Below are 57671 nucleotides of genomic sequence, written 5' to 3'. Positions count from 1 at the left end.
AATCCATTAGTTAACATTTCATGTATATTAGCTCCAAAAGTATTATATCCTTCATACAAATTTGGTTTGGCTTTTTTACTTATTTCATCTACTTCCAAAAACAATACATTTTGTTTAGGAATATCTGACAATATGAAAGGAGAATGAGTAATAAATAAAACATTAATCCCTTGAATACCTTGCAAATACGTACCTTTTATCGCATTAATCAAAGAAAAGACAAACTTTCTTTGCATGTCTGGATGAAAATAAAGTTCAACCTCGTCTAGAATTATATTAATAAACTGATAAGAATTTTCAACGTTACTTCTAAAGGAATTCTTTGAACTAATATTAATTAAATGATATAGAATCCCTTGAATACTATAAATAATTTGTTTTTCTCCTGAACTTAAGTCACTTAATTTCCCTTGATTTTCACTGAAAACAATATCAATATTAAAAATTGGAGGAGGCAAAAATGCAATGTTTGTAACTAATAATGAAGGATAAATAATAATGTGATTTCCTGAATATTTATCTCTAAATTTTTCCCTTTCATACTCCATTAGAATAGAAATTTTATTAGAAATACTTTCCTCACTATGATCATTTACATTTATTTCAAAATTATTATCATTCTTAAAATCTTTATAAATATCATATTTTAAAAAATTAATTGCTTGATAAACTTTAAATAAAACATGAGAATCTGAAAAATTATCATTTAAATTTTTCAAATAACTTAAAAAGTTTTTTTCATTTAAATTGTCATTAATAAAAGGAGATATTTTTTCTAATTTGTAAAAAATATAATTTAGTACATATTGTTCTACTATAGTCGAATTGCTAAGTAATCGTATAAGATCATTTTTAGTATAATCTCTTTTTTCTTCATTACTTATATATAATATATTGAAAACATGATGTAAATATTTTTTAGCATATTCTAAATATTTTAAATTTACATTACCTTGCTTATCTTTAAATTTTTCAAAATTTAAAGATAATTCCAACTTAACTACTTTTTTATTTTCTAAATAATTGGAATTAGAAACCACTTTATCTTTATTGAATAAATCATTAAATTTTTTTGGATTTATTGAACTATTTTTTTTTAATCCTAATCGATCAAAATTCAAATTTAGAAGATTCGAGAGCAATCTGTTTTTAGCAAAAAAAGTTTCTAAATTAACGTCAATATTACCATCTTCTCGATAAGGATTTAATACAATAGGTGTCCTATATCCGTCATTTTTTATGAAAATTTTATTTATCCAAGAACCTACTTCTGTCGCATTCAAACCATATATAGAATAATTATTTACTATATTATAAAAAAGAAAAGGAATTAACTTGCTTAAATAATTATAGTCATTTTTTTTATAATTAAATTTTCCATTCGAATCTTCATTCAAACTAATTACATCTCCATTAATTTCTAAAACATAGAAATCTTCAAGTAATTTTTTATTAATTGTTCTATTTTTAAATGAATAAAATATTTGAACTTTTAATCTATCAATTTTTTCTTTTTTAATGTCTTTTACCTTTATAAATTTTTTCATAATAGATAAATTATAAATTCCACCACATAAAAGTTGGACTAAAGCACTTTTTCCACTTCCATTTTTACCAACGATAGCAGAAATATCAATAAAATCATCATATAGATTTTTAGGAAAGGTTGTAGTTGATTCATATTTAATATGAGTTACATTTAATTTTTTATTTTCACTTAACTCTATATCATTGTTGTAAAACTTATAATCAGAATAGAATTTATAAATTCTATTTACTTCTAAATTTTTTAAAAAATCTTCATTACAACCTTCAAGTGGTCTTATAGCTAATAGTTTAAAACTCATAAATTCTTATCAATTAATTATTCAATAATCTTACATCCAAATTAACAAATAATAAACCACAAAAACTCCAAATAATTTAGAGAATTTGTGGTTACATTTTATAACAAAAAAGCCCAAGAATAAAATCCTTGGGCTTCGTTGCTTTTTATTTCTTTCCGGATTTTAATTTCCAGAAGGTTTCTATAAACACATCCACATCCTGAGTGGTGTTGTAAAACTTAAAAAATATTTCAGCTAATTTAGCCTACCAACTCTTAAGTCGTATTATCTTCAAATTTGCAAATTTTCCTCCTGAATTATCTCCAACAAAGAGTCCAACTTTACCATCAGAAAAAGAACTCAATAGCTTTACTTTTAGAACTGGATTAGGATTTTTTTCAACAAAAACAGTTACTTCGGTTGCACTAATTTCAATTCGCGCATGAAACCATCCATTAGGATCTGGAGCATTAGGAATCGCTTTTTCAAATTCAGCATTTCTTTCTTTCCTCAATTTCTCCCAAGTGAACTTGGGATGGGCAATATACTGCACCGCATGAATTCGTCTTACGGAATCCTGAGCATAAAAATTAAACGGTCTAAAATAAACCGCTTCATAAATGGAATCATTTTGACCGTGAAACGCAATCCCCAGAAAACTCTTTTGAAAAACATCCTGCCCCTTCACATCAATTTCTATACTTCCTTGAGAAAAATTTTGGTTTTGAAGCCAGACAATCCCTTCCCCTTTTTGTTCATTTAGTTCCAGTCCTTTGTATTTTTCATTATTTAAAGGACTGGCAATTCTATTTGTAGTATGGAGTCCATTCTTTTTAAATTGAGCATGCAAATTAATCTTCTTTGAAGTCTGTGCAAAACCTAGCTGAATTCCAACTAAGAACATCAAAAACAGTACTATATTTTTTCTCATATCTTTCTTTTTTAAATCTTATTCCCCATCCTTCACACAACGAAACCCTAAATGATTACAAGCACTCGTTGTCTCACCTTTACCTCTGCTTCCTGCCACATAACGAATACAATATTCATCACTGCATAAATAAGAGCCACCTCTTTGTACGTGTTTTTAATCCACTTTGTTATATTTGAATTTCTTAACTTTGTAAAATGAAAGAGAAGACAATAAGAGAAGTTTCTAAGTTTAATAATGAGCTGAAACTACAAGGTTTTAAAGCGTTTCAGATAGAAGAAGATGGTACCGAAACACGTACCTACAGCCGGAAAGAGTTCTACAAAATTTGCCTTACAACAGGAAAAAGTAAAATTCACTATTCCGATAAAACATACGAACAGGAAGGTACCATCCTGTTTTTTGGTAATCCACATATTCCTTATTCGTGGGAAACAATTTCAACCAGCTACGTGGGTTACACCATTCTTTTTTCGGAAGATTTTTTTAAAAATTCCGAACGTTCGGAAAGTTTACAACAATCTTCTTTTTTTAAAATTGGAGGCACAGCTGTTTTAAAAATTTCTGAAGAGCAAAGAATTTTTCTTAATACTATTTTTCAAAAAATGATTACTGAACAGGAAAGTGATTATGTCTTTAAAGATGAGTTGATTCGCAATTACATCAGTCTTATTATTCACGAATCTTTAAAAATGGAGCCTTCTGAAAATTACGAACACAACAAGAATGCATCGTCAAGATTAACGTCGGTTTTTCTGGAACTCCTGGAAAGGCAATTCCCCATTGAAACCATACAAAATCCACTTCAGTTAAGAACAGCCCAACAGTATGCCCAACATCTAAATGTACACATCAATTATTTGAATAGAGCCGTAAAAGAAGTTACCGGAAAATCTACAACGACACATATTACGGAGAGAATTATCACCGAAGCAAAAGCACTTTTACTGCATACCGACTGGAGTATTTCAGAAATTGCGTATGCACTCGGATTTGACTACCCTACATACTTTAATAATTTTTTCAAAAAACAAACCGGAACTAATCCGTCTTCTTTTCGCTTATCCGAGGTTTGATTTTCTTAATCTTTGGTTTGATAATCTTTAACAGCATACTTCAAAGCTGTGATACCTTTGTATCAGATAATCAACTCCATAAAAGATGTCAGATCCAACACCTATTTCAAATTCAGAATTTTCTGCAAACGATATTTTCAAAAGACTTTTAGAAGGGCAAACTATACTTCCTGATGACCTGCAAAGGGGCAGATTAAGGGAGGAAGCTTTTGCTGTAAAGACGTTACTCAATCAAATGAATAATGCTGCAGACCCTGTAGAGATTTCTGCACTATTTAGCCGAGTTTTAGATCAGGAAGTTCAGGACATTACCATTTTCACACCGATTTACATTAATTACGGAAAACACATCAACATGGGCAAAAATGTCTTCATCAATTTTGACTGCACCTTTTTGGCATTGGGCGGAATCACTATTGAAGATGATGTCCTGATTGGACCCAAAGTCAGTCTCATTACCGAAAATCATCCATTAAATCCTCACCAAAGAAAAGGACTTACCGCTAAACCTATCCATATCAAAAAAAATGCATGGATAGGTGCAAATGCCACAGTTCTTCCTGGTGTTACCATCGGAAAAAATGCTGTAGTGGCAGCCGGAGCCGTTGTTTCTAAAAATGTACCTGACAATACTATCGTTGGCGGAATTCCCGCAAAAATGATAAAGACTATAGACTTTTAGATTAAAAAAATTAACAAAAAACAATTCGAAAATAAGATGAAAAAAGCATTAGCAATCGCAATATTATTTGGGATAACCGGACAATTATTTGCACAAAAAACAAAAACAAATTCAGAAATAATGAATACCTCTACAGAACATTACACTTTCAAACTGAGTGATAAAGTAAGCCGTCAAAAAGTAAGTTTTAAAAACCGCTATGGAATTACTTTATCAGGAGATTTATACTTTCCTAAAAATACAGATACTTCAAAACTAGCTGCATTAGCAATCAGCGGACCTTTTGGGGCAGTGAAAGAGCAATCATCCGGATTATATGCTAACCAAATGGCTGAACGCGGCTTTGTAGCACTGGCTTTCGACCCTTCTTATACAGGCGAAAGTAGTGGCAAACCCAGAAATGTAGCCTCTCCGGAAATCAATACGGAAGATTTTAGTGCGGCAGTTGACTTTTTAGGACTTCAAAAAAACGTGGACAGAAACAAAATTGGCATCATCGGAATCTGTGGTTTTGGCGGTTTTGCTTTAAATGCAACTGCTATTGACAAACGCGTGAAAGCTGTTGCTGCCACAAGTTTATATGATATGACAAGAGTAATGTCTAAAGGATACAACGATATTGTAACGCTGGAACAAAGAACTAAAACATTAGAAACTTTGGGGCAGCAACGCTGGAAAGATGCCGAAAACGGGAAACCGGCAAATGGTCCTCGTAATTTACCGGAAACCTTACAAGGTGACGAACCACAATTTGTAAAAGAATATTTTGATTATTACAGAACAGCAAGAGGTTTTCATGTCAATTCTGTCAACTCAAACGGAGCCTGGCTAATTACCAATCCCATTTCGTTTATGAATATGCCGATTTTAAGTTATGTAAAAGAAATTTCGCCCCGACCAATGCTGTTGATAGCCGGAGAAAATGCCCATTCAAGGTATTTTAGTGAAGACATTTTTAAAACGGCTAATGAACCAAAAGAATTGATAATTATTCCTGATGCAGTTCATGTAGACTTGTATGACAAATTAGATATTATTCCATTCTCTAAACTAGAATTGTTTTTTAAAAAACATTTAAACTAACACAAAAAATAACTGATTTAGTGTTTTACAAGTAAATCAGAGCTAAAAAAATGATTCTATAAATAAAAAATGACGCCATTAAAACTATTGGCGTCATTTTTTATTTGGAAAGAAAGAACCTTCTATTTAACAATAATTTCTTTTTTCGAATTAATTTTTACTACAGTGTAAGGATAGCTAATAACTTGCATTACCATAGCATTAGGATCCGGATTAATTTCCCTTACTTTTATTACAATATTTTCATCTGTTTCAATAACGCTGTCTACCGTTATGCTATATCCTGATGTAGGTTTTTGTCCCATGTTTAAAATCACAAAATTAGACTGTTGTACATCAGCTGTATTTATTTTCCCTTTTAACTTTTCATCATTCAACAGCATTTTAATTTCATTGGGTTCAGAAAGGATTTCATAAAAATGAATGTTGCCACCGCCATCATTTTGTTGCAACAAAATTTCATACATTGGTTTTGGATAGTCAGCAGTTTTTTTATTTGAACCACAGGAAAACAACACTAAAGCAAGTACTGACAAAAGAAGGATTTTTTTCATTTCTATAGAATTATTTATTGTGAGGTTTACTCAGGTGTTTTGCTTTTTTATTATACTTTTTAATGGCTTTTTCATAAATATCAATATACAAAGGCAAAATATGTTTGATATCAAATTTCTGGGCAACTGTCAAAGCATTTTCTTTAAATTGAGCTAAAACAACATCATCTTTGAGGATTTTTAATGCATTTTGAGCCATTTCATCAATATTTCCTACTTTGCTTAAATACCCGGAAACTCCTTCAAAATTCACCTCTGGTAAACCACCTGAATTACTGGAAATCACAGGAACTCCCCAAGCCATAGCTTCTAAGGCTGCTAATCCAAAACTCTCGGTTTCTGATGGTAACAAAAACAAATCGGAATTGCTTAACAGCTTATCAATTTCATTACTATTCCCAAAAAAGATTACTTTATCTAATATTCCTAGTTCCTGACACAAAATCTCCGCTTTTTCTTTCTCTGGACCATCACCCACCATTAGCAATTTAGCTGGAATATTTTGTTGTATTTTATCGAATATTCTAATAATATCCGGTATTCTTTTTACTTTTCTAAAATTAGAAATATGGGTAATAATTCGTTCTTCGGGTTTAGCAATAAGCGTTCGCTGGCAAGGAACATTATATTCTTTATTGTTTTTTTCTAATTCGATAAAATTAGGAATTACATGAATATCTCTTTTAATATTGAACAACTTATAGGTATCCTCTTTTAAACTTTGCGATACGGAAGTCACCACATCTGATTTATTAATACTAAAACTTACTGCCGGTTTATAGTGCGGATGATTGCCTACCAGAGTAATATCAGTTCCGTGAAGGGTAGTAATCATTGGGATTTCGATTCCTTCATTCTTAAGCATTTGCTTAGCCATATAGCCCGCATAAGCGTGTGGAATAGCATAATGCACATGCAGAACATCAATTTTATAAAGTTTAACCATATCGACTAACTTACTCGATAAAGCTAATTCATACGGCTGATAATGAAACAAAGGATATTCCGGAACGTTTACTTCGTGATAATGAACGTTAGGATTTAATAATGCCAAACGCACTGGCTGGCTATAAGTAATAAAATGAACTTCATGTCCCAAACGGGCTAATTCTAAACCTAATTCGGTAGCGACAACACCACTTCCTCCAAAGGTAGGATAACAAACTATTGCTATTTTCATGTATAAAATTTAGTACTACGAAAATACTCAAAAAGGAATAAAAAAGAGTTAAATTAAGTTAAAAGTAAGAGCTTCTATAGGTAATTGGTTAATGAAATTGTCAGTCTGAGCCTGTCGAAGACAATCGTATAGAAATCAGCACGCACTTCGAGAAATCCTTTCGACAGAAAAGCAAAAACAGGAAAATCAATTTATTATACCCCAAACAAGAGTTAAACGATCAAAGAAAATGAGGCATAAAAAAAGGAGAAAAAAAATTTCCTCCTTTTGTTTTATTAAAAAAATCTGCTGTGCCAGCTGTCAGCTGCAGGGACTTCCCAGGATTCGTTGTATTCCTGAATATTGTTTATCAGATTATTAAAAACAATGGTGTTTTCAGTTACCGCTTTATCTTTTACCATTTTTTTGAAATCAATCAATGGTTTATGAGCAATGTGTTCTCCTAATTTAAAAGTTACATTCATTTTATCCAATAAATCAACGCCGTACTTTTGCTCTAAGCTTTGGATAAAAACTACCGAAGCATCAATAGAACAACCTGTAGCAGCCTGAACTTCCTGATTGACGGCAATAATTATAAAACGATTGTATTTTAACTGATAAGAAGCTTCTAAACTGGTACCGTGTGCGGCCCAGCCTTCCAGAAACTGTTGTAAATCTTTTTCGATTTCAGAAAATTCGGCATCCGAAAATTTTCTGTTTGATTGATAAATCCAGATTCTGGATTCTTCCGGTAAATTTTCAAATGGTACGTACATTTTGATTTTAGATTTTAAATTGTTGATTTTAGATTTTTAGTAAATCAGAAACTCCGTTTACAAATCCTGTGCATTAGCGATCAGTTCGGCAATATCCATCACCTTTACTTCACCTTCTTTTTCTTTATTCTTTATTCCGTCGGTCATCATGGTGTTACAAAACGGACATCCGGTAGCAATAATATCGGGAGTTGTTTCAAGGGCATCTTCGGTTCTCTCTACATTAACCTCTTTATTTCCTTTCTCGGCATCTTTAAACATCTGGGCTCCTCCTGCTCCACAACACAATCCATTAGCTTTAGAACGCTTCATTTCTACTAATGCTACATCTAATTTCTCTATTAAATCACGCGGTGCTTCATATATTTTATTGGCTCTGCCTAAATAACAAGGATCATGAAAAGTGATTTTTTTACCTTTAAATTGACCTCCTTCAATAGCTAATCTGCCATCATCCAATAAAGATTTTAAAAATTCAGTATGATGAATTACTTCATATTTACCACCTAACTCAGGATACTCGTTTTTTAAAGTATTAAAACAATGCGGACAGGCAGTAACAATTTTTTTAGCTTCATAAGCATTCAAAACCTCAATATTCATCATGGCCTGCATTTGAAACAAAAACTCATTTCCTGCTCTTTTTGCCGGATCTCCGGTACAACTTTCTTCGGTACCCAAGACTGCAAACGAAACATTAGCACTATTTAATATACGTACAAATGCTTTGGTAATTTTTTTGGCTCTATCGTCAAAACTTCCTGCACAACCTACCCAAAACAAAACTTCAGGTTGTTTTCCTTGAGCCAACATTTCTGCCATTGTAGGTACTATCAAATTTTCTGACATTTCTTTCTGTTTAATCGTTGATTTGTTAATTGTTTAATCGGTTAAAATACATTATCGAATAAACGGTTCAACTATATTTCGTTTTTCCAATTCAACCTGTCTTGCTGATTGTATGGCCACGGTGCTCCATTATTCTCTACATTAGTCATCATAGCATTTAAAGTTCCTGGTGCAGCACTTTGTTCCATAACTAAATAGCGACGCATATCCATAATGATAGACAGCGGACTAATGCTTACAGGACATTCCTCGACGCAAGCGTTACAGGAAGTACAGGCCCAAAGTTCTTCGGGAGTAATATAATCGTTTAGTAATGTTTTATTATCCGGAACAAAAACACCTTTATTAGCATCTATATTCTTACCCACTTCTTCCATCCTGTCGCGAGTGTCCATCATAATTTTGCGAGGCGATAACTTTTTACCGGTTATATTTGCCGGACAGGCAGAAGTACATCTTCCACATTCGGTACAAGTATAGGCATTCAGCAATTGTACCCAGTTTAAATCCTGAATATCACTGGCTCCAAATTTGGCAGGAACTTCATTAGCGTCAGCAGCAGGAGCAGCAAACGGATCTGCATTAGGATCCATCATCATTTTCACTTCTTTAGTAACTGCTTCCAGATTATCAAATTTTCCTAAAGGTTTTAAATCAGCAAAATAAGTATTAGGGAACGCTAACAGAATATGAAGGTGTTTCGAATAATATAAGTAATTCATAAATATTAAAATCCCAACAATATGCAACCACCAGAATAACTCATAAAATAAAGCTACTAAATCACTGTTTACACCGTTAAACAAAGGAGCTAAAAATTGACTTACTGGAAAAGAACCCGCTTTAACAAAATGAGAATAACCTCCGGAAACATTTTGTAAATGCAAATCAGAAGCATTCATAAAAAGAAACAAGAACATTAATATTGTTTCAAAATACAAAATGTAATTAGCATCATTTTTAGGAAATCCGTTCAAATCAGGATTTATAAAACGTTTTAATTTGATTACATTTCTTCTGATCCAAAATACCGTTACTGCAACAATAACCAGTAAAGCTAATATTTCGAAAGATGCTATTAATACATCATAGAAACCACCTAAAAAAGGAGCAAAAATTCTATGTGTACCAAATAAACCATCAATAATGATTTCGAGTAATTCAATATTAATAATTACAAAACCTGCATAAACGATGATATGAAGCACACCGGCAATGGGTCTTTTAACCATTTTGGACTGCCCTAAGGCAATCATAGCCATGTTTCTCCATCTTAGTTTTGAATTATCTTTTCGGTCAACATCAATTCCTAAATTTACATTTCGGTAAATTTTTTTGATATTAGAAATAAAATAGCCAAAGGCGATAATTAAAATTATTGCAAATAATATATTGTCTAAATAACTCATATATTGTTATTATTTAGTAGAGGTACTATCAACAGGTGCTTTGTAAGGCTTATTTTTCTTTCCAAAAAGAGAAACATTAATGTATCTTGTAGGTGAAAGTCGCACATCCTGTAACAATAATTCTAACTCTTTAGTTGTTTTTGTCAGGTTATCATAAAAAGCATCGTCTTTTAACAATTTGCCCATACTTCCGTTTCCTGATTCTAAATCAGTCATAATTCCGTTCACTTTTGCTAAGGTAGCATTCAGGCTTTTGACTGTTTTTCCTAAATCGGCTTTATTCAAAGAATCGGATATTTTAGAAAAATTGCCCGACATCTTATTAAAATTAGAAACAGCTCCGTTGATTTGCGCTTTGTTATCAGTAATTAAAGAATTCATTCCCGCCGAAGCCTGATGGAATTGCTCCATAGTTTTACTTAATTCAGCTATGGTTTTCTTTAAATCTTTTTGAGTTTGCTGATCTAAAACCGTATTAATTCCGGTAACCAAAGTATCGATATTCGTTAATACTTTCTCTAATTTATCCTGAAGCGGAACTAATTTTTTACTTAAGGATTCCGTCATTCCCAGCTTAACATTTCCTGCCAGCTGATCTCCTTGCTCAACAACCGTTTTGTCTGCCAAGTTAGGCTCAATTAAAATTTGTTTTCCCCCAATAAATCCCGGCTCATAGATAACAGCACGACTGGACTTTGAAATAGGAAAATCAGTTTTAATTTGCAGTTCAACTAATAGTTTTCCATCGTTAGGATTTATTGAAATTTGCTCTACTTTACCAATAACCAAACCGTTTAAAGTAACTGCCGCTGATGGAGCTAAGCCCTCTACACTATCATATTGTACATACAATTTAGTATATGTATTAAAAAGATCTCTCCCTTTTAAAAAACTATATCCCCAAATAAATAATAATATAGATGCAATTACTAAAATTGCTGTTTTAATTTCTCTTGTTAGTTTCAAAATATAAGTATTTAATGCAAATTTAATATAAATATTAAAACTTGACGTTATTTAATTGCTTCCTGAATATCTATTTTAACTCCGTCCCTGTAGGCAACTAAAAATGCTGAAGTATATCCCTTAGCTTTTGCCTCTGACAGAAGTTCTCTTGAAGCCTCATAATCACTCGTTTGACCATAAAAATATTTGTAATTTCTACCAATAGGCTCCATAGACAAATCTTTTAAGCCTTTGAAATTTTTAGGAACTAATGCTAATTTTTTGCTCGAAAGAGCTAATTGTACTTTAAAAACAACATCTTTCTTTGCCTCAACTACGGTTTCTTTTTTAGGAACTACCGGTTCAGGAACTGCTGTTTCAGCCATTTTTTGTGCGGGTTTTACAGTCACTTCTGTCTCTCCTGCTCCAAAATATTCATTTTTATAGCTGATAATCGCATCTGCAATAGCTCTTGCAATATCATTTTGTCCCTCTTCTGAGTCTAAAATATTTCCTTCAACATAATTAGAAACAAATCCTGTTTCAATCAGAATTCTAGGCATATAAGCCTTGTGCAGTACCATAAAAGGAGCTTGTTTCACACCTCCTCCTCTTACTTTTTTGCCTAAAGCTGCAAAACCATTTTGCACTTTACTGGCTAAAGAAATACTGTTATCTAAATATTCCTCCTGCATTAACGTAAAACCAATCATCGTTTCGGGAGAATTAGGATCAAAACCTTCGTATTTTCTGTGATAATCTTTCTCCAGAGTAATTACCGAGTTCTCCTTTTTAGCAGCTTCTAAGTTGGAAGCAATTTTACTCATACCCATAACATAGGTTTCGGTTCCGTCAGCTGATGTATTTCTATTGGCATTACAGTGAATGGAAACAAAAATATTCGCATTAGCTCTGTTAGCAATATTAGCTCTCTCCTCTAATCCTATAAAAACATCTGTTTTTCGGGTATAAATAACATCAATCTTAGGATATTTTTCCAGTATCTTTCCTACTTTAAGTACTATTGCTAAGTTGATATTTTTTTCCACATGACCATTATACGAAGCGCCAAAATCATGATCCCCATGCCCCGCATCCAGTGTAACTTTAAAAACATCTGACTGACTATAAACAGAATTACAAACTAAGATTAATAATACTACTGCGGTAACTTTTTTAATTTTAACTATTAATTCCAAAATCTTTTATTTTTTTTTATCTATTAAATCTATCAACTATTTTTTTACTCTGACTATAAATGCTTTTAAATATCCGGCATTTCGTGCTTCTAATTGCTTTTTTTTAGCTTCTGCAAAATCAGAAGTGGCTCCAAACATATATTTATAAAGTTTATTCGAAAACTCATAAGATACATTTTTTAATCCTTTAAAATTGTCTGGTTCCAATTTTATTTTTCTCGTACTTGCTAAAAGCTGTATTTTATATAAATTGGCAGCGGAATCGTTGTTCGTTTTATCTGCAACTTCATCGTGGGCTTCAGCAGCTGATTCAGTTGTTCCGTAATACTGACGTTTGTAATTCAAAATGGCATCTGCAATTTGTTTTGCCATCTTGGTTTGCCCTTCATCCGAATTTAAAAACGCTCCCTCTGTTTTATTAGATAAAAAACCCAATTCAATTAAAACACTGGGCATATAGGCTGCATCTAAAACCCACAAAGGTTGTTGTTTTACTCCTCTGGAACTTCTCTTTAATTTTTTGGTAAAATTATTCTGGATTCCGGAAGCTAGTCTAATACTGTTATTTAAATTCTCCTCCTGAACCATTGTCAATCCTATCAATGTTTCGGGTTTTTTAGGATCAAAGCCCTGGTATTTAGTTTTATAATCTTTCTCCAGTAAAATAACCGAATTTTCGCTTTTAGCCACTTCCAGATTCATATCATATCTGGACAATCCCATCACAAAAGTTTCTGTACCATGTGGTCCTTCATTTTTAACTGAATTACAATGTACGGATACAAATAAATTAGCTTTTGCATTATTTGCCACCTTAGGTCGGTCAGCCAGTTCAACAAATACATCAGAAGTTCGGGTATAGATCACTTTCATGCCCTTTTCATTTTCCAGAAAATCACCAATCTTTAAAACGGTTTTAAGTGCTATTTTTTTTTCTACAAAACCATGATAGGAATTCCCGGGATCTTTTCCCCCATGTCCTGCATCTAAAATGATTGTAAAAACTTTATTATTCTGAGAAAATACGGAACTGAATCCCAACAACATCAAAATTGTTATAAAAAAAAAGTTCCTGCTATTAAATTTCATTTTTAAAAGTTAATTTAATTAAAAACACTATGCTTATAAATTTTGTATTTGACTATTTTTGACGAAAAATAATCTGTAAGTTTGACAACTCAAAAAACAAGCCATAATTTTACAAAAATAGCATTTATACCTTTGCATACAAACTTATTTCATATCGTTTTATTATCAATTTTCCTCACATTTGGGGCATCCAGCATATATTCACAAGATATTAAAAAAACAAAAGGCATTGTTGTCAAGCAACAAAACAAAGTTACAGATACCATTAAAGACAGCAGCATAGTTAGTACTGACACTATAAAAAAAGAAAATGACAGTATTAAAAAAGACAGCATAAAACCCAAAAAAGCTTTCCTTGACGGAAAAGTAAAATACAAAGCTCTAGGATACACCAAATTAGATAACAAACAAAAACTCACAACTTTATATGATGAAGCCGAACTTTATTATCAGGATGTTGAATTAAAGTCGGGTATAATTATAATGGATTATGAAAAAAATGAGGTTTATGCAGGCAGGATTAAAGATTCAGCAGGCAAATACACACAATACCCTAATTTTAAACAGGGTACAAATGTTATAGAACCTGATTCGATTCGTTTTAATTTTAAAACTAAAAAAGCTTTAATTTGGAATTCAAAAACAGATCAGGGAGAATTTAACGTCAAGGCTGCCATTACCAAAAAAGAGAATGATTCCGTTTACTTTTTAAAAGGTGCCCGCTTTACCACCTCGACCAATAAAGAAAATCCGGAATATTATTTTAGAACTTCAAAAGTAAAATTCATACCCGGAAAAAAAGTAATCACAGGATTAACAAACCTTGTTATTGCCGATGTCCCCACTCCTATTGCATTGCCTTTTGCTTTTTTTCCAATGAACAAGGAAACCAGTGTTTCCGGTTTAATACTACCCAGTTATAATGACTCTAATACCCGAGGATTCTCTTTGCAAAACGGAGGATATTATTTTGCTTTAAGTGATCATTATGATTTAACGGTACTGGGGGATTATTATACAAATGGTAGTTATGGTATGCGTTTTGAATCCTCTTATGCCAAAAGGTATAAATTCAGAGGGAACGTAAATGTACGTTTTGAGAACCTGATTAACAGTGAGAGAGGATATCCGGATTATTCTAAGCAAAATATTTACAATATTCAATGGTCACACTCGAGAGATACTAAAGCCAATCCAAATTCGAGTTTTTCTGCTTCTGTAAACTTAGGAAGCAGTAAATATTTCCGGCAATCCATCAATCAGTCTAACATTGGATCCTCATTAAACAACACGCTGAGTTCTTCTGTTTCTTACTCAAAAACATTCAATATTATTCCTCAGGCACGATTATCATTATCAGCTACACATTCTCAAAATACCCAGACAGAATCCATCAACATGACGTTGCCTACACTGCAATTCAGTCTGGACAGGATGTATCCTTTTGTTGGAAAAGACGGAGTAAAAAAAGGTTTCTTTAAAAACATCAATTTACAATATAACTTAAACGGTCGAAATTACATTACCACAACTGATTCGCTGTTTTTCAAGCCTGAAATGTTCAGAGATGCCCAAATAGGGTTTCAGCACAGTATTCCGCTGAGTACTAACTTTAAAATATTTAAATACTTCAGTGCTTCAACATCGGTAAACTATGAAGAAATTTGGTACACTAAAACCATTCGTAAAGCTTATGATGAAAATCAAAGTGCCGTAGTAAATACAACCGTAAATGGTTTTGATGCTTATCGAACTTATAATTTCTCCGCCAGTTTAGGAACCACAATTTATGGTACTTTTAACTTTGGTGAAAACAAAAAAATTCAGGCTATCAGACACGTTATGAGACCTTCTGTATCGTATGCTTATACTCCTAGTTTTGAAAAATATTACGATACTTATGCCTCTGATGCCAGCGGAAATATGGACAATAAATACACCCGATTTGAAGGTGGTATTTTTGGAGCTCCGGGATTAACAAATTCCAACACGATGGGAATAAGCATCAGTAATACCTTTGAAGCTAAGGTAACTGATAAAGATTCTACCAAAACAGAACCTAAAAAAGTGATGTTGCTCAACAACTTAAACCTTTCTACCAGTTATAATTTAGATGCTGATGGTGTTACCGCATTAGCATGGTCACCGGTAAGGGTAAGTACGGGAGCACAATTTTTCGAAAACAAATTAAATGCCAATTTTGCTGCCACTTTAGACCCGTATGCCATTGATAATTCAGGGCAACGAATCAACACCTTCAACATTGAAAACGGTGGAAGTTTATTTAGAATGACGAGTGCTAATATTACTTTAAACTACGCTTTATCCAGTAAGGATGGTGATGATGATAAAAAAGATAAAAATACGGATCAGACTACCCGAAACGGTGGTCGTGAAGATGATCTGTTTGGAACAGCAACTGACTTAACTGACAACCGGAAAAGTATGTTTGACGGCAGCGAAGAAGAAGGCGAAGATACCATTTCGGAGTTTTTCAGGTCTAAGATTCCATGGGATATGACCTTTGCTTATTCCTTTACATACGGAAATAACAACAGAGAAAATAAAATTACCGGTAACTCTGTAATGATATCTGCCAATACGGATTTGACTCCAAAATGGAAAGTAGGAGTTTCTACCGGATATGATTTTGTTCAAAAAGGAGTAACTTATACACAATTGCGATTTGAGCGTGATTTATCGAGTTGGAGAATGAGTTTAAACTGGATGCCTTTTGGGAATAATGCCAACTGGAATTTCTTTATCGGAATTAAATCAGGTATATTGAGCGATATTAAATGGGAAAAACGAAATTTCAATAATCGTTAATTTCTCTTCAAAAACAACTATTTGTTTCATATCAAAATACTATTATCATGAAAAAAATAATCTTTACAGAAAAAGCTCCGGCTCCTATTGGACCTTACAACCAAGCGATTCTTTCAGGAAACACACTTTACACATCCGGACAAATTGCTATCAATCCTGCTGATGGAAATTTAGTAACGACTACTATCGAAGCCGAAACTACTCAGGTTATGGAAAACCTAAAAGCAGTATTAGAAGCCGCAGGAATGACATTTGAAAATGTAGTAAAATCAACTATTTTCATTATCAACATGAATGATTTTGGAGCAATTAATACTGTTTACGGATCTTATTTTAACGAAAAAACCGCTCCAGCTCGTGAAACGGTTCAAGTGGCTTGTTTGCCAAAAAATGTAAATATTGAGATTTCTATGGTAGCAGTGTTATAGCACTCAATAACAATTGTGCCGAAGCTTCATTAGTAGCTATTGGCACATTGTGCACATCACATACACGAAGCAACATATTAATATCTACTTCATGTGCGTGGCTGGCCAATGGATCTTTAAAGAATAAAACCATTTTAGTTTTTCCTTCTGCTACACGGGCTGCAATTTGCGCATCACCTCCTTGAGGACCTGAAAGCATTTTCTTTACTTTAAAACCCGCTTTCTCAGCTTTTCCTCCAGTAGTTCCTGTGGCAATAAGTTTAATTTTCTCTTGCTTTAACAGTTCAATATTTTTATTCAGAAACTGAACCATATCCACTTTTTTCCCATCATGGGCAATAATAGCAATTTCCATAATTCTTATTTGTTAGCGATATGATAAGAAATTAATCCGTCAATTGGTCTTCTTAAAACATTTCCTAATTGTAAATCATATTTATCAAAAGCCAGCTGTAATTCGTCTTTTAAATAATAAGCAATAGAACCTACAAAATGTACCGGTACTTCTTTGCAGTTATCAAATTGCATGACATAATTTTTTATAAAAGATTTCATTGCTTTACGAATGATTTTTTTACAAAAGTCAGAGTCTTTATGCTGAATTAAAAATTTAGCAAATGTTGCCAAATAAGCATTTGGATTTTCTTCTTTGTATAATTTATTTTTAATAAAATCAGGATCGACATTAAATTCTTTTTCAAATTCAGTAGCTAAATCCTTAGGCATTTTATTAAAATAATATTTTCTGATAAGTTCTTTCCCAAAAACATTTCCACTACAATCATCCATAATAATATACCCTAATGATTGTACTTTTTGATGCAATTCCTTTCCGTCAAAATAACTACAGTTAGAACCTGTACCTAAAATACAAACAATAGCCTCCTGATCTTTTGGGGTAGTTGCATAAACGGCTGCATAAGTATCCTCTTCAACAACTATTTTTGCATTAGGAAAATATTCCTGAAAAGCAGCTGACAAACTGGTTTTCATTCTGTCAGTTCCACAACCGGCACCGTAAAAAAACAAATGAGTAGCAATTTTTTTACTTTGCTGAATATCGAATCGTTCATCTAAACGTGAAATTATCTGATCTGCTTCCAGTATCTCCGGATTCAGTCCTAAAGTTTGACTTGTGAACAATATTTTTCCATGGTCGTCTATTGCAATCCAATCCGCTTTAGTAGAACCGCTATCAACAATTAATTTCATTTTCTTTAGTATTTAGATGAGTATTATTTTTAGTTTAAAAATGTAATTTTCACATTAATTAAAGGTATATAAAATAAGAAAATCCCGTTCGACGCATCGAACGGGATTTTATATAAAAATGTGAGATTATTTTAATCCGGCAATATGAACTGATAAATCAATTAATTTACTAGAGTAACCATATTCATTATCATACCAAGATACTAATTTAAAGAAAGTAGAGTTTAATCCAATTCCTGCAGTAGCATCAATGATAGAAGTTCTTTTGTCAGAAATGAAATCCTGAGAAACAACAGCATCTTCAGTATATCCCATAATTCCTTTTAATGAAGTCTCAGAAGCATTTTTCAATACTGCCATAATTTCTTCATAAGAAGTTTCTTTAGCTACTTTTACAGTTAAATCTACTGTAGAAACGTCAGCAGTAGGAACACGGAAAGCCATACCTGTTAATTTTCCATTTAATTCCGGGATCACTTTTCCAACAGCTTTAGCAGCTCCTGTAGAAGATGGGATAATGTTGATTGCAGCAGCACGACCACCTCTCCAGTCTTTTCTAGAAGGACCATCAGCAGTCATTTGAGTTGAAGTTGTAGCGTGAACAGTAGTCATTAACGCTTCAACAATTCCAAAATTATCATGAATAACTTTAGCTAAAGGAGCTAAACAGTTCGTAGTACAAGAAGCATTAGAAACAACTAAATCAGAAGCTTTTGCAGTTTCATGGTTTACTCCCATTACAAACATTGGAGCATCAGCAGAAGGAGCAGAAATGATTACTTTCTTAGCACCACCTTTGATGTGCTCACTTGCAGTTTCAATAGTTGTAAAGATACCTGTACATTCAGCAACTACATCAACATCAACTTCGTTCCATTTCAAATCAGCTGGATTTCTTTCAGCAGTGATACGAATGTTTCTTCCGTTTACATATAATTTACCTTCTTTTACTTCTACATCTCCATCAAAACGACCGTGAACAGAATCATATTTTAATAAATAAGCTAAGTGATCTACATCTAATAAATCGTTGATAGCTACTACCTCTACATTGTCTCTGTTAAAAGACTCTCTAAAAACAATTCTTCCAATTCTTCCGAAACCGTTTATTCCTAATTTTACTTTTGACATTTCTTTCTTTATTTATTATTGTTTATTATTCGATTAAAAAAGTGATTGCAAATTTAATAATTAATTTGGCTACAAATTTTATTAAGTTGTTATAATATCAGAAACTCTTAATAATTCTCTGTCAATCTCTGATTTTCCTTTTATTGCTTGTACTAATGGAGTAAGATTTACGGTATCATTCTTTAATCCTACCATAAAGTTTGATACTCCGTCTAATAACGATTCTACCGCTTTTACTCCTAAACGGCTGGCAAGTACCCTGTCAAAACAAGAGGGTGTTCCACCACGTTGCATGTGACCCAATACCGAAACTCTTACATCATATTCAGGTAAATTAGCCTCAACATAATCTTTTAATTCGAATACGTTTTTACCTATTTTATCTCCTTCGGCAATAACCACAATACTGGATGATTTTCCGGATGCTTTACTTTTTTGAAGTGATTCTAATAAACGGTCTAACCCTAAATCTTCTTCAGGAATTAAAATTTCTTCGGCTCCACCTGCAATTCCTGCATTCAAAGCAATATGTCCTGCGTCTCTACCCATTACTTCAACAAAGAATAAACGGTTGTGAGAACTGGCGGTATCTCTAATTTTATCAATACAATCTACAACTGTATTTAAAGCAGTATCATAACCTAAAGTATGACTGGTTCCAAAAATATCATTATCAATAGTTCCCGGAATTCCCATTACCGGGAAACCAAATTCAGAGTTAAACATTAAGGCTCCGGTAAAGCTTCCGTCTCCCCCAATAACTACTAAAGCATCTATTCCTTCTTTTACTAAATTTTCGTGTGCTTTTTTTCTTCCTTCAGGAGTTCTAAATTCAGATGAACGTGCCGATTTTAAAATTGTTCCTCCTTTATTTATAATATTATTTACACTTCTTGGTCCCATTTCAATGAAGTCGCCTTCAATCATTCCCTGATATCCTCTGTAAATACCAACACATTCTAAATTGTGATAAGCACAAGTTCGAACTACTGATCGTATCGCAGCATTCATTCCGGGAGAATCTCCACCAGAAGTGAGAACCCCTACTTTTTTTATTGATTTTTGCATTATTTTAAAATATTAAAGTGTAAATTTAGGAAACATAAATTACTTTAACCCCTTCTGAGTTATTATTTTAACCAATCACTACAAATTCAAACGTTTTCGTTAATAAGTTTTAAAAAAAACAAAAAAAGCCTCATTTTTTTTAACAGAAACTGATTTTTACACCATATAACTAAGAATAACCTATTAATAATATTTATTTAACATTTGTTAGGAATACAACATATTACTAACACGACCTCCAGTTAACTTACTAACAATAAGTATTTTGTCAGTTATTCCTCTTCATCGGTTTTTATTCCCTCAGCATTATTTTTAGAGTCTTCTTTTTCAGGTTCTTTATCATTATTGAAATTGATGTACTCAGGTGTAACATTCGAATCCTGAAAATATTCATTAGGTGTATTGACTCTTTCTATTTTATATTTTTTGAATATCTTACTAACTAACTCTCTAAAAGTATCAAAATCTACCTCATACGTCAATCCCAATCCCTGGGTATACCCTATTCCCTGACCAATGTAGTTGATGTCATTTTCTCTGTTAAACAATCTTAAATTCATCGTACCGTCCTGATTGACTCTGTATTGTACTTCTAAATCACCTACCACTGCTGATTCATTAATACCACCAAAAGGCACACCTACTTTTCCATTAATGGAGATTCGTTCGTTAATTTTTGACGAAATAGTTGCCACAACCCTTCCATCTGTTTCTTTTCCAATTCTTCTGTCGGGAGAAACATAATTCAAACCTACCTTAAACTTATCGTTATCTGTTTTTAAAATATCACCTAATAAACTGGAGGCTGTTTCAAACAAACTTCCTGAAAAATCCGATTGATTCACGCCCTCAGGACTTAAAAATCCTCCGGAAGAAAGCAGGTACAAAGCCTGTGTTTGCCTCACATCTTTATCATATAATTTATATTGAATTTCCGATTTTAAAACGTTACTTACCGTAGGAAACTCAATTGTAAAATCAGGTTCCGGACTGGCTAAATCTCCCTGAATTCCGATAATTACATCTACAGGAACTTTTCGGTTAAAAGAGGAATTAGCTAATAAAACAGCCGGATTAGCTATGGTTTTATAAACTGCCTGTAAATTCAGCTGAGCCCGCATAGGATTTCCTTCCCAAGTAATAGAACCTCCTTTTTTAACATCAAATTTTTTATCGATTAAGCCGCCGTATTTAAAATTATAAGTCCCTTCATAAGCCTGAAAGTCTCCCCACATCTGGAATTTTCCCAGGGTATTAATTTTAAACAATAAGGAGCCATATCCTTTTCCTTTCATTCCGTGACCTGAATTCCTGTCCAGAATAACTTCAACCTCAGCATCCGGTGTAATATCCAGATCAAATTCTAATTCGAGTCCGTTGTACCTTCTGGTGTTTTCAACGATACCCATTTTAGTATTGTATTTTTCTTTAGGAGTTACAAAGTGTATAAAAGAATTTTCACCTACACTTTCAGCCGAATTAATAGGGATTTTTACTTCTGAACCTTTTTCTGATTTTGCTGCTACTTTAATAAACAAAGCGTTTGTAGGTCCTTTTATTGTAGCATCGCCATCAATAAACGCAGTACCGTAATAAGCCACCTCTTCGGAATCCTTAGTATCTAAAACTACCAGTCTTTTCGAATTAATAGCCAAATCTAATCGCCAGTCAGAGAAATTAGTATGCTCTATCCTACCATTGAGCATTCCTTTAGTATTAAATTTAGAGTCTGTTATCGTATTGCTTCTGAATAAAAATGTCTCATCAACTAAATCTACAATGGAACGATCATTCAGTTTGTAATCAACATTTAAATAAGGAATCGTCATTCCTGCCTTGTCTACAAATAATCTTCCGCTTATTTTGGGCTTATTTACATCACCGGTTACTATAGAATTTCCGGTTACAAATCCACGGATATTAGACAGAACATCACCTCCCAGCGAACTAAAAACACCTAAATTGAATTTATCCAGTTTTAACTTTAAATCCAGAATGGTCTTTTTATCGACCACTTCAAAACTTCCGTTGGCATTAAAAGATTCTAAATTATCATTTTGCAAATAAGAATCAATAGTGAATTTCTCTAAACTCTGATTTCCTTCAATATTGAATTTCAGCGTCCCTAAATCGGTTTTATTGATATTCAAATTATTTACAACCAATGAAGCCGTTGGCTTGTACATGAGGTTATTTTGCTTAAAATGAACCGCTCCGTTTACATTTCCGTTAAAAACAAACTTACTGCTTAAAGGGGTAATTTTATACAAATCGATGTCCTTAAAACGCAGTTCTAAATCTTTATTGAAATCATCTTCTATATTTCCGTTAAGAGTAACTGACTGGTCTTCATGAGACAATATAATGTTATTAAAAATGAAATTCTTAAGTGATTTATCAAAAGTCACTTTGTTATCCGAATCATCTTTTTGATTCAGATACCAGATATTTTCTTTGAATTTCATCTCTGATTTACTGATACCTACCACATTATTATTATCCTTGTCGATGGTATGATATAAGTTTAAATTGAAAAAATCTTCCCCTTTTTCACCACCTTTAAACTCCGATCTAAACAGCAAAGTATCCTGTGTAGTAATGTTAATCAAACTAAAATCACGCATTTTATAATAAGGTGTTTTTATACTGTCTAACTCTACATAAGCATTATACAACGGGTTTTTATTATCAATCGCTACTCTGATGTTATCAAAACTATTTTTGGCATATCTAATTTTAGGCGAATTAAAATTCATTTTAAATTCCTGATTATCGGACCTTATATTTCCCCTCAAAACAGTATTCGTCGCTAATTCGATTTCAGGATACAGAATTTCAACTATCTTATTATAAATAGTGAAGTTAAATCTTAAAAATTGTCCTTTATTTACTTTTTCAGGTTTGAAATTAGTGTATAAACTCCCCAGAGAATTCCTTGTTAATCTGCCTAATTGATTAAACTGAAAACGCCCTACTACCTTGCCATCAATAATATCCGGTGAATCAATAGTTAGCGTACGAATCCCTTCTTTGTCAAAAGTAGAATTGACATTAAAGTCATCAAAAGAATATGTGTCTTTTACATTCTGATAAGATGTTTCATTGAAAGATACATTTCCCTGTAAATTTTCAACTGTATTTCCGGTAAGCTGAACCACAACATCTCCTTTAAAAACAGAAACACTGTCTTTAACAAATTTCAACTTGTTTAAATCAGCATGAACGACATTAATATGAAAATCATATTTGTTTTCAGTAGCACTTAAATCCAGCAGACCGTCAAAATCCATTTGTAAATTAGGATCGGCTACCGTAATTTGTCCTTTATAGTAAGGTAATTTAAAGTTTCCGTTAACCGAAATATCGCTGTAGGTATATTTTCTAAAATCCACTTTATTGATGATTCCTTTTAACTGGGTATTGAGATATTTTTCGGTAAAACCTTTACCATCCACGTTAATATCCATACTAACCAATCCTAAATCATCACGGCTTAAAAATGTCCCGGCATCAAACTCTTCTAAAACAACATTTCCATTATAAGTCGCTTTATCAATAAAATCAATATCATTCATAGAAAAAACAGCCTGCATTCTTCCTATTTCTGATCTCATATTCAAAGCAGCATCAATTGCTGATGCTGTTAATTCCAGATTTCCTTCCATCCAGAAATTACCCAAAGTCTTTAATTCTACCGGTAATTTTTTTCCAAGGACATTAGGCAGCATCGTAACCAGATTATCGTAACTGGAAGTCAGCTTCGTAAAATCACCATTCATATAAAACGGCTGGTTTTTTTTACCAAAAATATTTTTGAAATTAATAAAACCTTCAATACGTGATTTTCTCGAATCAACCAGTTTTAAATCATTCAGATATAAATTATTAAGCGTTCCTTTTACATTGGTTTTATTGATATAAAAAGACTGATTAACACCTAATTCTTTATAAAAATACCGAATATCATTAGTCCCAATGGCAGCCGAATGAATTTTAACATCAAACTTTACTTTATCATTAAACTGAGCAAAATCTTCAATTTTATAATTTAAGGCTACATCCGCTTTAATTGTAGTAGCAGCGGTTTTTAAATTTAATTTCTCCAGCTTGATTTGCTTCTTGGAATAACTGAACACCGTACTGATGTTTTCCACAAATAAACCTCTGTAATCTAAAAAAGACAATTTATTAATTGTGGTGTTTACTTCAGGACCATACAATTTAAAATCAGTAAGTTCAATATTTAATTTTTTAAAATCTACATCTTTGGGATTCTCTCTGTTATAATCCGTCAATCTAAAATGTCCGTTACTTATAAAAGCTTTAGCTGATTTAAAAAGAGTACGTTTACCCGTTGATGGTTTTCCTGAATCGAAGGCATCAATAAAAACATCAATATTGGTTTTCTTTTCGTTTTTATAAGTTTTTAAATCAAATAAAACATCATCTAAACGAATCGTTTTAAACAGCAAGTCACCACTATTAATGAATCCATTAAGATCAAATATATTAGTTTTTAAGATTCCCGAATAAATCAAGGTGTCTTTATGATGGTCTAAAATCAGAACATTCTGAATTTTAACCCCTCCAAAAGCAGAAATTTTTACTTTATCAATATTAATATTAGTACCAAAATCGTTGTTTATGCGATTCATGAAATACCGCCCCAATTTCGTTTGAACCGACGGTAAAGATAATGCGATACCAAGCATCAATAAGAAGATGATGAGCCCAAGAATTATACCCGAAGTTATTTTAATCGTTTTTTTGATATGCTGTGTTGTTATATTTTATCAAATATTATTTTGCCCAGGGAAAGAGCGAAACCTTAAATAAAAATTCTTTAATTTTGGCTGCGCCGTAAAATTAAAAAAAATAAAATCGGTTTCTAAAGATAATTCAAAAATTGTGTGCTTTTATGCTAAATCCCGAGGTTTTTATTCTTGCCATTGAAAGTTCCTGCGATGACACCGCAGCAGCTATCTTATGTAACGACAAAGTACTTTCAAATGTTGTGGCTAATCAATTAATTCATACCCAGTATGGCGGTGTAGTTCCTGAATTAGCTTCGCGTGCCCATCAGCAAAATATTGTTCCGGTAATTGACGCCGCTCTTAAAAAAGCCAATATCAAAAAAGAACAGCTTTCGGCTATTGCATTTACACAAGGTCCCGGATTAATGGGTTCTTTACTCGTAGGTAGTTCTTTTGCTAAATCATTGGCAGTTGCACTGGGAATTCCGCTTATTGCGGTTAACCACATGCACGCTCATATTCTGGCACATTTTATAGACGAAGAAGGTTTTGATAAGCCCGAATTTCCGTTTCTGGCCTTAACCATTAGTGGCGGACATACACAAATTGTAAAAGTCAATCATTTTTTTGACATGCAAATAATCGGAGAAACCACTGATGACGCCGTAGGAGAAGCTTTTGACAAAAGTGCAAAAATCTTAGGCCTTCCCTATCCCGGTGGTCCTTTAGTCGATAAATATGCCCAATCAGGGAATCCAAAAGCTTTTCCGTTTACCAAACCAAAAGTACCCGGATTAGACTTTAGTTTTTCAGGATTAAAGACCGCTATTTTATATTTTATCCAAAAAGAAAAAGCTAAAAACCCCAATTTTGTGGACGAAAACATTCAGGATATTTGTGCTTCAATCCAACATACGATTATTGAGATTTTGATGGACAAATTAAAGTTAGCCGTTCAGGAAACCGGAATTAAACAAATAGCAATTGGCGGCGGTGTTTCAGCCAACTCAGGAATTAGAAACACACTCAAAGAAGCGGAACAAAAATACGGATGGAAAACCTTTGTCCCAAAATTTGAATACACCACCGATAATGCCGCAATGATAGGAATTGTAGGTTATCAAAAGTTTTTATCTCAAAATTTCGAAAACGCTTCTGTAGTATCTAAAGCGCGAATTCAATTCTAAACTATGCAATTATTTTATAATCCAAATATTGACGAACAAACAGCATCTTTTTCCTTTGACAAAGAAGAAAGCAAACACATTATCAAAGTCCTGCGAAAAAGAGACGGCGATATTTTATTTGTAACCAATGGAAGAGGTTATTTGTTCGAATGCGAAATTACCTTAGCTTCTGACAATAAATGCACGGTGCAGATTAATTCATTTGACAAAAAAGAAACGCCCAAATTCCATTTACATCTGGCTGTAGCACCCACAAAAATGAACGATCGTTACGAATGGTTTCTGGAAAAAGCCACAGAAATAGGTATTCAGGAAATCACACCGATAATTTGCGATCGTTCCGAAAGAAAGGTTATCAACAAAGAACGTTTTGATAAAATTATCTTATCGGCATTAAAACAATCGAATGAATTGTATCTTCCTAAACTAAATGAAGCCGTTACTTTTAAAGAATTTGTGAACCAAAAAAATAACGGTACTTTATTAATTGCCCATTGCGAAGAAACCGATAAAAAAACATTGAAATCAGTTTTAAAAACGAATGAAGACATTACTTTGTTAATTGGTCCGGAAGGCGATTTTTCGGTTAAAGAAATTGCGTTGGCTTTAGAAAACAACTTCATTCCGGTATCTCTAGGCAACACCCGATTAAGAACCGAAACAGCTGCTATTGTTGCGTGTCATAGTGTGGTGTTTTTTAATGAAGAATAGTTGATTAGTCCTTAGTAGTTAGTCCTTAACAATCAAACTTTTCGACTAAGACTAACCACTAAGGACTAACTACTAAGGACTAGGTACTCAAGGACTAGGTACTCAAGGACTAACCACTAAGAACTAAAAAAATGAAAAAACTCTGTCTTGTTTTCTTATTGATTTCTTTCGCTGCAATCTCTCAGGAAATTGCGGTGGTAAAATACAGCGGCGGTGGCGATTGGTATTCAAATCCTACTGCTCTTCCTAATTTGATTCGCTTTTGCAACAGCAATATCAATACAACTATTAACCCTAAACCCGCAACGGTTGAACCTGGCAGTCCTGATTTATTTTCATATCCTTTTATACACATGACAGGACACGGGAATGTAGTTTTTAGTGAATCGGATGTGGTGAATCTTCAAAAATATTTAAAAGGCGGCGGTTTTTTACATATTGATGATAATTACGGAATGAACGAATACATTAGAAAAGAAATTAAAAAATTATTCCCGAATAAAGAATTAACCGAAATTCCCGCTACACATACTATTTTTCAAAAGCCCTATTTGTTTGCCAATGGATTGCCTAAAATTCATGAACACGACGGTAAACGTCCACAGGCTTTTGGGATTTTTATCGACAACAGAATAGTACTTTTATATACATTTGAATGTGATTTAGGCGACGGCTGGGAAGATGCCGAAGTTCATAATGATCCCGTTTCTGTTAGAGAAAAAGCGTTAAAAATGGGTGCCAATATTATTAATTACATCTTTAAAAACTAAATTCAAGTGCAATTAAAACACGAAGAAAATCAGTTTACACCCACACAATTTCCCATCACTTTAGTTTGTGATGCTATTTATTTCCAGCAAAATATAGGTTCGCTTTTTAGAATTGGCGAAGCTTTCGGAATTGAGAAAATTATTTTCCTTGGAAAAGATATCCCGTTAAATCCCCGGAAGATAAACAAGACTTCCAGAAGTACACATTTGCATGTTCCTCATACTGTTTTCGAAGAAAAAAGCGATTTAATTACGTATTTACAGCAAAATGAGTACGAAATAATTGCTTTAGAAATAGCTTCAGCCAGCAAGCCTTTAAAAGAAGTTAAATTGCCTTCGGGTCAAAAAATCGCACTTATTATTGGCAGTGAAATTAACGGAATCAGCGACGAGCTTTTGAATATTTCCAATCAAATTGTACACATCAATATGTTTGGAAAAAACAGCAGTATGAATGTAGTTCAGGCTGCAAGCATTGCTTTATATGAATTTACGTCAAAATTGATTTGATATTTCTTTATCTTTATAAACTAAAACATACTTATGATAACATCAAAAACTATTGGTAACGGAATTCTGCGTGCCTTAATCATCACAGCGGGATCTGTATTATTACTTTATATTTTATACCTGATTCAGCCCGTTATTTATTTTCTTTTTATCGCTTTAATTGTAAGCATGATTGGAAGTCCAATTGTACATTTTTTAGAAAAAAAATTAAAATTCAACCACATTGCTGCCGTGATAGTCACGATGCTTTTTTTCATTTTGTTATTAGCCGGTTTTATAATGATGTTTGTACCGCTGATTATTTCGCAGAGTGAAAACTTATCACTTTTAGATACCGAAAAACTTCAAAATGACCTGACCCAGCTTGTGGAACGCCTGAACAGTTATTTTTCAGATCGTCATATTGATACCGAAAATCTAATAAAAGAATCTAATATTGCTTCGAAAATCAATCTGAATTTCATCCCTAATTTCCTCAACTCTATTTTAGGAACCCTTGGAAACATCGGGATGGCAATTGGTTCAATCATTTTTATCTCTTTCTTTTTCTTAAAAGATAAAAAGCTTTTTACAATAAATGCTAAAAAAATACTACCTGAAGAACATGAAGACAAAATCTTAAAATCATTCAGAAAAATCAATCATTTGCTAAGTCGTTATTTTATTGGTTTAATTGGTCAAATAACCATTCTGTTTGTATTATATCTAATTGTACTACTTATTTTTGGAGTACAAAATGCGCTTATTATCGCATTTATAACTGCATTACTAAACATCATACCTTACATTGGCCCGTTAATCGCTACTATCTTAGTTGCTGTATTGACCATGCTGGGTCACCTGGATCCGCAAGTTCAGGGTGATATGCTGTCCACAACCTTATACGTATTAATTGGCTATTCGATTGCACAAATAATTGACAATAATGTGACCACTCCGTTGATTTTTTCTAACAGTGTCAACTCTCATCCGTTGGAAATATTTATTGTAATTTTGGCGAGTGGTTTTCTTTTTGGCGTTTTAGGAATGATTGTAGCGGTACCTCTTTATACGATTATTAAAGTGGTTGCAAAAGAATTTTTCCCGGAAAACCCGGTAGTAAAAGTATTAACAAGAGGAATTTAAGTTGGCTTCAGAAATTTTAAGAACAGAAATACAACAATTCATAAACGCTAACCTTAGTAATGATGTTACGAAATTAGCGTTGAAAAAAAATCCGTTTCCGGAAATTGATTTTGCTGTTATTTTAAATCAGATTACAGCAAAATCAAAGTCGGAAAACAAGCTCCCCAGTTGGTTTCAAACCGAGAATATTATTTACCCTTCAAAGGTTTCGGTAGAACAAACTTCTTCTGAAAAAACTGCTTTATATAAAAGCGAGCTCATTGCAGGCGAAAAATTAATTGATTTAACGGGGGGTTTTGGTGTAGACGATTATTATTTTGCTAAAAAAATAAAGTTGGTAGTTCATTGCGAAATCAACACTGAACTTTCTGAAATTGTCCAACATAATTTCGAACAATTAAAAGTACAAAATATCGAATGTCATACTGGCGACAGCTTTGAAATTCTAAAAAAACTCCATCAAAAATGGGATTGGATTTATATCGATCCTTCGAGACGAAATGATGCCAAAGGCAAAGTTTTTATGCTGAAAGACTGTTTGCCGAATGTCCCTGAAAATCTTGATTTTTATTTCGAAAACACGAATACTATTTTAATAAAAACCGCACCATTACTGGATATTTCTGCCGGTTTATCAGAGTTAAAAAATGTAAAAGCCATTCATATTATAGCTTTAGAGAATGAGGTTAAAGAGCTTTTATGGGAACTACATAAAGATTACACGGGAGCAGTCACATTAAAAACAGCCAATATTACTAAAGAAACTGTTGATGCATTTGAATTTGTAATGCAGCAACATGCAGTATTTCCTTCGTATAGTTTACCAAAAAAATATTTATTTGAACCCAATAGTGCCATTATGAAATCAGGCGGTTTTGACGAGGTCGCTGTGCATTACAACATCAGTAAATTACACAAACATTCTCATTTGTACACTTCAGATGAAATTATCTCTTTTCCCGGAAGAACATTTAAAATCACCACTGCTTTTTTATACAATAAAACCGAAATGAAACAGCAGATGCAGGGAAAACAGTTTCATATTACTACCCGTAATTTTCCTGAAACAGTAGAAAAAATCAGAACTAAATGGAAAATCAAAGCAGGAGGGAATTTATATTCTTTTTTCACTACAGATGACAATAATAATAAAATAGTGTTAATTTGCACCAAAATAAATCAAAATGAAACAACTATTACTTAGCACTTTATTCTTTTTAACCCTTAACTCTTTTTCGCAGACCGCTTGTGAGTACACCACTAATATTACGGATTCTATAGGAACTTACAAAGTAACTAAAGAATGTCTTATGTCTGAAAAAGTATTTGCCGGAACTTCCAATTATATTTTTTGTTCGCTGGCCTCCACCGATGGATTACCCACTTTAAATGTACAGCTTATTCAAAAAAGCAAAGGATTTATCAAAGCAAATTGTTTTAACAAAAGCTCCCGATTGTATTTGCAATTAAACAACGGAAAAGTAATTACTCTTATTCATACTGATTTAGAATATTGCGGAAGCATGATTAGAGATGAAAACGGTTTTGACAACCGTGTAATTGTGGGCACTTTTATGTTTATGAAAGGTACAATGGAAGATTTAAAAAGTTCGCCGGTTTCCTTAATGCGAATTAAGTTCTTAACGGATATTGAAGATTACGTCATCAGGAAAAAGATAACTTCAGAGTTAAACGGAACCGTTTACGAACCGGAAACTTATTTTATGAAAAACTTACACTGTATTGAGAATTAAAACAGCTGTTTTAGCATTCAATTAAAAAGAACGGATTTGGAAACAAGTGCGTTTTTTTTGTTTCTTTTTTTTCAAAAACCTGACGAAAAATAAGGGTACAAAAAAAGCCCCGAATTTCTTCGAGGCTTTTGCATTTTGGGTGGATGACCGGGTTCGAACCGGCGACCCTCGGCACCACAAACCGATGCTCTAACCAGCTGAGCTACAACCACCATTTGCTTTGCGGTTGCAAATATACAACGTTTATTGGCTTCTGCAAACTATTTTTTGAAAAAAAACAAAGATTTTTAAATCAAATCACCTAAGCTATTGACTGCCAAACATCTTTCAACTGTAAATCCTTCGGCATAATCTAACCCTGAGAGTCTGCCTAAGTCTCTGGAGCGATAATTTAAGCTTTCAAAGAAGTTTTTTGATGTTATTGGTGATTCCGGTTCTGTAGAATCCGGATCGTAAAATTGAGAACGATAGGCTAAAATAGCTTCGATTTTCTTTTCCGTAAATCCCGAAATGTCAACAACAAAATCAGGTTCTATGTTTTTCCACTGAATATAATGGTATACTACTTTAGGACGCCAGGCATTTTGCTGCTTACCATCCAGCTCTGTTTCTATTTTCATTAATCCGGATAAAAAACAAGCATCAGAAACTAACTTGCTTCCTTTGCCATGATCAATATGACGATCGTCTATGGCGTTGCACAATACAATTTCGGGTTGGTATTTGCGAATCATTTTGATGATTTCAAGCTGATGCTTCTCATCATTGACAAAAAAACCATCTCTCATTTCTAAATTCTCTCTGACAGAAACTCCCAGAATTTTTGCAGCAGCATTTGCTTCCTCATCCCGAATTGCAGCCGAACCACGGGTTCCTAATTCGCCACGGGTCAAATCAACAATACCCACTTTCTTCCCTAAAGAAATCTCTTTTAAAATTGTACCTGCACAGCCTAATTCAACATCATCAGGATGTGCGCCAAAAGCTAATATATCTAGTTTCATCGTTTGTATTTTTCCTCCACCAGGCCGCTTCCGAAGGAGGTGGAGTTACTTTATCTAATTTTTATTTTTTACTTTTTGTATTCTAACTTCTTTATGTTCTAATTTTTTTCTTTCCCCTCCCTAAAGGGTGGAAAAAAAATTCTACGTCTAACGTCTAACCCTTCCCACTTCTAACTTCTAACTTCTAACTTTTTTCTTTCCCCTCCCTAAAGGGTGGAAAAAAATTTCTACGTCTAACTTCTAACTTCTGACTTTTTTCCTTCCCCTCCCTAAAGGGTGGAAAAAAATTTTCACGTCCATCTTCTAACTTCCCACTTCTAACTTCCCACTTCAAAGCACGCTTTTCATCGTCATTGACTTATTCACGCTTTCCTTCCATTCTTTTTCCGGGATGCTTTCCTTAGTAATGCCGCAACCCATATATAAATGTGCCCGCTTTCCTTTTATTTGCATACAACGCAGATTAACAAACAAATCTGATTTTTGTTTTTTCTCTGTAAAATCTTTTTTGTTCAGTTCTCCTAAAAAGCCGGTATAATATTTCCGGTCATAACCTTCATTTTCCAGGATAAATTCTTTTGCAGCTTCTTTGGGTAAACCACAAACAGCAGGTGTGGGATGCAAAACAGAAACAACCTGAGTCAGCTTAGAGGTCTTATTTATTATTCCTTCAATATCGGTTTTTATGTGCAACACATTTCCTGCCTGAACGGTGTACGGACTCGAAACAGCCACTTCAGATGTTAAGCCTTTTAGGTTTTCTAAAATGAATTCGGTAACATATTGTTGTTCTTCAATTTCTTTTCGTTCCCAGACCACATCAGTAGTACCGTTAAAATTTTGTGTTCCGGCTAATGCCATCGAACAAAACTTTTTTCGACTGGCTTTTAACAATCGTTCCGGTGTAGCTCCCATCCATAAACCTATTTTAGGATGGTACCAGCAATAGCAAAAAACATTAGGAAAACGCTGTATCAATCTGGTAAAAACGGTAACCAAATCAAAATCAGGCACGTCCAGAATCTCTTTTCGGGATAAAACGACCTTTGTAAATTCGCCATTTTCAATAGCTTTAACCGCCTTTTGAATCAGGTTTTCAAATTGCGATTTTCCTTGTTCGTTTTCTGAAACTTCCAAATCAGCAATTGGGGTATCCTCTAAAGGATCAATTTCTGATTCCCAGATTACCGATTGATTTTTAGGAATTAATATCATCTGACTGCCGTGGAACGGAGCAAATACAAAACCAGTTTCATCTAAAGTTTCTGCAAAATACAGGTGATCATTCTTTTGAAAAAAACCTCTAACCTCTGTTTTATAAGGTTTGCTATAAATCGCAAATGGCAATTCCTGAGCTTCTTGCTGCTTTACTTTTATAAAAAAATCAATCATATATTGTTTTTATTAAAGGTTCGTTTTATCTCAATAAAATCTAGCTTGTTTTTTTCCTTTTTGGCAAAACCATATTAGTCAGTTTGCATAGCGAAATAAGATTGTCCCGCTCGTCTGTGATACGGATTTCCCATAAATGAATACTTGCTCCCTGATGAATGATTCTTGCCGTTGCCGTAACGATGCCCTCCCGTTTGGCTTTTAAGTGATTGGCAGAAATTTCTATACCCCTTACTTCGCTCACTTCGGGATTGATGAATATAAAGGAAGCCGCACTGCCTACACTTTCTGCTAAAGCTACCGAAGCCCCTCCGTGTAATAAGCCCATCGGCTGATGGACACTTGGATTAACCGGCATCGTAGCGGTTAGAAAACCTTCGCCTGCATCCACATATTCAATATTTAAAGTTTCCATTAAAGTATTTTTTGAAATACGATTACAGTACTCCAATATTTTTTCTTTATCGAATGTCATGAATTTTGTTTTAATCGATTGTAAAAATAAAGAAAAGAATAGAGACTATCCTCTAAATGAGAGGCATATTCTGCAAAGGATTTAAAAATTCAGCAGACACCAATAAGTTTTTTTCTATTTTTACAAAAAAACCAAAACCCATGCGTTTCTTTTCGCTGCTTTTTATATTTGGAATGCTATTCTCCATCAGTTCATGCCGCTCTGATTTTTCCACTGTACCCAGTTCCGGAAAATTAGGTTTCTCACAAGACACTGTTTTTTTAGACACCGTTTTTTCAACCATTAGCTCCGGCACTTATCTTTTAAAAGTGTATAACCAAAGCAAAAACGACATCCATATCCCCAATATTCAATTCAGTAAAGGATTAAATTCTAAATACCGAATGACTGTTGATGGGATGCAGGGAGAAAGCAACAAAATTTTTAAAAATGTCGTTTTGTTAGCCAGAGACAGCATGTATGTTTTTATCGAAACCACGCCTAATATTGCTGATGCAAATCCGGATGATTTTTTGTACACAGACAATATTGAATTTGACAGCGGAACCAATTTGCAAAAAGTAGCGCTGCTGACCTTAGTCAAAGATGCTGTTTTTTTATATCCAAAGCGTTTGAGCAATGGAAATACCGAAACCGTAACTTTTGACGATACAGCACTCAGCGGTTTTTATCTGGATGAAAACGACGCTGTAAATGGCAATGAACTGCATTTTACCAATCAAAAACCGTATGTTATTTATGGTTATGCAACGGTTCCTGAAGGAAAAACAGTGACTTTTGATGCAGGAGCAAGAGTATATTTTCATTCTGATTCAGGATTGATAGTCCCGCAATCAGCCAGTTTACAATGCAATGGGAAAGCTTCTGAAACAATCAAACAAGAAAATGAAATTATCTTTGAAGGTGATCGTCTGGAAGCGGGATATGTTGACATTCCCGGACAATGGAGCACCATCTGGTTGCGTAACGGCAGCACCAATCACAGTATTAATCATGTAACCATTAAAAATGCCTCTATTGGTTTACGAATTGACCATCATGATGAAAGTACCGTTTCCATAAAAAACAGCCAAATCTATAATGCTTCCAACTATGGGATTTTAACTCAAAACGCACACATAACCGGAGAAAACATTGTAATTAATACTGCAGGGCAAGCTGCTTTAGCATGTACCTATGGAGGTAATTATAAATTTACCCATTGCACGTTTGCTAATTACTGGAACACCCCAAACCAGTTTGCAGTCACCCTAAACAATTACAAACCGGGACTTAATCCGGTAGCTTCAGATTTAGTTCAGGCCACATTTAACAACTGCATTATTTACGGAAGTTATTCTAATGAGCTTTATTTAGATAAAAACAGCCAAGCTTCTTTTAACTATCTATTCAATAATTGCTTATTAAAATCGGAAGCCGGCAGTTCAAATCCGTTATATAATTTTGAGGATAAAACACATTACAACGCTATCATTTTAAATCAAAATCCGCACTTTTTTGATATTGCAAAAAACAAACTCAATATTGAGAATACTTCTGCCGCTTTCGCAAAAGGGAATCCGGCTTACATAATCCCTCTGGACATCAACGGAAAACCCAGAACTTCCCCTCCGGATTTAGGTGCGTATCAAAGTATGCCTTTTCCTAAATAAATAAACCCGTTGGGTGTAATTAGTTTTTGATATAAAAAAAAGAATCCGCCAAAACTGATTTGACGGATTCGATATTATAATCTGAATTATTTTATTATTCGATATAACCAAAATTTTGCTTAAACTCTTTTGTCACATCTAATGTTTGCTGCGGTATAGGAAAGATTCTTCTGAAAGGTTCTGAAGCCGGTTTAGCAGTATAAGGCAAATCAAATTTCCCAAAACGAACCATTTGCGGTCTTCTGTACATTTCCCAGTACATTTCGAAACCAATTTCTTTGTACAATACTTCACTATTTATAGATAAAAGTGCTTTACCTGGTGCATTATTATATAAAGCTTCTCTGGTTCTGTTAATTCGTAACGCATTGACGTCGTCTAAAGCGGCTCCTGTTTGTCCTTTTCTAAAATAAGCTTCGGCTCTCATCGTGTAAATTCCGCCTAATCTAAATAAAGGAATATCCACTTTACCGGCTCCATTTCCAGCTTCCGGATCAAATTCCCATTTAAAGCAACGTACCCCGCGATTGATTTGGTTTTGAGCAAATACTGATTTTGTTGGATCATCAAAATTCAATTCCGGTGTAAAATCCATTCTGGTTCCCGTACTTTTTTCCATGTACAATTCTGATACTTTGATTCTTCCGTCAGCAGTCATTTCAAAACCACCTGTTGAAGTTAATTTTGGACCGTATTGTGGACCTGCAATCATGCCTCTGGTAAAGTGAAACCAAGGCAAATTTTTACTGTTATTAGGTACAAAATCGCTTGCTGGCACACTACCTGTTTCGGTATTAGTAAACCAGGTACCGTCACTATACTGATAAGCTCTTCCAAAACGCGGATCATCATGATTATTATCCCAGCTGTGGTAAAATTCAGGAGTAGTACAAGAACCGTTTGTACCTCTGTTATCAGGGGAAGCTCTTTGATTACGCTCCATTGAGTTATATGCAAAATCGTTATCTCCGTTTCTGATATTGTCTATTTTTTGAATTATGGCAAAGATAATTTCTGATCCGTTTGAGTTATTGATCGAAAAATTGTCAAAATAATTTTGCTCCAGACTAAACTTCCCGGAATCAATTAACAATGAGGTATAATAAATCACTCTGTCCATATCCGTTCCTTGACCTGAAACAGCTGGTTCAGTAAAGTTAAAACTGGAAGTAGCATTATAACGGTCTTTAAAAACCGCTCTGTTTAAATACATTGCTGAAAGTAAACCATAAGCAGCCTCTTTAGTAAATCGGCCTGTATGCGTATTGTTCTGACCTAAAGAAGCCAGATCCGGAATGATAGCTTCCACATCTAAAATTAACTGATCAATATGGGTATCTGCTTTCAATATTTCCAATGGAGCAGCATCAGTTAAAGGATCACGATAAGGAGCCTGACCATACAAATCTAAAGTAGTATAAGTGTAAAAAGCCAAAAGCCCTTTGGCCTCAGCCAAAAATAGTGCTTTTTGAGGGTCATTACTGTTATTAATAATTTTGATAGCCGAGAGTGATCTTGTAATTCCATTAGTTAACAAGTTCCAATTGTCAGTAACAATGGCACTCCCTGAAGTCCAGGTAAATTCATGCATTGCTCTCCATTTTCCACCATCACCCCAGTCACTTCCACGTGTAGGTAATAAGGCCACATCAGTAGTGAATTCCTGCATTGCAAAAACATTTTTACTTACAAAAGTTCCGTCTCCCAAACGGTCATAAGCCGCAGCTAAAGCCCCGTCAACACTAGAGGCATCTGCACCCAATACCTCATCAAGTACCACCTCATCTAAGTTTGTACAAGCTGCAAGAAACAATGAAGCAAATACTACTAACAGACTTGATTTTAATTTATTTAATTTCATGATTTATAATTTTAAAGTTGCGCCAAGAATGAATGTTCTGGATGTAGGATAACTGGAATAATCAATACCGATAGACTGATTTCCTCCACTTGATTTTGGACTGTTAATCAAAGGATCATAACCACTGTACTTTGTTATAGTAAGTAAGTTAGAACCTGTCAGGTAAAGCGTTAAACTTTGCATCCATTTTAAATTTTGATTTTTGAAATTGTACCCGATACGAGCCGTATTCAATCTTAAAAAATCAGATTTTTCTAAATACAATGTCGATAACTGAGGAGAGTTAGTCGCATTTGCACCTGAATTATAATAATCTGAAGATACATTCCTGTCTGATGCCAGGTTGTTTATATTTAAGGCATTTAATCCTGTATTATTTAACAAATATCCTCCTGATTGCCCTATGATAGAAAATGAAAAATCAAAATTCTTATAACGCATCTGGCTGTTAAATCCATAAGTGAATTTTGGTAGTGCTCCTTCAATAATAATACGGTCACTATTGTTTATTACCCCATCATCATTAGTATCTCTGTAGGAATCAGCTCCTTCTTCATCAAAGCCGATATGATCTAACAAATAGAACGATCCGGCAGCATAACCGCTTTTATAGATGTTTGCCAATACTCCGGATTGTCCCGGTCCGGAAATGGTACCTGAAAGAATTTCTGAAACTGGTAAATTTTTAATTTCATTATTAAGAGTCGCACCATTAAAATCGACATCCCAGGAGAAATTATCTGTTTTCATCAGCTGAGAACCCAACATAAATTCAAGTCCTTTATTTACGATTTCTCCATCAATATTTACCCAAACCGTATTAGTAGGACTCAATACCTGAGAAGGAATATTTAAAATAGCGTCAGTTGTAGTTTTATTAAAATAATCTAAGGTTCCGTATAATTTCCCTTTCCATAAATTAAAATCAAGTCCCACATTATATTGTGTTACTACTTCCCATTTTAAATCCGGATTTGGAGTTCGCGTAACCGAAATACCATTTACTAATGCAAGATCATCATAAAGATAATATCCATCGGCTCCTGCAAGTGCATAACTTGCTTTAGTAAGTTTATTTTGGACTTCCTGATTCCCTGTTTGTCCCCAGCTTGTTCTTAATTTTAAATTATCAACAACAGAAGAGTTTACTAAAAAATTTTCTTGGTTAATATTCCAGCCTAAAGCAAATGAAGGAAAATAACCGTATTTATTATTTTCACCAAAACGGGTTGATCCATCAGCTCTCATCGAAGCAGTCACCAAATATTTTCTGTCAAAAGTATAATTCAACCTTCCAAAGTAAGACTGCAATTCATTTTCCTGAGCAAAACCGGTTATATTTGGTTTTACCCCTGAAAAAGCCGGATTGTTTTCAGGCTTGATTCCTGTTGCTTTATCAGCAATTCCATCAATGGTGAAAGCAGTTCCTGATCGTTCAAATTTTTGATATGAAAAACCACCTAATACTTCTAATTTATGTGTACCGCGATTTAGATTATAGGTTAAATAATGCTCTAAAAGAGAACTTTTTGACTCCAGATTATTCTGAGCATACCTTCCTATTGCATTTAAATCGGTGATGTTAGGATAAATGGTCGTATTTCGCTCAGCAATAGAACGATCTACTCCATAATTCAATTTGTATTCTAAACCGTTAAAGATTCTAAAGGAAGCTTCGATGTTTCCTAACACTCTTAAAGTACGGGTTTCATCTTCATAAATACTCAATAAATAAGCCGGATTATAGTGGGCATTCATATTAAAATTAGTGTACTCTCCATTTTCATCAAATACTGATCTGGTAGGGTTTGCCATTAAAGTATGAATAATCAATTGCCCGTTAGAACCACCGTCATCACTGGTAGGAACACCATTATCAGTTGTTTCACTAGCCGTTAAATTCACTTTTACTTTTAATCTTTGGTTATCCAAAAAAGATTCCGCAGCATTAATTCTGGCCGAAGTACGTTTAAAATTACTTTGGTTTACAATACCTTCCTGATCCATTTGTGCCAGAGAAACATAGTAATTCCCTGAGTTAGTCTGCTTAGCAAATGACAAGGAATTGTTTTTAGTAATAGCCGTTCTGTAAATCACATCCTGCCAGTCTGTATTTCCTCCATGATCAAAAGCCGGTTCTGTAATAGCGTTTCTGTATTGATCAGCTGATAACACATCCAGTTTTTTAGCCACTGTTGAAAATCCTAAATAGGAATCAACCGTAAACGACGCTTCTCCTTTAGACCCTTTTTTCGTCGTGATAATCACCACACCATTAGAACCTCTGGCTCCATAAATGGCTGCTGCCGATGCATCTTTCAATACTGTGATAGATTCAATATCACTTGTATTCAAAAAGTTCAGTGGATTCTTAGCCGCCGAAGATCCAAAACCAACATTAGTCCCTGACGGACTCACATCGTCATTAGACAACGGCACACCATCCACAACAAATAAGGGTGTACTACCGCTTCTGATAGATCCTACCCCACGAATAGAAACATTTACTCCCGCTCCCGGTTCTCCGCTGGTACTTACAACACGTACTCCGGCAACTTTTCCCTGCAATAAATTATCTGCTGAGATATTGACACCTTCCTTAAAATTAGATGCTTTTAACTGGGTTACCGCACCTGTTACATCCACTTTAGATTGTTTACCGTAACCTACAACCATCACTTCATTCAGTTCAGAAGAATCGGGTTCCATTGTGATATTCAATAGATATCCTTTAATCACAACTGTTTTAGTTTTATATCCAATAAAAGATACTTCTACTGTTTTTCCCTGAGCAACTTTCAATTGAAATTTCCCATCCATATTAGTAACAGCCGTGTTTTTAGTTGCTGTTTCTATAATTGTAGCACCCGGTAAAGGCTGACCTAATTCATCTAAAACAATTCCCTTAACCATTTGTTGGTCTGCAACCGTTTTTTTAAGAACAGCGTCCTTTTTTATCAAAACCATTTTGTTTATAATGGAGAAATCAAAATGAGCCTTCTTAGACAAGTCATTCAAAATCACGTTTAATGAAGTAGTTGCATAACTTACATCATAACTGGTTTTATCCTGAATTACTGCCTGACCATAACTGAATTTATAATCTGTTTGCTTACTTAACTGTGAGAAAATAGAGATTAAGGTTGCTTTTTGCGAATTAATATTTATTTTTGGAGCTTCGGTAACCATGCTATTTGAATATCCTGCTTGAGAAGATAGTAAGATGGTTGCTAAAAAGAACAGGCTTTTTAGTTTTAAATAAGAGAATTTAAAATACATTTATTTAAGTTATTAGTTTATGACTTTTATCTGTAAACCATGGTTGTTCGTAGCAACTGTGGTTTTTTTTTGTGGTATTTAGTTAACTGTTATGGTACTGCCATTTGTTTCAAATTTTAGGTTAGAGATATAATTTATTTGTTTTAAGATGTTTTCTAATTCGGCATTTTTTTCAATGTATAAGGTGAGTGACGTATTTAAAAGGGAATCTTTTTTTACATCAAATGTTACGTTGTATTTACTTTTAAGCAGTTCCAGAACCTCGTCCAGTTTTACGTTTTTGAACTCGACATCCTGATTGTACCAGTTAACAACCAGTAATTTTGACGCTTTTGATTTTATTAATTTATTTTCTTCAAATAGTACTTGCTCATTAGGTACTAAATCCACACTCTGATTTTTAGCCGAAACATTAACTTTTCCGGTAACCACAATAACATTGCAACCTGATTTATTCATCTGGATATGAAACGACGTTCCTAAAACTTTGGTTTTAATCGCTCCTGAACTAATTATAAAAGGATGCTGAGGATCTTTAGCCACTTCAAAAAAAGCTTTTCCTTTTATTAGTTTCACTTGGCGTTCTTCGGTTTCAAAATGTTCCGGATATTCAAAAACACTGTTGGCCGCCAGATAAATCACCGAACCGTCTGTTAAACGCACCGAGTCAGACGTTTTCCCTGTTTTCAGCGTCATCATTTTAGTTGCATTTGGCATCACTTTAGGTTGTACCAATAATCCTAAACTCAATAAAACCAGAATACTTGCTGCAATTCCATATCCTATATATCTTGAAATTCTTTTCTTAGCTATATATTTCTCAATGCTATGAAATCCATTAACTGAATTACCCATTGAAGTTTTATCCCAACTTGCTTTTTCATACTCCGAAAGCATAAAGCGATCCAGTAAATCTTCTTCCGATTTGGTTGTCTTCTTTTGTAAACTTTTCTCAATAAGAGTTTCTAAACTGTGTTTTATCTTTTTTGTCATCCTGAATAGTATTCTACTACTAAGTACCCAAAATGAATAATCGTACTATCTGAAAATATTATGAGATTGTTAACAGAAGGTTATCTTAAAAAAAAACTTAAAATAAGCTTACATAAAAAGAAAAGTAAACTCCTTTAAACCGTGACGCAGTTGTTTTAATGCAGATGAAATTTGGTTTTTCACTGTTTGTTTTGAAAGATCTAATTCGGAGGCAATTTGATCTATATTCATATCCTGAAGCTTGTTCATCAATAAAATTTCTTTTCTCTTTTCAGGCAAAGTGTCTAAAAGCGCATAAATTTTATCAGTCAAATCAGATTCTATCGTAGAGAGATTTTCTATAAGGTAGTTTTCAAATTTATCTTCGAGAATGGTTTTATCAAATTTTTCATTTCTGTAACTTTTAAAAATCTGATTTTTTACGGCCCTGAATAAATAATTCTCAACCGATGCAATGCTAATCTCTTCTCTCCTTTCCCAAAGATCTATAAATACATCCTGAACTACATTTTGAGCCAGCTGCTCATCCTGAGTCATTTTTAACGAAAATGCTGTTAACTTTTCCCAATAGTCATTATATATTTTCTCGAAATCGAAAGAATAATCCATTTTTTAGAAAGCATAACAAAGTGAGGTGCTAAATAATAAAAATTAACTTCCCTGCATTTTACCCTAAGGTTATATTTAAATTAATAATCCAAATGCTCTTGATCATGCTTTTTTCGCTCTAAAACACACTAACTTTCTTGGTGTGAATTGAGTAAACAGTAATTAAAAAGATTTTTCATCATTAAAAAAAATAACATTTACATTATGATTTATTATTTTTAAACCAAAGTAATAGTGGCTGCTCCATGCTATTTTTGTTAGCATTAATTTTTTTTCAAAAACCTTTCCCTAATTCAAAAAAACATGAAATTTTCTACTTTAATAACACTGATCGCTTCTACGGCAGCATTGTATCAGGTGTCAGCTCAAAACGACCAATTAAGAATCAATAAAATTCAGGTAATTGGTTCTCACAACAGTTATAAAAAAGCAATAGAACCCGGTTTGTACCAATTCCTGGAAAGTAAAGATTCTTTGCATCAGTTAAAAGGGATTCAATACGAACACATTGCTGTTACTGATCAACTGAACATGGGATTACGCAATCTCGAAATTGATATTTATGCCGATAGTAAAGGTGGAAAATATGCAAAACCAAAAGGCTTAGAACTGGCAACATCAAAAGAACCTTATGATACAGAAGGTAAAATGATGCAACCCGGATTTAAAATTTTGCATATTCCGGACATCGATTTCAGGACTTCGTTTTTAACTTTTGAAGATTGTTTACAGGCGTTAAAATCCTGGTCAGATGCAAATCCCGGACACATTCCGGTATTTATTACTTTAGAGCCTAAAGATGGTAAAATGAATCAATACGGTACCGAACCGGAAACTTTCACCGCTGAATTGTTTGATCAGGTGGATCAGGTTATTAAAACTAATTTAGGAATGGATAAGGTTATTACTCCGGATATGGTTCGAGGAAATTATGCTACTCTTGAAGAAGCGGTTCTGAATGATAATTGGCCAACATTGGCTCAAGCCAAAGGAAAATTTTTATTCATCCTGGATGATAGTGGTAGAAAACGTGATTTATACATGCAAAATCATCCTTCCCTTAAAGGTCGAATGGTTTTTGCAAATGCCAATCCCGGAACTCCAGAAGCAGCTACTTTATTTAGAAATAATGCCGAAGACAAAACCATAATTGACTTAGTAAAAAAAGGATATATCATTAGAACCCGTGCCGATAGCAATACCGAAGAAGCCCGTAAAAACGATTACACTCACTTTAATGATGCTGGTAAATCCGGAGCCCAAATTATAACTACTGATTATTACCAACCAAGTACTTTTTTTGACTCTGCCTATCAAATAAAATTTAAGGACGGAGGTTATGTAAGGGTAAATCCTGTAACAGCAACTTCAGAAGAAAAATAAATTTCAACCCGTTGTGTGTAATTATCAAAAACGTCAATTCGAGTGTTTTTTGCGTAATGAAATGGAGTAAAAAATGTATCGAGAATCATTTTTGATAATAATTTTTCTTGTTCTCGATACAATCCCGTCCGAAAACGGGATTACTCGAACTGACGAAAATTATCATCAAAACTAATTACACCCAACGGGTTATTTTCAATCTTCTGCTACAGCAGCATTATTTCTTTTTTTGCAAATTTTGTCCTGCTATTAGATTTAAAAATGTATTTTTATTTTTTTATTCCAAAAACGGAATTATTACTTTACCTCTAAAATTAAAACAACTTTAAAATGATTGTAGATTCATTAAACAATGCTGCAAAATATTATGGCTTACACCCGGCCTTCGAAAAAGCATTCCAATTTTTAAATGAAAATGATTTAGCCAATCTGGCTGATGGCGTAACCCAATATACCGATGATTTAAAAATCATTGTAAATTCAGGAAACGGAAATTCTAAGGAACAAAGTCTAGTTCATTTTGAATGTCACGATAAAAACATTGATATCCAAGTTTGTGTTGCCGGACCGGAAACATACGCCTGGAAACCAAGAGAGAAATGTGTGAGCCCAAATGGTGACTACAGCGATGAAAAAGACGTTCGTTTTTTCTTTGATCAGCCCGATATGTTTTTTGAATTAAATCCGGGTCAGTTTACCATCTTATTTCCTGAAGACGTACATGCAGCAATGATAAGCAATGGAAAAATAAAAAAAATTGTAATTAAGGTTAAAATATAAAGAGTATTATCACTTTTTTCACAAACAATAAAAACTACCTCTCCGGTAGTTTTTATTGTTTAATGGCTTTTTATTATTTTATATAAACTAAAATAGCATAAATATGGATTAAAAAGAATCTGATGTTAAATCTTCTATTGCTATTCTTAAAAAATTAGGATTATCTATATAGATTCACTTTATTTGACCCTCTATTTAACCTAATTTTCAAAATAAACCATGAAATCCTATTCCATACAAGAAATAAACGATGTCTTAAAAGGCGTTATATCAGGCACTACGCTTCAAAAAATCACTGCCGCCGAGCAACTTGAAGTCGCATCTGATTCTCATATTTCTTTTATTGGAAATAAAAAATACGAAAAATTATGGGCCACTTCAAAAGCAAGTGTTGCCGTTGTAAATGAAGATATTTCAATTGAACCGGGCGAAAACAGAGCTTTTATAAAAGTAAAAAATGCCGATTTGGCGATGTCCCAGATTCTGGAACTTTTTGCACCACCGCTACCTCTTTTTGCTGTAGATATTCATCCTACTGCCACAGTCGATAAAACAGCGGTTATAGGTGTTGGAGCCAAAATTGGAGCAGGAAGTTATATTGGACCTAACGTTAAAATTGGAGAAAACACTACCATTTACCCAAATACTACTATTCTTGATGAATGTACAATTGGGAAAAACACCGTAATCTGGTCGGGAACTGTAATTAGAGAGCGCTGCCACATTGGTAACGACTGTATCATCCATCCTAATGCTACCATTGGAGCTGATGGATTTGGATTCCGTCCTTGTCCGGAAAAAGGCTTAGTAAAAATACCACAAATTGGAAATGTAATTATAGGAAACAATGTCGAAATAGGTGCTAACAGCTGTATTGACAGAGGAAAATTCAGTTCGACCGTTTTAGGAAATGGCTGTAAAATTGATAACTTGGTCCAAATTGGACACAACAGCAAGTTAGGACAATTTTGCATCATGGCGGGAAACAGCGGACTTGCAGGTTCCGTTACTTTAGGAAACGGAGTCATTATTGGCGGAAGCGCATCCATAAAAGATCACACCACTATTGGCGATGGTGCCATAGTAGGTGCAGGTTCAGGAGTCACCTGTGATATTCCGGCAGGAAAAACCATGTTAGGATATCCGGCTGTGGAAGCTCGTGACGCACTTAAACAATGGGCAATTTTAAAAAGACTTGTAAACGAGTCTAAGAAATAATTTTTTTTTATTTTTTTTTATTTTTACCGCAGATTCATGAAATTTAAACTTTGTGAATCTGCGGTTCTTTTTTGTTTAATTCCGCAAAGTTTTTTTAACCACAAATTTCACAGATTATCACAGATTACTAAAACTTATATGAACTTAGCTTTTTACTTTAGAAAATCAAAAACTTACATGACTTATATGGTAAAAATTTAAAATGTTTTAACCACAAATTACACAGATTTCACAGATTTATAGAACTTATATGAGCTTTGTCTTTTTACTTTAGATAAAATCAAAAAGCTTATATGACTTATATGGTAAAAAATTAAAATGTTTTTACCACAGATTACACAGATTTTCACAGATCACTAAACCTTATATGAACTTAGCTTTCACTTTAGATAAAATCAAAAAACTTATATGACTTATATGGTAAAAAATTAAAATGTTTTTACCACAGATTTCACAGATTTTCACAGATTACTAAACCTTATATGAACTTAGCTTTTTCTTCAGATAAAATCTAAAACTTATATGACTTATATGTTTAAAAAAAATCATTAACAAATTAAGTTATACTCTTAATTTTCTTAAAAACTTAATGGTAAAAGAAAAAGCTTAATGGTAAAAAAAAGAGCTTAATGGTAAAAAAAACGGATCTGCTTAAAAAACTTCAATTGGTTTTGTATTTTAGCCATCAATTTTCTTGCAACTACAAACACTATGGATTTAAACTTCAACAAAAACGAAGACCACAATAAACTTTTACTTTCTGATTTAAGACAAAGATTCTCCAAAATAAAATTAGGAGGAGGCGAAAAACGCATTCAAAAATTACATTCCGAAGGCAAAATGACCGCCCGCGAACGTGTGGATTATTTGTTAGATACCAAAGCCGAAAGTATCGAAATTGGAGCATTTGTAGGAGACGGAATGTACAAAGAACACGGTGGTTGCCCTTCGGGAGGTGTGGTGGTGAAAATAGGTTACATCAAAGGAAAACAATGCATTGTTGTTGCTAATGATGCTACCGTAAAAGCAGGTGCCTGGTTTCCTATTACTGCTAAGAAAAACCTTCGTGCACAGGAAATTGCAATGGAAAACAAAATCCCAATTATCTATTTAGTGGATAGTGCCGGAGTATATTTGCCTATGCAAGACGAAATTTTCCCGGACAAAGAACATTTTGGGCGCATTTTTAGAAACAATGCCATCATGAGCAGTATGGGAATTACCCAAATTTCGGCTATCATGGGCAGCTGCGTTGCCGGAGGTGCTTATTTGCCTATTATGAGTGACGAAGCGATTATTGTTGACAAAACAGCGAGCATCTTTCTGGCGGGAAGTTATTTGGTGAAAGCCGCTATTGGCGAAAGCATTGATAACGAAACACTGGGCGGAGCTACTACACATTGCGAAATATCAGGCGTGACGGATTATAAAGCTAAAGATGATAAAGATGCTTTAGACAAAATTAAAAATATCGTTGACAAAATAGGTGATTATAACAAAGCGGGATTCAACCGCATCAAAGCTGTAAAACCTGCTTTAGACGAAAAAGAGATTTACGGAATCCTGCCAAAAGCCAGAACCGAGCAATATGATATGATGGAAATTATCAGTCGTATGGTGGATAATTCGGAGTTTGAAGCGTACAAAGACGGCTACGGACAAACTATTATTACCGGTTATGCCCGTATCGACGGCTGGGCTGTGGGAATTGTAGCCAACCAACGAAAAGTAATCAAAACTAAAAAAGGCGAAATGCAGTTCGGCGGTGTTATTTACTCCGATAGTGCTGATAAAGCCACTCGTTTTATAGCCAATTGCAACCAGAAAAAAATTCCTTTGGTTTTCCTTCAGGACGTTACCGGATTTATGGTGGGTTCCAAATCAGAACAGGGCGGAATCATCAAAGACGGTGCTAAAATGGTGAATGCCGTAAGTAATTCGGTGGTACCTAAATTCACTGTGATTGTAGGGAATTCCTATGGTGCCGGAAACTATGCCATGTGTGGCAAAGCTTATGATCCCCGATTAATTGTAGCCTGGCCAAGTGCGGAACTTGCCGTTATGGGCGGAACTCAAGCCGCTAAAGTTTTGGCACAAATTGAAGCTTCGTCTCTAAAAGCCAAAGGTGAAGCCGTTGATGAAGCTAAAGAAGCCGAACTATTCGCTAAAATCAAGGCGCGTTATGATGAGCAAACTTCGCCGTATTATGCCGCTTCCCGCCTGTGGACAGATGCTATTATAGACCCGCTGGAAACCCGAAAATGGATTTCCATGGGTATCGAAGCCGCTAACCACGCTCCTATTGAAAAGCAATTTAATCTGGGTGTGATTCAGGTGTAATCTAATATTAAACGTCAATTCGAGTGTTTTTTGTGTAGTGAAACGAAACAAAAAATGTATCGAGAATCGTTTTAATATTTTTTCATTACAAGCACAACAACTCCTTTTCATAATCACTTCCCTCCCGCTATCCGCTATATTCCCGCCAAAAAAGGCGGGAGATGTCGCTGCTATCGGGGCTATTTTACTACGTATGGTTTTCAATATTTACCAATCAATAGAACTGCTGCTTAATTCCAAAAGTGGTTAACAAATAAAAAGTTCTTTTGATTCTTTGTAAGAAAAAATCAATATATTTGAGAAAACTATAAAGCGAAACAAAGCTTCGCCAAGATACCTGATTTGGGTTTATATACGAGGTTTGTTTTGGGTATATACGAGTTGGCGGTCAGGCTTTAAAGACGTTCATAAAACATTAAAAAATACAATGAAAATAAAAATTTTTTATTCTTGGCAGTTAAGCACCGACGCAAAGTACAACAAGAATTTTATTTCTGAATGCATTAAAGACGCTGTAAAAAAAACAAAGCAAAATCCAAATTTCAAAAATATTGACTTTGAAATTACAGACGCAGTACGCGGACAATCTGGACAAATTGCCATTGCAGATACAATTATTCAAAAAATAATTCCTTCTTGTGATATTTTTATCGCAGATTTAACGGCTAATCGTGTAAATAAAATTGTTAGTTTTCTAACAAAAAATAAGCCCACGCCGAACCCAAATGTTATGACTGAATATGGTGTTGCCTTAAATTCATTAGGAAAACAAAGAATTATCAGTTTCATTAACACTAATAACAACGGATCACCAAAAGACAACGCTGAAATAATCCCTTTTGATTTCCGACACGATAGATTTCCTACTGAATACAATTTTTCAAAGAAAAATGGACATCAAAAAGTAGACATCAAGAAGCAATTCGTTGCCGATGTTATAAACGTTTTGAAACCAACTATTCAAAATGTAATAGAAACTCAAAAAAGTAGATTTCGCCCATTTATTGCTTGGAATGAATGGAACGAATCAATAAATAACCCGCAATCAGAAAAGTTTATTACAAATCAAAAAATCCAAGAGATTCAAACAAACGTTTTAACTGCTATACAAAATCCAACCGCTATTAGATTATTAGGACTATCAGGTTTGGGAAAAACACGTATATTATTTGAAATATTTAGACCAAAAGATAATAACACATTACTTTCTACTAATCGTGTCTTATACGTTAATTGCAATGATTATCCAAACCAAATAAATTTCACTGAACTAATTAACAAAATAAAAGTTGACAAAGAAGATGCAATTTTAATCGTTGACAACTGTGATATTTCTACACACAAATTAATAGTAAGAAATCTTAATGGCTTGTCACTACTATCAATAGATTCGAATCCTGAAGAAAATAGTAATACAGAAGGAACAAACTATATTATTATTGGGAAAAATGATTTATCCGATATTGTAACTCAATTAGTAGATAGCGATTTTGAAAATGTCGGTAAGGAGAATGTTGAAAAAATAAAGGAGTTTTCTCAAGGTATCCCATTAATGGCAGTTTTACTTGGAGAAAGTGTAAAAAATGGAGAGAAATTCATAGGAAAATTAGATGACAAAGAATTGTTAGATAAACTTCTAGGAACAAAAGGAAAAGACGAAAAACATAGAACTATTTTAAAGTCTTGTTCAATCTTCAATTATTTTGGTTTTTACGAAGAGTTAACGACGCAAATAGAATTTATTGCTAAAAGCAAAAATATTACAAGCCTAAACGGTGATGACACCATAAAAATTAATGATTTCAATGAAACTTGTAATTATTATTTGAAAAGGGAAATTTTCGAAAAAAGAGGGCGGTTTATTGGAATGAGACCTTTCCCATTAGCTATGTCATTAGCTCAAGAATGGTTAGACCCATTAACACCCCAACGACTTATTAATGTCATAGAAGAAATTGCGGGCTTACAAGACCCTGATAAAACTAATTTATCAAAAGCGTTTGCAGAACAAATGAAATATCTTGGATACAATGATAAGGCTGTGCAAATTGTAGAAAAAATAATAGGAAATGATAGCCCTTTTGACAACGCGGAAGTTTTAAATACTGAATTGGGTTCACGCCTCTTTCGCTCATTTGTAGAAGTGAATCCTGTTGCAGTAGCTCAAAATTTTAAACGGCAGTTTTCTAATAAAACTACAGAGGAATTATTAAAAATAAAAGAAGGAAGAAGAAACATAATTTGGACTTTAGAAAAATTATGCTTTGACAATAGGACATTTAAAGATAGTGCAAAAATTCTTTTACAATTCGCAATTGCAGAAAATGAAACTTGGTCGAATAATGCTACGGGGCAATTTTTACATTTATTCAACACACATCTTTCAGGAACAGAAGCTAATTTAAGCGAACGTTGGGAAATAATTGAATGGGCTTTAAGCAAAGGAGAAAGACACTATTATGAGTTTGCAATAAAGGCTATGAAAATAGGTTTAAATTTTGGTCACTCTAGTAGAATGGGTGGTGCTGAACAACAAGGAAGCAAAAGACTTTATGATAACAATCCAACTTGGAAAGAAATTGAAGAATATTGGAAAAATATTCTTCATAAATTTATTGAAATCATTAAATCTAAAAATGAATACTCTGAACTAGCTAGTGAAGCTATTTCTAACAGTATTAGGACATTGTTCAATACAAGAATGGGAGAATTGATAATTCCTTTTTTGAAAGAAATAGCGAGCTTAAAAAATAATGATTGGGATAGCGGTTTGAAAGGATTGAAATATGCTCGGAAATATGAAAAACAATTGATTCCTGAAAAACAATTTGAAGAAATTAATAACTTGATTGACTTACTTACAAAAACTGACTTTTCCACAAGATATTTAACATTGTCTAATTCTTATCACTTGGATAATGATGAAAGCTACTCAAGTGAAAAAATAATACTTGCAATTAGTGAATTAGCTGACGAATTTATTAATAGTGAAATTTCTTGGAAGGAAACATTTCCTTCGTTCTTTAAGAATCAACAAATTTTTTCCTATCACTTTGGTAAAAGATTATCAGAATTATTAAAAGATGATAAAAATAAAGTTAGTGATTTCATAAATTATTCTTTAGAAATAATTTCACAGATTCCATTGAAAGAAAGAAACTTTACAGTTCTTGGTGGTTTTATTTCAAATTCGGATGAAGAAACAAAAAAAGAATTTTATTCTCAACTATTTCAGTCAAGTGAATTTAATTGTCAATTGTTTTACTTTCTTTCTATAGATAATTCTGGAAAAGAATATTTCAATTTATTATTTCAACTAATCGACAATAAAGTCTGTGATATGACTAATTTCTATTCTTTTAATTATAGTCAAGCTTTATCTCAATTAAGTTTAGAAGAATTAAATACATTAAGTGAAAAATTATACGTTTACGGTGACGAAGGTTATGCTATAGTATTTGATTTATTTTACGACATTGGTTATGGTGAAGAATCAAAAAAGATTTCACTGATTCCAATCATTAGAAAATGTATTTTAAAGTTAGGTTTTAATAGAACATTTAAAAGACAATTAGATGATTATAAATGGACAGAAGCTATATCATTTATAATCTCTGATGAAAAAGAAATTGATTTTGCTCAGTTTATTAATAATTCGGTAATAGACTCCATTACTTGGGAAAATTCATATCACCTTGACCACAATATTCAAAAAATTTATGAAATTTTAATGAAGTATCACTTCAATTCTATATGGGAAGACTTATCTACTGCATTACTTTCAATTGAAGAAGATTATATTAAATTTTATGGATTAAAACACATTCTTGGTTCTCATATTGGAGGAGTTGGCAGAAGTGTTGGTGTATTATTTGACGGAGACATAGATTCTATTTTCAGATGGTGTGAGAAAAACAAACCACTTGCCCCATCAAGACTTGCAGAGTTGACACCAATTTTTGACAATGGTAACGTTGATTATACAAATTGGCATCCAATTGCACGTAGACTTATAGATGAATATGGTAACATAAAAGAAGTTCTCAGCCATTTAAGTTCTAATATGGGAACTTATTCTTGGTCTGGTTCTGTCGTACCATTTCTCGAATCGAAAAAAGAATTATTTAAACAATTGAACAATCATAAAATTGAAAACGTCAGAGAATGGGCTAATTCATATATTGGTTATCTTGACAAGGATATAGAAAGAGAAAAAAACAGAGATGCTGAACATTTTATATAAAATAAAAAAAAGGGCTGAAAATTTAGTTCGCAATATGAAGGTGAAAAAAGCCCGAACCGCTAACACACGCTACAAGCAATTTGGGTATTAGGCTTAATTTGAAATTGGTTTGCATTTTGGGATCATTTGGCAAATCCGAAGAATGGGCTTAATTTAGTCCCAAACTACTTGTAGTGCGGGAACGTTGAACGAAACCGCTCTATATCTATCCCTATAAAGATTTCACACACAACTACAATAATTAAAATAAATGATATTCCTAAAAGTCTAATTCATGAATTATCAATTTAGAAAAGCCACTATTACTGAGATTCCCCAAATTTGGGCTATTTTACAAAAAGCCATTAAACGCCGTAAGGAAGACGGCAGCAATCAATGGCAGGATGGCTATCCTAATCCTGAAGTCATTCAAAAAGACATTGAAAAAGAGGCCGGTTTTGTGTTGACTCTCAACGAAGAGATCATTGGTTACACTGCCGTAATGATAAATGACGAACCCGAATATGCTAACATCATTGGGCAATGGTTGACTAATGAAGATTTTGTGGTTTTTCATCGCGTCGCTATTGATGAAGCACATTTAGGGAAAGGTTTGTCTAAAACGATTTTAAATTTCATTGAAGCATTTGCCCTGAGCAATAAAATCTACAGTATCAAAGCCGACACTAATTTTGATAATATTGCCATGTTGAAGATTTTTGAAAAACTAGGTTATCAATTGTGTGGCGAAGTCTATTTTAGAGGAAGTGCCAGAAAAGCTTTTGAAAAAGTATTGCCTCAATACTCTTAAATAAACCACTATGGACTTGAAGTAAATATTAACTACAAATTACACAAATTAATTTGCGCTAATCGGTGTAATTTGCGGTTAAAATTATTTTTAGACGTTGAAAGCTAAATGCTCTAAAGTTTAGTTTTAACTATTTTTGAGACCCATAAAAAACCGATTTTGTTTATGACTAGCTGTCGTCAGTTTTTGTCTGATTTTTTTGTGTTAAAAAAAGTAAAAAGTATTCGCGAAAAAATAATAAACTGTATTTTTGCAGCCGAAACAAAAGACCGCTTTTTTGAAGTCATTATTCAGCATAGTACTTTCTATCCTTTTATTACTACCTAGTTTTGGTAGTTTCTTTGTTTATACTTCATTCAAATTAAATCAGGACGAAATTGCAAAAACCATTTGTGTGCAACGAAAAATGATTAATAACAGTTGTAATGGTCGTTGCGAACTTCAAAAAAGTCTTAAAAAATATGAGGACAACGAAAAAAGAATGCAAAACAATCTGGATAACAAAGTAGATTTGGTTTTTGTTCAAAACACCGTTGTTGCTGATAATTTCAAATTAATTGAATTCAATTACATTAGTAAACCTAATTTCTATACTTTAGAAAAAGAAACAATCTCCGTTTCCCTTTCTTCCTTTAGACCTCCATCCTTTTTGATATAAATTTAACCCGTTGGGTGTAATTATTAAAAACGTCAGTTCGAGTGTTTTTTGTGCAGTCCCGACAGGACGAAACAAAAAATGTATCGAGAACCGTTTATAATAAAATTTTTCTTGGATTCAATCCGGGAAAAGCTCGTTATTTCATAATTTATATCACTTAAAATGAAAAAAATGCTTCTGGCTTTATTAGCAATAAGCCAATTTGTTGTTGCTCAAAACAAAAGCAAATCTGATACTACAAATGTCCACGAACTTCATGATGTTTTTATAACCGCTAACCGTACCGCTACTTTACGCAAAGAAACGCCGGTCGCCATTAGTAAATTAACTGCTAAAACCATTGACGAATCGAAAGCGAATGCCGCTTATGAAATTGTCAATAAAACACCTGGTGTATTAATGGTGAATTTGGGCAATGAACAACACATGATGGCTATTCGTCAGCCCATGACTACGAATGCGTATTATTTATATCTGGAAGATGGTTTACCCATAAGACCCATGGGGATCTTCAACCACAATGCTTTGCTGGAAATTAACCAATTCAACCTTCAGAGTATTGAAGTCGTAAAAGGGCCTGTTTCTTCTCTTTATGGACCGGAAGCAGTAGGCGGAACAATTAATTTTATTTCGTTAAAACCCAGTATTAACCCTGAATTTAAATTTGGAATCCAGGCCGATCAATGGGGCTACAAAAGAGTTCAGGCTGCCGGAGGAGCAACTATTGGAAAAGTAGGTTTTCATATTGCCGGAATTTCCACCTTACAGGAAAATGGCTGGATGACTTTTTCAGATTACAATAAAAACAATCTGAATGTTCGAATTGACTATAACATCTCACCTTCTACCCGATTAATCAGCACTACCATGTGGGGTAAATATTATTCGGATATGAGTGGCGGTGTGAATGAGAATGATTTTTACAATCGGGATTATAAAAGCACCTCTGATTTTACTTATCGAAAATCGGATGCTTTGCGTACCCGACTGACACTGGAACACGATTGGAATTTAAACGCAAGCAGCTATTTAACGGCGTATTACAGAGACAATAAATTAGGACAAAATCCTTCCTATGGAATTCGCTGGAATCCCGCCAATAATCCCACAACTGCCATCGGAGAGATTAATTCGAATAACTTTAAAAGCTATGGAATTATTGGGCAACACACTCAGAAGTTTGATTTTTTAAACACCAAATTAGTCGCAGGTGCTTTATATGACTATTCTCCGGTTACCTACTGGTCCTACCGAATTGATTTAAAAGCCAACTTAAATCCCGGTGGAGCAACGGTCAATAATTACCAGATTATTGCGGAACGACCGGATATAAAACTAGCTGATTATACTGCTGCTATTTACAACAGTGCTGCTTATGCACAATTGAGTTTTACCCCTGTTGAAAAAGTAGTGTTATCATTAGGTGGTCGTTATGACAACATGAAAGTAGATTATGACAACGCCATAGATCTTTCTTCTGGTAGTAAAACCTATGATAAAGCTACTTTTAAAGTGGGAGCTAATTATAATCCGTTTGACAATGCCGGATTTTATGGCAATTATTCACAGGGATTTTCTCCACCCAGTATTACTTCGGTTTTTAGAACTAAAACAGGGACCGGCGGAACAACTGGAATTGCGGCTGAGTTTTATTACAATCTAAAACCTGCTACTTTCAACAATTACGAAATTGGCGGCTGGATGAGTTTATTCGAAAACAAACTCAACTTTGACTATGCCTTGTATTATATGGAAGGAAAAAACGAATTACTAAATGTAAAACTGGAAGACAATTCAACAGATTATCGTTCGGCTGGAGCAACCCGTCACAAAGGAATTGAATTTGGTTTTAGCTACAAACCATCCCGACAAATCAATTTTAGATTAGGAGGAACTTATGCACAACACCATTATATTGATTTTAAAGTTTCGGATAAAACTACAGATCCTTTACAAAACCTAGATGGTAAAGAAATGCCTGCTGCTCCGCGATGGTCCGGAAATTCTGAACTTTATTATTACCCGGTCTGGTTTCCTAATTTCAGAACTTCTGTAGAATGGCAACATGTGGGGAGTTATTATCAGGATCAGATAAACACTGTAAAATATTCCGGCTATGATATTTTTAATTTGAGAGCGGGTTACAAATGGAAGTGCATTGAAATTTACGGAAACATTCTAAACCTAACCGATAAGTTATATGCTTACAATGTTGCCAGAGGAAATCTAAGTGCATCACAACCGGCTTATTTAGCTGCTGCTCCCCGAACTTTTTTATTGGGATTACAATATAATTTTTCATTGAAAAACAAATAATAAAATTAAACCATTAAGAAATTAAGTTTAATTAAGCACAAAGCTAAATTCCCTTAATTTCTTAATGGTAAAAAAAACACATCTTAAGTTCTCAAAAATGAGCAAGAAAAACTTCAAAAAGAAAGATTCCAAATTCGTAAAAAGAATAAAGCAGAATATGTACCAATGGCACAGAACCATTGGGATCATTACGATTATTCCGGTTATTTTCTGGACTTTATCAGGTTTAATGCATCCGTTTATGGCGCATTTTTTCAAACCTGAAATTGCACATGAAAAACTGGAAATTAAAACAGTTCCTCAAAATCAATTATCACTTTCTATTCAGCAGGTTTTAGAAAAAAATAATATTAAACAATTCACTAACTTCCGGGTGGTTTCATTCGATAACACTACTTTTTATCAGGTAAAAAACCTGATTGGTGATTTATTGTATTTTGATACTTCAACCGGAAATGAACTTAAAAACGGAGATCAGATTTATGCGGAATGGCTCTCCCGTTACTTTCTGAACGATCAGAAAAGCAGCGTGAAGAACAGCGAAATCATCACTGAATTTGACAATCAGTACAAGTATGTCAATCGGTATTTACCGGTTTACAAAATCACCTTAGACCGCCCTGATACAATGGAAGTGTATGTCGAAACCTCATCGGGCAAACTCGCTACTTATAACCCCACATCAAGACAGTTTTTTATCTGGTTTTTTGATGTGTTTCATAACTGGTCGTTTATTGATGCGATCAGCAATAACAGCATTCGCATTATCACAATGATTTTTTTGTTGTCGATAATTGGATTTTCTGCCATCAGCGGAATCGTAATTTATGGCTTTTTGTGGAAACAATTTAAAAAATCAGACAGCTTAGAGCCTAAAAAAGGAATCCGGAAATACCACCGCCAAATTGGGATTTGGATTTCTCTTTTCACCTTAACTTTTGCTTTTAGCGGAGGCTATCACGCTACGACCAAATGGGATCCTTACACTTTAGACCAAATGGTGTATGAACCCACGTTTAAAACCGGTGAAATTCAACTGCCTAACAACAACCTTAATTTAGACTGGAATCGTTTTCAAAATGCGAGTCTTATTACTTTTAATGACAGCATTTATTACCGTTGTGAATTAGAAGAAAAAGCAAGCGGAAAATTCAAAAAACCAAAATCAGTTGGCAATTCGAAATGGAATAAAAAAGAAACTCCTAAAACGGAAGTGGTTTATATTAATGCTGCTACCAATACAATTGCTGCTGGTTTAGACCTGCAATATGCTGAATTTCTGGCTTATTATTTTACGGATGGCGCTCCAAAAGCAGCTTGTTGCGAAATGATGAGTCCGGAAATCCCTGAAGAATCAGAAGCTTCTTTAGAAAATGTGAAATTATTAGAATCGAAAGTGATTACTAATTTTGAAAGCAGAGAATATGGTTTTGTCAACAAGCGATTACCGGTTGTAAAACTGGCTTATGATACTCCCGAAAAAACAACTTATTTTATTGAAACTGCCACTTCCAGACTGGCTGCTAAAATTAAAAATTCAGATGTCGTGGAAGGTTATTCATTTGCTATTTTGCACAAATTTTTATTCATGGACTGGGCCGGGAAAAATGTGCGTGAT

General features: G+C 33.7%; 44 protein-coding genes, 1 tRNA gene and 1 pseudogene (2 of these 46 cut by a window edge). 22 read left to right on the top strand and 24 right to left on the bottom strand.

Annotation, left to right across the window (positions count from 1 at the left end; genetic code table 11):
- The 3 genes and pseudogenes from BUB89_RS12550 to BUB89_RS18255 all read right to left on the bottom strand — a co-directional run.
- Positions 1-1847, bottom strand: the 5' portion of a protein-coding gene (locus BUB89_RS12550; RefSeq protein ID WP_073245597.1) for a hypothetical protein. Its footprint begins 343 nt before the window's first position; 1847 of the gene's 2190 nt are visible here — the first part of the coding sequence; it begins with the start codon at positions 1845-1847; the stop codon falls past the left edge of the window.
- A 244-nt stretch (positions 1848-2091) separates the two neighbouring features.
- Positions 2092-2757, bottom strand: a complete 666-nt coding sequence (locus BUB89_RS12545; RefSeq protein WP_073245595.1) for a hypothetical protein — start codon at positions 2755-2757, stop codon at positions 2092-2094.
- 18 nt (positions 2758-2775) lie between these two features.
- Positions 2776-2898 (bottom strand): annotated as a pseudogene (locus BUB89_RS18255) (formylglycine-generating enzyme family protein); the annotation flags it as partial.
- 56 nt (positions 2899-2954) lie between these two features.
- Here BUB89_RS18255 and BUB89_RS12535 point away from each other — a divergent pair.
- From BUB89_RS12535 to BUB89_RS12525, 3 genes are all read left to right on the top strand, one after another.
- Positions 2955-3833 (top strand): helix-turn-helix domain-containing protein, encoded by an 879-nt coding sequence (locus BUB89_RS12535; RefSeq protein WP_073245593.1) that lies wholly within the window; start codon positions 2955-2957, stop codon positions 3831-3833.
- A gap of 85 nt (positions 3834-3918) precedes the next feature.
- Entirely contained in the window at positions 3919-4515 is a 597-nt protein-coding gene (locus BUB89_RS12530; protein ID WP_073245591.1) for a DapH/DapD/GlmU-related protein, read from the top strand.
- A gap of 36 nt (positions 4516-4551) precedes the next feature.
- Positions 4552-5598 carry an alpha/beta hydrolase gene (locus tag BUB89_RS12525; protein ID WP_073245589.1) on the top strand — a complete coding sequence of 349 codons (1047 nt, stop codon included), beginning with the start codon at positions 4552-4554 and terminating at the stop codon, positions 5596-5598.
- Between the two features lie 122 nt (positions 5599-5720).
- Here BUB89_RS12525 and BUB89_RS12520 read toward each other — a convergent pair whose 3' ends face one another.
- The 8 genes from BUB89_RS12520 to BUB89_RS12485 form a co-directional block, all read right to left on the bottom strand.
- Positions 5721-6152, bottom strand: a complete 432-nt coding sequence (locus BUB89_RS12520) for a protease complex subunit PrcB family protein (protein WP_073245587.1) — start codon at positions 6150-6152, stop codon at positions 5721-5723.
- Positions 6153-6162: 10 nt separating this feature from the next.
- On the bottom strand, positions 6163-7332 hold the full coding sequence (gene bshA, locus BUB89_RS12515; RefSeq protein ID WP_073245585.1) for an N-acetyl-alpha-D-glucosaminyl L-malate synthase BshA: 1170 nt from the start codon (positions 7330-7332) through the stop codon (positions 6163-6165).
- Positions 7333-7607: 275 nt separating this feature from the next.
- Positions 7608-8090: an ABC transporter ATPase gene (locus BUB89_RS12510; protein ID WP_073245583.1), complete on the bottom strand. Its 483-nt coding sequence runs from the start codon at positions 8088-8090 to the stop codon at positions 7608-7610.
- A gap of 57 nt (positions 8091-8147) precedes the next feature.
- Complete coding sequence (locus BUB89_RS12505; RefSeq protein ID WP_073245581.1) at positions 8148-8939, bottom strand: (Fe-S)-binding protein; 792 nt, start codon at positions 8937-8939, stop codon at positions 8148-8150.
- Positions 8940-9010: 71 nt separating this feature from the next.
- The gene (locus BUB89_RS12500; RefSeq protein ID WP_073245579.1) at positions 9011-10348 is read right to left on the bottom strand and encodes a 4Fe-4S dicluster domain-containing protein; all 1338 of its coding nucleotides are present in this window, start codon (positions 10346-10348) and stop codon (positions 9011-9013) included.
- 9 nt (positions 10349-10357) lie between these two features.
- Positions 10358-11314, bottom strand: coding sequence for an MlaD family protein (locus BUB89_RS12495; RefSeq protein WP_073245577.1), 957 nt, complete (start codon positions 11312-11314; stop codon positions 10358-10360).
- A gap of 47 nt (positions 11315-11361) precedes the next feature.
- On the bottom strand, positions 11362-12483 hold the full coding sequence (locus BUB89_RS12490; RefSeq protein WP_234982642.1) for an N-acetylmuramoyl-L-alanine amidase family protein: 1122 nt from the start codon (positions 12481-12483) through the stop codon (positions 11362-11364).
- Positions 12484-12528: 45 nt separating this feature from the next.
- On the bottom strand, positions 12529-13581 hold the full coding sequence (locus BUB89_RS12485; RefSeq protein ID WP_073245573.1) for an N-acetylmuramoyl-L-alanine amidase family protein: 1053 nt from the start codon (positions 13579-13581) through the stop codon (positions 12529-12531).
- An 81-nt stretch (positions 13582-13662) separates the two neighbouring features.
- Between BUB89_RS12485 and BUB89_RS12480 the strand changes: the two genes are divergently transcribed.
- Together BUB89_RS12480 and BUB89_RS12475 are read left to right on the top strand one after the other, a co-directional pair.
- On the top strand, positions 13663-16410 hold the full coding sequence (locus tag BUB89_RS12480; protein WP_073245571.1) for a putative LPS assembly protein LptD: 2748 nt from the start codon (positions 13663-13665) through the stop codon (positions 16408-16410).
- Between the two features lie 47 nt (positions 16411-16457).
- Positions 16458-16838, top strand: coding sequence for a RidA family protein (locus BUB89_RS12475; protein ID WP_073245569.1), 381 nt, complete (start codon positions 16458-16460; stop codon positions 16836-16838).
- Here BUB89_RS12475 and BUB89_RS12470 read toward each other — a convergent pair.
- From BUB89_RS12470 to BUB89_RS12450, 5 genes are all read right to left on the bottom strand, one after another.
- Positions 16819-17193, bottom strand: a complete 375-nt coding sequence (locus BUB89_RS12470) for a methylglyoxal synthase (protein ID WP_073245567.1) — start codon at positions 17191-17193, stop codon at positions 16819-16821. The two genes, BUB89_RS12475 and BUB89_RS12470, sit on opposite strands and share 20 nt — an antisense overlap.
- A gap of 5 nt (positions 17194-17198) precedes the next feature.
- Positions 17199-18050, bottom strand: coding sequence for an N-acetylglucosamine kinase (locus BUB89_RS12465; RefSeq protein ID WP_073245565.1), 852 nt, complete (start codon positions 18048-18050; stop codon positions 17199-17201).
- A 126-nt stretch (positions 18051-18176) separates the two neighbouring features.
- On the bottom strand, positions 18177-19181 hold the full coding sequence (gap, locus tag BUB89_RS12460) for a type I glyceraldehyde-3-phosphate dehydrogenase (RefSeq protein ID WP_073245563.1): 1005 nt from the start codon (positions 19179-19181) through the stop codon (positions 18177-18179).
- Between the two features lie 81 nt (positions 19182-19262).
- On the bottom strand, positions 19263-20249 hold the full coding sequence (pfkA, locus tag BUB89_RS12455; protein ID WP_073245561.1) for a 6-phosphofructokinase: 987 nt from the start codon (positions 20247-20249) through the stop codon (positions 19263-19265).
- Between the two features lie 272 nt (positions 20250-20521).
- Positions 20522-24904 (bottom strand): translocation/assembly module TamB domain-containing protein, encoded by a 4383-nt coding sequence (locus BUB89_RS12450; RefSeq protein ID WP_234982635.1) that lies wholly within the window; start codon positions 24902-24904, stop codon positions 20522-20524.
- Positions 24905-25167: 263 nt separating this feature from the next.
- Here BUB89_RS12450 and tsaD point away from each other — a divergent pair, with 263 nt between their 5' ends.
- From tsaD to BUB89_RS12415, 7 genes are all read left to right on the top strand, one after another.
- Positions 25168-26190, top strand: coding sequence for a tRNA (adenosine(37)-N6)-threonylcarbamoyltransferase complex transferase subunit TsaD (gene tsaD / locus BUB89_RS12445; RefSeq protein WP_073245559.1), 1023 nt, complete (start codon positions 25168-25170; stop codon positions 26188-26190).
- 3 nt (positions 26191-26193) lie between these two features.
- Positions 26194-26901 carry a 16S rRNA (uracil(1498)-N(3))-methyltransferase gene (locus tag BUB89_RS12440; RefSeq protein WP_073245558.1) on the top strand — a complete coding sequence of 236 codons (708 nt, stop codon included), beginning with the start codon at positions 26194-26196 and terminating at the stop codon, positions 26899-26901.
- A 131-nt stretch (positions 26902-27032) separates the two neighbouring features.
- Positions 27033-27671 (top strand): DUF4159 domain-containing protein, encoded by a 639-nt coding sequence (locus tag BUB89_RS12435; protein WP_073245556.1) that lies wholly within the window; start codon positions 27033-27035, stop codon positions 27669-27671.
- Between the two features lie 6 nt (positions 27672-27677).
- Positions 27678-28181 carry a TrmH family RNA methyltransferase gene (locus tag BUB89_RS12430; protein WP_073245554.1) on the top strand — a complete coding sequence of 168 codons (504 nt, stop codon included), beginning with the start codon at positions 27678-27680 and terminating at the stop codon, positions 28179-28181.
- Between the two features lie 33 nt (positions 28182-28214).
- Positions 28215-29306 (top strand): AI-2E family transporter, encoded by a 1092-nt coding sequence (locus BUB89_RS12425; protein ID WP_073245552.1) that lies wholly within the window; start codon positions 28215-28217, stop codon positions 29304-29306.
- 1 nt (position 29307) lies between these two features.
- Positions 29308-30510, top strand: a complete 1203-nt coding sequence (locus BUB89_RS12420; RefSeq protein ID WP_073245550.1) for a class I SAM-dependent methyltransferase — start codon at positions 29308-29310, stop codon at positions 30508-30510.
- Positions 30491-31060, top strand: a complete 570-nt coding sequence (locus BUB89_RS12415) for a hypothetical protein (protein ID WP_073245548.1) — start codon at positions 30491-30493, stop codon at positions 31058-31060. Before BUB89_RS12420 ends, BUB89_RS12415 begins: the two co-directional genes overlap by 20 nt.
- 138 nt (positions 31061-31198) lie before the next feature.
- On the opposite strand, the gene BUB89_RS12410 is transcribed toward BUB89_RS12415, so the two are convergent.
- The 4 genes from BUB89_RS12410 to BUB89_RS12395 all read right to left on the bottom strand — a co-directional run bounded on the left by BUB89_RS12410 (position 31199) and on the right by BUB89_RS12395 (position 33931).
- Positions 31199-31272: transfer RNA gene (locus tag BUB89_RS12410), tRNA-His, on the bottom strand.
- Between the two features lie 75 nt (positions 31273-31347).
- The gene (gene bshB1, locus BUB89_RS12405) at positions 31348-32064 is read right to left on the bottom strand and encodes a bacillithiol biosynthesis deacetylase BshB1 (protein WP_073245546.1); all 717 of its coding nucleotides are present in this window, start codon (positions 32062-32064) and stop codon (positions 31348-31350) included.
- Between the two features lie 330 nt (positions 32065-32394).
- Entirely contained in the window at positions 32395-33456 is a 1062-nt protein-coding gene (locus tag BUB89_RS12400) for an isochorismate synthase (protein WP_073245543.1), read from the bottom strand.
- Positions 33457-33496: 40 nt separating this feature from the next.
- Positions 33497-33931, bottom strand: coding sequence for a PaaI family thioesterase (locus BUB89_RS12395; RefSeq protein WP_073245541.1), 435 nt, complete (start codon positions 33929-33931; stop codon positions 33497-33499).
- A 56-nt stretch (positions 33932-33987) separates the two neighbouring features.
- Between BUB89_RS12395 and BUB89_RS12390 the strand changes: the two genes are divergently transcribed.
- On the top strand, positions 33988-35583 hold the full coding sequence (locus tag BUB89_RS12390) for a hypothetical protein (protein WP_307723317.1): 1596 nt from the start codon (positions 33988-33990) through the stop codon (positions 35581-35583).
- A 94-nt stretch (positions 35584-35677) separates the two neighbouring features.
- On the opposite strand, the gene BUB89_RS12385 is transcribed toward BUB89_RS12390, so the two are convergent.
- From BUB89_RS12385 to BUB89_RS12370, 4 genes are all read right to left on the bottom strand, one after another.
- Positions 35678-37444 (bottom strand): RagB/SusD family nutrient uptake outer membrane protein, encoded by a 1767-nt coding sequence (locus BUB89_RS12385; RefSeq protein WP_073245539.1) that lies wholly within the window; start codon positions 37442-37444, stop codon positions 35678-35680.
- A gap of 3 nt (positions 37445-37447) precedes the next feature.
- Positions 37448-40723, bottom strand: coding sequence for a SusC/RagA family TonB-linked outer membrane protein (locus BUB89_RS12380; RefSeq protein WP_073245537.1), 3276 nt, complete (start codon positions 40721-40723; stop codon positions 37448-37450).
- A 78-nt stretch (positions 40724-40801) separates the two neighbouring features.
- Positions 40802-41716, bottom strand: coding sequence for a FecR family protein (locus BUB89_RS12375; protein ID WP_073245535.1), 915 nt, complete (start codon positions 41714-41716; stop codon positions 40802-40804).
- Between the two features lie 108 nt (positions 41717-41824).
- Positions 41825-42325, bottom strand: coding sequence for an RNA polymerase sigma-70 factor (locus tag BUB89_RS12370; RefSeq protein ID WP_073245533.1), 501 nt, complete (start codon positions 42323-42325; stop codon positions 41825-41827).
- 303 nt (positions 42326-42628) lie between these two features.
- Between BUB89_RS12370 and BUB89_RS12365 the strand changes: the two genes are divergently transcribed.
- From BUB89_RS12365 to BUB89_RS12320, 9 genes are all read left to right on the top strand, one after another.
- The gene (locus tag BUB89_RS12365; protein ID WP_073245531.1) at positions 42629-43708 is read left to right on the top strand and encodes a phosphatidylinositol-specific phospholipase C1-like protein; all 1080 of its coding nucleotides are present in this window, start codon (positions 42629-42631) and stop codon (positions 43706-43708) included.
- Between the two features lie 330 nt (positions 43709-44038).
- Positions 44039-44488, top strand: coding sequence for a NanQ anomerase/TabA/YiaL family protein (locus BUB89_RS12360; RefSeq protein ID WP_073245529.1), 450 nt, complete (start codon positions 44039-44041; stop codon positions 44486-44488).
- 219 nt (positions 44489-44707) lie between these two features.
- Positions 44708-45706 carry a UDP-3-O-(3-hydroxymyristoyl)glucosamine N-acyltransferase gene (gene lpxD, locus BUB89_RS12355; RefSeq protein WP_073245527.1) on the top strand — a complete coding sequence of 333 codons (999 nt, stop codon included), beginning with the start codon at positions 44708-44710 and terminating at the stop codon, positions 45704-45706.
- A 711-nt stretch (positions 45707-46417) separates the two neighbouring features.
- The gene (locus BUB89_RS12350; protein WP_073245525.1) at positions 46418-48046 is read left to right on the top strand and encodes an acyl-CoA carboxylase subunit beta; all 1629 of its coding nucleotides are present in this window, start codon (positions 46418-46420) and stop codon (positions 48044-48046) included.
- 427 nt (positions 48047-48473) lie between these two features.
- Complete coding sequence (locus BUB89_RS12340) at positions 48474-52289, top strand: hypothetical protein (protein ID WP_073245521.1); 3816 nt, start codon at positions 48474-48476, stop codon at positions 52287-52289.
- Between the two features lie 274 nt (positions 52290-52563).
- Positions 52564-53079: a GNAT family N-acetyltransferase gene (locus BUB89_RS12335; RefSeq protein ID WP_073245519.1), complete on the top strand. Its 516-nt coding sequence runs from the start codon at positions 52564-52566 to the stop codon at positions 53077-53079.
- Between the two features lie 277 nt (positions 53080-53356).
- Entirely contained in the window at positions 53357-53737 is a 381-nt protein-coding gene (locus BUB89_RS12330; protein WP_234982633.1) for a hypothetical protein, read from the top strand.
- A 162-nt stretch (positions 53738-53899) separates the two neighbouring features.
- The gene (locus tag BUB89_RS12325; RefSeq protein ID WP_073245515.1) at positions 53900-56053 is read left to right on the top strand and encodes a TonB-dependent receptor; all 2154 of its coding nucleotides are present in this window, start codon (positions 53900-53902) and stop codon (positions 56051-56053) included.
- A 97-nt stretch (positions 56054-56150) separates the two neighbouring features.
- Positions 56151-57671 carry the 5' portion of a PepSY-associated TM helix domain-containing protein gene (locus tag BUB89_RS12320; RefSeq protein WP_073245513.1) on the top strand. 75 nt of this gene lie beyond the right edge of the window, so 1521 of the gene's 1596 nt are visible here — the first part of the coding sequence; it begins with the start codon at positions 56151-56153; its stop codon lies off the right edge, out of view.

The sequence above is a fragment of the Flavobacterium flevense genome (genome assembly GCF_900142775.1).
Lineage (GTDB): Bacteria > Bacteroidota > Bacteroidia > Flavobacteriales > Flavobacteriaceae > Flavobacterium > Flavobacterium flevense.
This window is presented reverse-complemented; position numbering and strand designations above follow the sequence as displayed.

What these genes read in the sequence shown, in the direction of transcription:
- BUB89_RS12545 (WP_073245595.1), bottom strand. Translation starts at nt 2,757, where the DNA reads ATGAGAAAAAATATAGTACTGTTTTTGATGTTCTTAGTTGGAATTCAG.
- BUB89_RS12535 (WP_073245593.1), top strand. Translation starts at nt 2,955, where the DNA reads ATGAAAGAGAAGACAATAAGAGAAGTTTCTAAGTTTAATAATGAGCTG.
- BUB89_RS12530 (WP_073245591.1), top strand. Translation starts at nt 3,919, where the DNA reads ATGTCAGATCCAACACCTATTTCAAATTCAGAATTTTCTGCAAACGAT.
- BUB89_RS12525 (WP_073245589.1), top strand. Translation starts at nt 4,552, where the DNA reads ATGAAAAAAGCATTAGCAATCGCAATATTATTTGGGATAACCGGACAA.
- BUB89_RS12520 (WP_073245587.1), bottom strand. Translation starts at nt 6,152, where the DNA reads ATGAAAAAAATCCTTCTTTTGTCAGTACTTGCTTTAGTGTTGTTTTCC.
- bshA (WP_073245585.1), bottom strand. Translation starts at nt 7,332, where the DNA reads ATGAAAATAGCAATAGTTTGTTATCCTACCTTTGGAGGAAGTGGTGTT.
- BUB89_RS12510 (WP_073245583.1), bottom strand. Translation starts at nt 8,090, where the DNA reads ATGTACGTACCATTTGAAAATTTACCGGAAGAATCCAGAATCTGGATT.
- BUB89_RS12505 (WP_073245581.1), bottom strand. Translation starts at nt 8,939, where the DNA reads ATGTCAGAAAATTTGATAGTACCTACAATGGCAGAAATGTTGGCTCAA.
- BUB89_RS12500 (WP_073245579.1), bottom strand. Translation starts at nt 10,348, where the DNA reads ATGAGTTATTTAGACAATATATTATTTGCAATAATTTTAATTATCGCC.
- BUB89_RS12485 (WP_073245573.1), bottom strand. Translation starts at nt 13,581, where the DNA reads ATGAAATTTAATAGCAGGAACTTTTTTTTTATAACAATTTTGATGTTG.
- BUB89_RS12475 (WP_073245569.1), top strand. Translation starts at nt 16,458, where the DNA reads ATGAAAAAAATAATCTTTACAGAAAAAGCTCCGGCTCCTATTGGACCT.
- BUB89_RS12470 (WP_073245567.1), bottom strand. Translation starts at nt 17,193, where the DNA reads ATGGAAATTGCTATTATTGCCCATGATGGGAAAAAAGTGGATATGGTT.
- BUB89_RS12465 (WP_073245565.1), bottom strand. Translation starts at nt 18,050, where the DNA reads ATGAAATTAATTGTTGATAGCGGTTCTACTAAAGCGGATTGGATTGCA.
- gap (WP_073245563.1), bottom strand. Translation starts at nt 19,181, where the DNA reads ATGTCAAAAGTAAAATTAGGAATAAACGGTTTCGGAAGAATTGGAAGA.
- pfkA (WP_073245561.1), bottom strand. Translation starts at nt 20,249, where the DNA reads ATGCAAAAATCAATAAAAAAAGTAGGGGTTCTCACTTCTGGTGGAGAT.
- BUB89_RS12450 (WP_234982635.1), bottom strand. Translation starts at nt 24,904, where the DNA reads ATGAATCGCATAAACAACGATTTTGGTACTAATATTAATATTGATAAA.
- tsaD (WP_073245559.1), top strand. Translation starts at nt 25,168, where the DNA reads ATGCTAAATCCCGAGGTTTTTATTCTTGCCATTGAAAGTTCCTGCGAT.
- BUB89_RS12440 (WP_073245558.1), top strand. Translation starts at nt 26,194, where the DNA reads ATGCAATTATTTTATAATCCAAATATTGACGAACAAACAGCATCTTTT.
- BUB89_RS12435 (WP_073245556.1), top strand. Translation starts at nt 27,033, where the DNA reads ATGAAAAAACTCTGTCTTGTTTTCTTATTGATTTCTTTCGCTGCAATC.
- BUB89_RS12425 (WP_073245552.1), top strand. Translation starts at nt 28,215, where the DNA reads ATGATAACATCAAAAACTATTGGTAACGGAATTCTGCGTGCCTTAATC.
- BUB89_RS12415 (WP_073245548.1), top strand. Translation starts at nt 30,491, where the DNA reads ATGAAACAACTATTACTTAGCACTTTATTCTTTTTAACCCTTAACTCT.
- bshB1 (WP_073245546.1), bottom strand. Translation starts at nt 32,064, where the DNA reads ATGAAACTAGATATATTAGCTTTTGGCGCACATCCTGATGATGTTGAA.
- BUB89_RS12400 (WP_073245543.1), bottom strand. Translation starts at nt 33,456, where the DNA reads ATGATTGATTTTTTTATAAAAGTAAAGCAGCAAGAAGCTCAGGAATTG.
- BUB89_RS12395 (WP_073245541.1), bottom strand. Translation starts at nt 33,931, where the DNA reads ATGACATTCGATAAAGAAAAAATATTGGAGTACTGTAATCGTATTTCA.
- BUB89_RS12390 (WP_307723317.1), top strand. Translation starts at nt 33,988, where the DNA reads ATGAGAGGCATATTCTGCAAAGGATTTAAAAATTCAGCAGACACCAAT.
- BUB89_RS12385 (WP_073245539.1), bottom strand. Translation starts at nt 37,444, where the DNA reads ATGAAATTAAATAAATTAAAATCAAGTCTGTTAGTAGTATTTGCTTCA.
- BUB89_RS12380 (WP_073245537.1), bottom strand. Translation starts at nt 40,723, where the DNA reads ATGTATTTTAAATTCTCTTATTTAAAACTAAAAAGCCTGTTCTTTTTA.
- BUB89_RS12375 (WP_073245535.1), bottom strand. Translation starts at nt 41,716, where the DNA reads ATGACAAAAAAGATAAAACACAGTTTAGAAACTCTTATTGAGAAAAGT.
- BUB89_RS12370 (WP_073245533.1), bottom strand. Translation starts at nt 42,325, where the DNA reads ATGGATTATTCTTTCGATTTCGAGAAAATATATAATGACTATTGGGAA.
- BUB89_RS12365 (WP_073245531.1), top strand. Translation starts at nt 42,629, where the DNA reads ATGAAATTTTCTACTTTAATAACACTGATCGCTTCTACGGCAGCATTG.
- BUB89_RS12360 (WP_073245529.1), top strand. Translation starts at nt 44,039, where the DNA reads ATGATTGTAGATTCATTAAACAATGCTGCAAAATATTATGGCTTACAC.
- lpxD (WP_073245527.1), top strand. Translation starts at nt 44,708, where the DNA reads ATGAAATCCTATTCCATACAAGAAATAAACGATGTCTTAAAAGGCGTT.
- BUB89_RS12350 (WP_073245525.1), top strand. Translation starts at nt 46,418, where the DNA reads ATGGATTTAAACTTCAACAAAAACGAAGACCACAATAAACTTTTACTT.
- BUB89_RS12340 (WP_073245521.1), top strand. Translation starts at nt 48,474, where the DNA reads ATGAAAATAAAAATTTTTTATTCTTGGCAGTTAAGCACCGACGCAAAG.
- BUB89_RS12335 (WP_073245519.1), top strand. Translation starts at nt 52,564, where the DNA reads ATGAATTATCAATTTAGAAAAGCCACTATTACTGAGATTCCCCAAATT.
- BUB89_RS12325 (WP_073245515.1), top strand. Translation starts at nt 53,900, where the DNA reads ATGAAAAAAATGCTTCTGGCTTTATTAGCAATAAGCCAATTTGTTGTT.